This window comes from Pseudoalteromonas atlantica, from assembly GCF_043641955.1.
Classification (GTDB): Bacteria; Pseudomonadota; Gammaproteobacteria; order Enterobacterales; family Alteromonadaceae; genus Pseudoalteromonas; species Pseudoalteromonas atlantica_A.
The window spans coordinates 115,344-173,014 of record NZ_JBHZRV010000008.1 but is presented as its reverse complement, the minus strand read 5'-3'; the positions used below and the strand labels follow the sequence as shown (position 1 = coordinate 173,014).

At 42.0% G+C, this 57,671-nt stretch carries 43 protein-coding genes and 1 riboswitch (2 of these 44 cut by a window edge); of the genes, 23 read left to right on the top strand and 20 right to left on the bottom strand.

All coding sequences use genetic code 11. From position 1 onward, the window contains the following. A protein-coding gene (locus ACHUE3_RS15650; RefSeq protein WP_394193293.1) for a PhzF family phenazine biosynthesis protein crosses the window boundary here: on the top strand, window positions 1-4 show its end. It extends 272 nt beyond the left edge of the window; only the last 4 of its 276 coding nucleotides appear in the window; its start codon lies off the left edge, out of view; the stop codon is at window positions 2-4. Between the two features lie 16 nt (window positions 5-20). Here the strand turns inward: ACHUE3_RS15650 and ACHUE3_RS15645 are convergent, their stop codons facing one another. The 6 genes from ACHUE3_RS15645 to ACHUE3_RS15620 form a co-directional block, all read right to left on the bottom strand. Further along, the gene (locus ACHUE3_RS15645) at window positions 21-1,259 is read right to left on the bottom strand and encodes a sensor histidine kinase (protein ID WP_394193292.1); all 1,239 of its coding nucleotides are present in this window, start codon (window positions 1,257-1,259) and stop codon (window positions 21-23) included. Further along, window positions 1,252-2,571, bottom strand: coding sequence for a sigma-54-dependent transcriptional regulator (locus tag ACHUE3_RS15640; RefSeq protein ID WP_394193291.1), 1,320 nt, complete (start codon window positions 2,569-2,571; stop codon window positions 1,252-1,254). Before ACHUE3_RS15640 ends, ACHUE3_RS15645 begins: the two co-directional genes overlap by 8 nt. 42 nt (window positions 2,572-2,613) lie before the next feature. Beyond that, window positions 2,614-5,109, bottom strand: a complete 2,496-nt coding sequence (locus tag ACHUE3_RS15635; protein ID WP_394193290.1) for an ABC transporter permease — start codon at window positions 5,107-5,109, stop codon at window positions 2,614-2,616. After that, on the bottom strand, window positions 5,106-5,798 hold the full coding sequence (locus tag ACHUE3_RS15630; RefSeq protein ID WP_394193289.1) for an ABC transporter ATP-binding protein: 693 nt from the start codon (window positions 5,796-5,798) through the stop codon (window positions 5,106-5,108). The genes ACHUE3_RS15635 and ACHUE3_RS15630 overlap by 4 nt, the downstream gene beginning before the upstream one ends. A gap of 10 nt (window positions 5,799-5,808) precedes the next feature. Continuing rightward, window positions 5,809-7,065, bottom strand: coding sequence for an HlyD family secretion protein (locus ACHUE3_RS15625; RefSeq protein ID WP_394193288.1), 1,257 nt, complete (start codon window positions 7,063-7,065; stop codon window positions 5,809-5,811). 198 nt (window positions 7,066-7,263) lie between these two features. After that, window positions 7,264-9,780, bottom strand: coding sequence for a zinc-dependent metalloprotease (locus ACHUE3_RS15620; protein ID WP_394193287.1), 2,517 nt, complete (start codon window positions 9,778-9,780; stop codon window positions 7,264-7,266). 251 nt (window positions 9,781-10,031) lie between these two features. Here ACHUE3_RS15620 and ACHUE3_RS15615 point away from each other — a divergent pair, with 251 nt between their 5' ends. The 5 genes from ACHUE3_RS15615 (at window position 10,032) to ACHUE3_RS15595 (ending at window position 18,068) form a co-directional block, all read left to right on the top strand. Next, entirely contained in the window at window positions 10,032-11,210 is a 1,179-nt protein-coding gene (locus tag ACHUE3_RS15615) for an efflux RND transporter periplasmic adaptor subunit (protein WP_394193286.1), read from the top strand. A gap of 15 nt (window positions 11,211-11,225) precedes the next feature. Further along, entirely contained in the window at window positions 11,226-14,396 is a 3,171-nt protein-coding gene (locus ACHUE3_RS15610; protein WP_394193285.1) for an efflux RND transporter permease subunit, read from the top strand. 284 nt (window positions 14,397-14,680) lie between these two features. Continuing rightward, a riboswitch (cyclic di-GMP riboswitch) is annotated at window positions 14,681-14,764 on the top strand. Window positions 14,765-14,870: 106 nt separating this feature from the next. Beyond that, window positions 14,871-15,440 (top strand): chitin-binding protein, encoded by a 570-nt coding sequence (locus ACHUE3_RS15605; protein ID WP_394193284.1) that lies wholly within the window; start codon window positions 14,871-14,873, stop codon window positions 15,438-15,440. Window positions 15,441-15,557: 117 nt separating this feature from the next. After that, window positions 15,558-17,633 carry a S9 family peptidase gene (locus tag ACHUE3_RS15600; protein WP_394193283.1) on the top strand — a complete coding sequence of 692 codons (2,076 nt, stop codon included), beginning with the start codon at window positions 15,558-15,560 and terminating at the stop codon, window positions 17,631-17,633. 36 nt (window positions 17,634-17,669) lie between these two features. Beyond that, the gene (locus ACHUE3_RS15595) at window positions 17,670-18,068 is read left to right on the top strand and encodes a hypothetical protein (RefSeq protein ID WP_394193282.1); all 399 of its coding nucleotides are present in this window, start codon (window positions 17,670-17,672) and stop codon (window positions 18,066-18,068) included. Between the two features lie 31 nt (window positions 18,069-18,099). On the opposite strand, the gene ACHUE3_RS15590 is transcribed toward ACHUE3_RS15595, so the two are convergent. Beyond that, on the bottom strand, window positions 18,100-18,573 hold the full coding sequence (locus tag ACHUE3_RS15590; RefSeq protein WP_394193281.1) for a Dps family protein: 474 nt from the start codon (window positions 18,571-18,573) through the stop codon (window positions 18,100-18,102). A gap of 339 nt (window positions 18,574-18,912) precedes the next feature. Between ACHUE3_RS15590 and ACHUE3_RS15585 the strand changes: the two genes are divergently transcribed. Further along, entirely contained in the window at window positions 18,913-19,122 is a 210-nt protein-coding gene (locus ACHUE3_RS15585; RefSeq protein ID WP_394193280.1) for a hypothetical protein, read from the top strand. On the opposite strand, the gene ACHUE3_RS15580 is transcribed toward ACHUE3_RS15585, so the two are convergent. Both ACHUE3_RS15580 and ACHUE3_RS15575 read right to left on the bottom strand, forming a co-directional pair. Continuing rightward, window positions 19,119-19,715, bottom strand: coding sequence for a lipase family alpha/beta hydrolase (locus ACHUE3_RS15580; RefSeq protein WP_394193279.1), 597 nt, complete (start codon window positions 19,713-19,715; stop codon window positions 19,119-19,121). The genes ACHUE3_RS15585 and ACHUE3_RS15580 overlap by 4 nt on opposite strands. Before the next feature lie 28 nt (window positions 19,716-19,743). Next, entirely contained in the window at window positions 19,744-20,280 is a 537-nt protein-coding gene (locus ACHUE3_RS15575; protein ID WP_058561055.1) for a YaeQ family protein, read from the bottom strand. A 91-nt stretch (window positions 20,281-20,371) separates the two neighbouring features. Between ACHUE3_RS15575 and ylqF the strand changes: the two genes are divergently transcribed. Then, window positions 20,372-21,316 carry a ribosome biogenesis GTPase YlqF gene (gene ylqF, locus ACHUE3_RS15570; protein WP_394193278.1) on the top strand — a complete coding sequence of 315 codons (945 nt, stop codon included), beginning with the start codon at window positions 20,372-20,374 and terminating at the stop codon, window positions 21,314-21,316. Window positions 21,317-22,056: 740 nt separating this feature from the next. Beyond that, window positions 22,057-25,506 carry a PAS domain-containing hybrid sensor histidine kinase/response regulator gene (locus ACHUE3_RS15565; RefSeq protein WP_394193277.1) on the top strand — a complete coding sequence of 1,150 codons (3,450 nt, stop codon included), beginning with the start codon at window positions 22,057-22,059 and terminating at the stop codon, window positions 25,504-25,506. Window positions 25,507-25,694: 188 nt separating this feature from the next. On the opposite strand, the gene ACHUE3_RS15560 is transcribed toward ACHUE3_RS15565, so the two are convergent. From ACHUE3_RS15560 to ACHUE3_RS15525, 8 genes are all read right to left on the bottom strand, one after another. Then, window positions 25,695-26,792: a hypothetical protein gene (locus ACHUE3_RS15560; RefSeq protein ID WP_394193276.1), complete on the bottom strand. Its 1,098-nt coding sequence runs from the start codon at window positions 26,790-26,792 to the stop codon at window positions 25,695-25,697. Between the two features lie 277 nt (window positions 26,793-27,069). Then, entirely contained in the window at window positions 27,070-28,353 is a 1,284-nt protein-coding gene (locus tag ACHUE3_RS15555) for a sensor histidine kinase (protein WP_394193275.1), read from the bottom strand. Beyond that, entirely contained in the window at window positions 28,353-29,729 is a 1,377-nt protein-coding gene (locus ACHUE3_RS15550) for a sigma-54-dependent transcriptional regulator (protein WP_394193274.1), read from the bottom strand. Before ACHUE3_RS15550 ends, ACHUE3_RS15555 begins: the two co-directional genes overlap by 1 nt. A gap of 53 nt (window positions 29,730-29,782) precedes the next feature. Beyond that, on the bottom strand, window positions 29,783-32,227 hold the full coding sequence (locus ACHUE3_RS15545; protein ID WP_394193273.1) for an ABC transporter permease: 2,445 nt from the start codon (window positions 32,225-32,227) through the stop codon (window positions 29,783-29,785). 1 nt (window position 32,228) lies between these two features. Continuing rightward, window positions 32,229-32,981, bottom strand: coding sequence for an ABC transporter ATP-binding protein (locus tag ACHUE3_RS15540; protein WP_394193272.1), 753 nt, complete (start codon window positions 32,979-32,981; stop codon window positions 32,229-32,231). Next, window positions 32,978-34,255 (bottom strand): HlyD family secretion protein, encoded by a 1,278-nt coding sequence (locus ACHUE3_RS15535; protein WP_394193271.1) that lies wholly within the window; start codon window positions 34,253-34,255, stop codon window positions 32,978-32,980. The genes ACHUE3_RS15540 and ACHUE3_RS15535 overlap by 4 nt, the downstream gene beginning before the upstream one ends. Window positions 34,256-34,414: 159 nt before the next feature. Then, the gene (locus ACHUE3_RS15530) at window positions 34,415-35,077 is read right to left on the bottom strand and encodes a response regulator (RefSeq protein WP_394193270.1); all 663 of its coding nucleotides are present in this window, start codon (window positions 35,075-35,077) and stop codon (window positions 34,415-34,417) included. Between the two features lie 97 nt (window positions 35,078-35,174). Next, window positions 35,175-37,460 (bottom strand): TonB-dependent receptor, encoded by a 2,286-nt coding sequence (locus tag ACHUE3_RS15525; protein ID WP_394193269.1) that lies wholly within the window; start codon window positions 37,458-37,460, stop codon window positions 35,175-35,177. A gap of 261 nt (window positions 37,461-37,721) precedes the next feature. On the opposite strand from ACHUE3_RS15525, the gene ACHUE3_RS15520 reads away from it, so the two are divergent. From ACHUE3_RS15520 to ACHUE3_RS15470, 11 genes are all read left to right on the top strand, one after another. Beyond that, window positions 37,722-39,023 carry a GntP family permease gene (locus ACHUE3_RS15520; RefSeq protein ID WP_394193268.1) on the top strand — a complete coding sequence of 434 codons (1,302 nt, stop codon included), beginning with the start codon at window positions 37,722-37,724 and terminating at the stop codon, window positions 39,021-39,023. Window positions 39,024-39,032: 9 nt separating this feature from the next. Then, a complete protein-coding gene (locus tag ACHUE3_RS15515) occupies window positions 39,033-40,217 on the top strand; it encodes an E22 family MetX-like putative esterase (RefSeq protein WP_394193267.1) in 1,185 nt (394 codons plus the stop codon). 4 nt (window positions 40,218-40,221) lie between these two features. Beyond that, on the top strand, window positions 40,222-40,983 hold the full coding sequence (locus tag ACHUE3_RS15510) for a 3-hydroxybutyrate dehydrogenase (RefSeq protein WP_394193266.1): 762 nt from the start codon (window positions 40,222-40,224) through the stop codon (window positions 40,981-40,983). Window positions 40,984-40,991: 8 nt separating this feature from the next. Then, on the top strand, window positions 40,992-41,699 hold the full coding sequence (locus ACHUE3_RS15505) for a CoA transferase subunit A (protein ID WP_394193265.1): 708 nt from the start codon (window positions 40,992-40,994) through the stop codon (window positions 41,697-41,699). A gap of 10 nt (window positions 41,700-41,709) precedes the next feature. After that, window positions 41,710-42,369, top strand: a complete 660-nt coding sequence (locus ACHUE3_RS15500) for a CoA transferase subunit B (RefSeq protein WP_394193264.1) — start codon at window positions 41,710-41,712, stop codon at window positions 42,367-42,369. 338 nt (window positions 42,370-42,707) lie between these two features. Beyond that, complete coding sequence (locus ACHUE3_RS15495) at window positions 42,708-43,949, top strand: OprO/OprP family phosphate-selective porin (RefSeq protein ID WP_394193263.1); 1,242 nt, start codon at window positions 42,708-42,710, stop codon at window positions 43,947-43,949. A gap of 12 nt (window positions 43,950-43,961) precedes the next feature. Beyond that, window positions 43,962-44,933, top strand: a complete 972-nt coding sequence (locus ACHUE3_RS15490) for a Bug family tripartite tricarboxylate transporter substrate binding protein (RefSeq protein WP_394193262.1) — start codon at window positions 43,962-43,964, stop codon at window positions 44,931-44,933. 11 nt (window positions 44,934-44,944) lie between these two features. After that, window positions 44,945-45,415, top strand: a complete 471-nt coding sequence (locus tag ACHUE3_RS15485; protein ID WP_394193261.1) for a tripartite tricarboxylate transporter TctB family protein — start codon at window positions 44,945-44,947, stop codon at window positions 45,413-45,415. A gap of 3 nt (window positions 45,416-45,418) precedes the next feature. Then, the gene (locus ACHUE3_RS15480) at window positions 45,419-46,963 is read left to right on the top strand and encodes a tripartite tricarboxylate transporter permease (protein WP_394193260.1); all 1,545 of its coding nucleotides are present in this window, start codon (window positions 45,419-45,421) and stop codon (window positions 46,961-46,963) included. 13 nt (window positions 46,964-46,976) lie between these two features. Continuing rightward, window positions 46,977-48,599: an ATP-binding protein gene (locus ACHUE3_RS15475; RefSeq protein ID WP_394193259.1), complete on the top strand. Its 1,623-nt coding sequence runs from the start codon at window positions 46,977-46,979 to the stop codon at window positions 48,597-48,599. 21 nt (window positions 48,600-48,620) lie between these two features. Next, window positions 48,621-49,343 (top strand): response regulator, encoded by a 723-nt coding sequence (locus ACHUE3_RS15470; RefSeq protein WP_394193258.1) that lies wholly within the window; start codon window positions 48,621-48,623, stop codon window positions 49,341-49,343. Here the strand turns inward: ACHUE3_RS15470 and ACHUE3_RS15465 are convergent. The 3 genes from ACHUE3_RS15465 to ACHUE3_RS15455 form a co-directional block, all read right to left on the bottom strand. Beyond that, window positions 49,340-50,632, bottom strand: a complete 1,293-nt coding sequence (locus ACHUE3_RS15465) for a DUF3472 domain-containing protein (protein ID WP_394193257.1) — start codon at window positions 50,630-50,632, stop codon at window positions 49,340-49,342. The genes ACHUE3_RS15470 and ACHUE3_RS15465 overlap by 4 nt on opposite strands. Before the next feature lie 316 nt (window positions 50,633-50,948). Then, window positions 50,949-53,786, bottom strand: coding sequence for a TonB-dependent receptor (locus ACHUE3_RS15460; RefSeq protein WP_394193256.1), 2,838 nt, complete (start codon window positions 53,784-53,786; stop codon window positions 50,949-50,951). Window positions 53,787-53,886: 100 nt separating this feature from the next. Further along, window positions 53,887-55,260, bottom strand: coding sequence for a Gfo/Idh/MocA family protein (locus tag ACHUE3_RS15455; protein WP_394193255.1), 1,374 nt, complete (start codon window positions 55,258-55,260; stop codon window positions 53,887-53,889). Window positions 55,261-55,524: 264 nt separating this feature from the next. Between ACHUE3_RS15455 and agaR the strand changes: the two genes are divergently transcribed. The 3 genes in view from agaR to ACHUE3_RS15440 are tightly spaced (at most 49 nt apart) and all read left to right on the top strand, a layout consistent with a single transcriptional unit that may run on beyond the window. After that, window positions 55,525-56,295 (top strand): transcriptional repressor AgaR, encoded by a 771-nt coding sequence (gene agaR / locus ACHUE3_RS15450; protein ID WP_394193254.1) that lies wholly within the window; start codon window positions 55,525-55,527, stop codon window positions 56,293-56,295. A 49-nt stretch (window positions 56,296-56,344) separates the two neighbouring features. Beyond that, window positions 56,345-57,625, top strand: coding sequence for a D-tagatose-bisphosphate aldolase, class II, non-catalytic subunit (locus ACHUE3_RS15445; RefSeq protein WP_394193253.1), 1,281 nt, complete (start codon window positions 56,345-56,347; stop codon window positions 57,623-57,625). A gap of 20 nt (window positions 57,626-57,645) precedes the next feature. Further along, window positions 57,646-57,671, top strand: partial view of an SIS domain-containing protein gene (locus tag ACHUE3_RS15440; RefSeq protein ID WP_394193252.1) — the 5' end (the start) only. Its footprint extends 1,111 nt past the window's final position; 26 of the gene's 1,137 nt are visible here — the first part of the coding sequence; it begins with the start codon at window positions 57,646-57,648; its stop codon lies off the right edge, out of view.

Below are 57,671 nucleotides of genomic sequence, written 5' to 3'. Positions count from 1 at the left end.
GTAAGCTTTGGTCTGCTTTATTAAGCACCTAGCGGCAGTTTAATGGTGATTTGCGCGCCATGTTCGGTATTTGCTAACTGTAGCTGGCCGCTATGCTTTTGCACAATATCATTACATAGCGCTAGGCCAAGCCCGTGACCGGTTTTTTTCGTCGTATATAAAGGCTGGAGCGCGTTGTCTAGATTGGCAAAGCCAGGGCCGTTGTCGGTCAGTTGAAGTATTTGCATGTTAGCTTGTTGGAAGCACCGTAAAGTAATACATGGTGAGTTATTAACGGCTTCAAATGTATTTTTAAATATATTGATTAATAGCTGCTCAATAAGCAGCTTATCAGCAAAACATTGTGATTCACCGTCAAAGTTAAGTTGAATATTTTGTTCGGCTGCGTTGAGGGTGACTAAAGCTTTTAGATCAAAGTAGTGCGGTTTTGCTGCGGGTAGTCGGCTCAACTCTGAATAGGCTTTGATAAACTGTAGCAGTGATTCACTGCGTGATTTTACTCGCGTTAACACTTGCCTTGTTTGCTTTTCATTTAATATTTCTGCGCTTAGCAGTGTGTCTGTCATGGATGCCATGGGAGTAAGCGAGTTATTTAGTTCATGCGATAAAATGCGAATTAAATCAGCCTGAGATTGACGTTTAGCATCTTGCAGATGTTGACCAATATAGCTGGCTGTGATCAGCGTTTGTTTTGCATCACTAAGCGCGATACGTTGCACTTGCCAATCTTGATTTAATTGAGCATGACGGCATTGTTTATTTTTAACGGTGAAACCGCATTCAGTTATGCTCATACCGCGTAGTAACGGCGTTTTAAGCTGTTGATACATAGGTTGGTTGAAGAAAATAAGCTGCTCTTTTTCATTGAATAAGGCGATTGGGTGCGGCCAATGATGAAATAGTCCATCGATCAAATGGGTTGCTTGTGGTATCGGCTTGTTAAACAGCGCGTCAATTTGTGCGCCGAGCATGGCCCAAGGAGAGTGCGGGCCGCTAAAGTCCAAGCTGAGGTTGCTTTGCCCTTGCTGCTTTGCGTCAATATAGGCTTGCAGCTGAGCGATAGGTGAAAAGTAAGCGTTAAATAGCCGATAGATACACATTATAAGCAGGTAACTTAAGCAGATAGACAGTGTGACAGTCAGTAGTACGTCTTGGCTTAATTGATAAACCCAGCCAGTACTTGGCACAATAATAGCGCAAAATATAGCAGTGAACGTGCTAATGACCTTGGTTTTATGGCTCGCTTTAAAGTTACTCATCAAACCCTTCTAGTTGGTATTTTTCCATCCGTCGGTACAGCGCATTACGTGAAATACCTAAGCTTTTTGCAGCTGCAGTTATTTGTTGGTTATGCTGTTGTAGTACGTCAGTGATCCGTTGTTTTTCAAGCTCTTCTAGCGTGAGCTTTGGAATTGATTGACTTGAGCTTGCTTGACTGTCCAGCATTATATGGGCTAACTCGATGACGCTCTCTGTACAAATCAACATGGCGCGTTCAATCACATGGCTAAGTTCACGAATATTACCCGGCCAACTGTGGCTGCATAACAGCTCTTCAACGTTTTGAGATAGCGTGCAGGGCGGTTTGTTATATTTAGCAGCAAAATGATTAATAAAATGTGTGGCGAGTGGCAATATATCGTCTTTTCGTTCACGTAAAGCAGGTAGGTGAATAACAAAGGTGTTTAAGCGGTAATATAAATCTTGGCGAAATTGCCCATCAGTAATGGCTTTAGAGAGGTCTTGGTTGGTGGCGGCAATCAAGCGAACGTTAACTTGTTCACTGGCGTTTGCACCAAGCGGCGTAAATTCACCCGTCTCAAGTACTTGCAATAATTTAGGCTGTAAATGAACAGGCAATGTACCTATCTCATCCATAAATAAGGTGCCATTCTTGGCGCGGCTAAACGCACCCGTGCGGTCTTGCTTGGCATCGGTGAATGCGCCTTTATGATGACCGAATAATTCACTTTCAAATAAAGACTCTGCAATAGCCCCCATATTTAGGCTCACAAGGGCAGCTTCATTGCGTGTACTTAATTGGTGTATACGTTTCGCTAGTTGTGATTTACCCGTGCCGTTTTCCCCTAAAATTAATAAGTTCGCATCGGTTGGTGCAAGCTGTTTGATAAGTATATCGAGTGACTGCATCGCACTGGATTGTGCAATCCAATCATTTTGCGGTAAGACTTTTGTTAAGGGCTTTATATGATTGTCTATTTGACTGAGTAATTTTTCTTTACGCCATGGCTTTTCAATGAAGTCTTTTGCGCCATTTTGTAACCCGGTGACTGCAAGCTCAATATTGGCCCAAGCGGTCATTAGCATAACGGGAATATCCAAAGGGGTGATTTGTTCTAGTAGTGCAAGGCCTTCTTTACCAGAAGTGGTATCACGGGTGAAGTTCATGTCTAGCAACACCAGTGCAGGCGTTAACCGACCAAGCAACTGCATGCATTGGCTTGGTCCATCAGCTTCAACAACTCGATACCCTGCTTGCTCGAGCAAAATGCAAAGAGCAAAGCGAATGTCGTCGTCGTCATCAACAACTAAAATAGTGTGTTGGCTCATACGGGTTATGATGGCAGCATTAGCTGCCAGCTCCTTAAAAGTTTATTGCTCTCTAAGCGCGCGCATAGGGTCTGCATTAATAATACGCCATACTACCAAAATAATGGCAATAAAGACGATAGCAATCAATAAACTAGTAAATATTGTTAGTGCTTGCCAAGAAAATGCGGGTAACAAAGGAATGGCGCTTTGCAGTGCTAAATAAAGGCCACAAGCGAGGGTAATAGCAATAGCTAGTGCGCTCAGCAGTAAGCTATTAAAGCTTTTTAAAGTACGTTTCATAAGGTTGATTCGACTTGCTCCGGTTGCCATGCGTATAGCAAGTTCAAAGCGCTTCAATTCTGTAAAGCTCATCGCCATACCATTACTACCTACGGCTGCAAGTAGCAAAGTTAACAGAGACAATGCACTGATAAAATAAAACTGTACGCGCTGCGGCATTGTTTGTTCTGCCCAACGTTCATCAAGTGTGCGTGCATTTACTTCAATAACTTGTGGGTGAGCATATTGAATAGCTTGCATAATGGCATTTTTATCAAAGCGTTGCTCAGGCGGCAGTTGCATAGCAAGCGTGATCCCAAAACTAGGGGAATCATGCGAGTAGCTGTAAAGCATAGTCGGGTAACCCTGATCTTTAGCCATCATGGTGTAATTGTCTGCGATTACTCCAATAACTTGACGGTTAGAGACTTTTTTACCTATTACCGATTCAATAGTGCCATCTGTGGATAATTGCTTAGCAAAGGTTTCGTTGATTAATGCCACGGGTTCTAAATTTTGATATTGCGTTTGACTCATATTTTGCCCTGCCAGCAAGTTGAGCTTATAGGTCTGTAAATAATCAGGTGCAATATTAATCGTCATATAGGTAAAGCGCTCTTGTGTTTGCTCATCCTCAGTCATATTTATGACAGTATTAAAACTAAAGGGTTCGCCTTGGCTTTGTAGTGAGATGATACCAGGCTGCACTTGTAAAACGGCCTGTTCAAGTAGGTTTTTAATTTCGAGCGCCCCTTGATAGCGTTGTTTTGTTTTTTGCTCTGCGGCCTCAGGGTCTTGCGCTACTTGTTCCTCAATCTCTGCAGTATTTAACACAGGGTCATCGTTATTTTGTAGGATTACATTAGCTATTAATGTATTGCCTGGCTCAAAACCTAAGTTAATATTTAGCTCATCGTAGGCAGTATTTGCCAGCATCGCGGTGCCCGTTAAAATAACAGCAGCCGAGCTTAATTGGGCAATAAATAACACTTGGCTAAGACGGGTCACTTTGCCTGCGTTGACACCCTTATTACCGTTATTGAGGTTGCTAATTAGTTGTGCTTCATCGAACTGACGGGTTGATAGAAATGCAAAAAATAAATTGATAATCAGCACAATTGCAACCGCAACAGCAATAGTTATTGCATCAATTTGCACCAGTTCAAGCATCGCGATATTACCGCCACTGATGATAGGTAATAATCTGATCAGCCAAGCGGCACCTAACAAACCTAATACTGCGGCGAGTAAAAAAGTACTTAAGTTTTCTAAGAAACTCATTACTAATAACTTGTTGCGTGAGGCGCCCATACACAGTTGCGTAGCAAATTCTTGTTCGCGTTGTTGATAATGAGCAATAAATAGGTTCAGTAGGTTGAGGCTTGCCATCACAAGTAAGATGACCACCGTCGCTAATAAAAACAACAGCATGGTTTGCTGATCTGCCATTAGATTATCGCGATATAATGTTGCCGAGCTTTCTGGGTTCATGCTCTCAAACATTTGTTTCATAGGGCCAAGTTGATCACCTTGGTCAAGGTAATACTGCTGCCAAAAACTCTCCATATCATCGGCCGTAAATGCACGTTCGGTTTGGCGAAAGAGGGGCAGCAGGCTGCCGTTGATAGACATTTGTGTCGGCATTGCTGCTTTTTCGGCTAAATCATAATAACGCCACACTTGCTGAGCATATTTCTCATCGTTATCGGAATTAAATGATGAAAAGTCACTGACCACTCCGCGAATTTGCACCGATGTGGCGTCTATTTGTAATGTTTGACCTATTGCGTTTACGCTTTTTTGGAATGCGCTTTGCCATAAACTCTCAGAGATCCACACAGAATTTTGTGTATTGACGTTGTTTGGTTGCTCACCGAGTAGCAGGGTTCCTCCGACCATGGTCATAAAGTTATGACTGGCATCAAAACGTGAGACCGGGTAATTCGTCTCATGTACTTTTACTGAACCTTCGTCAGCTTGGTATGCAGCAAACTGGCCGTATCCTTTGTATTGCTCGGCTAATAGTGCAATGCGTTTAGTGGTAAACATAGAAACACGCATATCTTCTGAAACCGCCATGGTACGGTTAATAACATACAGGTTTTTTTCGTCTTTTATGTCAGGTAAAGGCTTAAATATAAGGTGGCTACTCATAGCGACAACGGCAAGTACCGCGGCCAATGTTAAGCTTAGTGTAAGTAAAATGGGCAGGGAAAGGCGTGGCAATGTAAATAGCCGTAAAATACCGTGGCGCAGTGCGCGAAGATAAAAACTCATGCGACAGCCTCCTGATGTTCAACCAATACTTTACCATCGAATAAACGAATCTGGCGCTGCGCCATTTGGCTGTAACGTTCATCATGCGTCACCATAACAACGGTGGCACCTTGCTTGTTTAAATCAAGCAATAGTTGCATGACAGCATCGCCGTTTTGGCTATCTAAGTTACCGGTTGGTTCATCTACTAGCAGTAAATCAGGGTTACCTACTAAAGCGCGCGCGATTGCAACGCGTTGCTGTTGTCCACCAGATAACTGGTTTGGTTTATGATCTAAGCGTGCACTCATGTTTACCGCAGCTAGCTGTTTCTCCACTGCAGTTTTTATTTCTTTGCTAGATGTGCCGCGGTGCTCCAATGGCAATGCCACGTTCTCAAATACAGTTAGGCTATCAATTAAATTAAATGACTGAAATACATAGCCAATATGCTTGTTACGTACGCTGGATCGTTGATCGATTTTAAGACTCTGTGTATCAATATTAGCTAATTGATAATGGCCATCAGTTGGCGTATCTAGCAGGCCTAAAATACTGAGTAGGGTAGATTTTCCGCAACCTGATGCGCCAGAAATAGCGATGAATTCACCTTTATTTATCGTTAGAGATACATCTTGCAAGGCATGCGTTTTAACTTGGCCTTTACTGTAAACTTTATTGATATTGTTAATTGTTACGAGTGCAGTCATGGGATTTTCCTTAAAGTTTTGAAGTATCTAAAGCCAAGTGGCTGTAATTATGCCATTGGCTTAAATCATTTGTGATAATTTTTTCACCAGCAATAGCCCCTGTGGTAATTAACAGTTCAGAGCCTGTTAATTCGCCAAAGGTGATTTGCTGTTGTTGTAGTTGTGGTTGGTTTGGGATTTGTTTATAGAGTTGTTGTGCGCCAAGTGGTTTTAAACCGGGTTGCTGGCTCACATATAATGCATTCTCTTTGCGTTCAACGAATACCAATGCATTAACCGGTTGTGCTGGGCGTAGGTTTAAAGGTAATGGCTCGCTCAAATGTACTTCAGCAACAATAAAGCCATTGTCGACTACAGATGCTAGCTGTTTAACTGTGCCTTTTAGAGTGCCATTAGGATGCTTTAATTCAACAGCAGCACCAAGCTGGATACGCTCAGCAATACGTTGTGGGATATTCAGTCTTGCCATTAATTGTGTTTTTGAACCAACGCGCGCCATTGCTTGCCCTTGGCTTACCCGCTCTCCAAGTTCAATATTTAAGCGTTGCAGAGTACCTGCAATCCCTGCGGTGATAGTTAATGCCGCAACTTTGTTGTTGACTAAATCGACTTGTTTTTTTTGCTGTGTTAATAAAATTTTCTGTTGCTCAAGTTCTAGCTTGTGCATTTCTTTTTGTTTTTCAAAGCGGTAATTAGCAAACTCTAATCGCTTTTTTAGCTGGTTATGTTTAAGAGTCGCGCGTTCTAAATCAATTTTGGCCGCAATGCCTTGATCTGATAGGCGCTGGTTTACGTCAACATCTAACTTAGCCCCTTGTATTTGACTATCAATATCAGCCAATTCGGCTTGGAAGGTGAGTTGCTCGTTTTGTTTTTGAAATTTAAAGGCCGCAAATTCAGAGTTCATGCGTTCAAGCTTTGCTTGTGCTTCAAATTGTTGCTGTTCTAGATCTGGGTTTGTGAGCTTGGCAATGATTGTGTCGGCTTCAACATCAGCGCCAGCGCGCAGGTAAATTTCACTGACTTGGCCTGTCGCGGGCGCACTGATCAAGCGCTCATAGCGTGAAGCGTATTGACCATACACTGGCGTCATAATATCAATATCGCCTTGCTGTACAGTAACTACATTGAGCGTGTTAGCGTTAAGCTGGGGTGTGGTAGGTTTAATAGTGAAATAGCCAACACATATGACAACCACAAGCGCTGCCATAATTAGCACAATTTTAAATCTGTTTGGTTTAGTTTTTTGGTCAATATTGATATTCATTATCTACTCATCATCTTGGTTGATACTGTAGTTAATGAAAGTTTAATGCCAAAGTTTAATTTGTTTAAATTTCAACGGTTTGTCTGTTTTTGTGGTGTTTTTTAGTAAATGTGTGTTCGATATCGAACACGGGGCTGTTCGGTTTTGAAAACAAAAAAGCCGCACTTGAAGTGCGGCTTAATATTACTGCATAGTGTTTTATGCTTCGAGCGCTTTGCTAATTAAACGGTCGATATACTGCTTATGTGCTTTAGTTGCTGTATCAGCACCCCATGGCGTGCTGCTATCTGCAATTTGTGTCAGCTGATAAAGTGCTGCGGTTTTTGCTAAGTTGTCGTGCTTACTTGCTTTACCCAGACCCGCAATTGCAATTAGCTGATTTACATATTGAATTTGTAAGTTGTGGCTAATTGAGTTTGCTTCTTTACTGTCAACAAAAATACTTGCTGTTAAATCGCCCATAAACTGATTTAAGCTATATTCATTACCGTACAGTGCGGTGTCTGAAATACGCTGCATAACAGCTGGATGTAATAGTTGTGCAAGTACAGACTTTTGCATTCCTAAAATCATTTTATGTGGTTTTGGATCTTCGTTTTTACCGTAATGATTAAAACCACGGCGTTGCTGCTGCATATAGTTATAAAGCGGTTTCATGCTACTTAGCACATCTGGAGCAAATACATTTTTCGCTAAAATTTGCATCGCTTGTTGTTGGCGTTCAAGGGGAACTGGTGTAAATGGTTTTACATTGTCATTACCACCAACTACAGCACGCTCAACGTAAACTCCACCAATTTGGCGCGAGATAACGTTTGCTTGCGTTCTGTACTGACCGAATAGACTGTTTGCAGAGATTAAGAGTTGCTGATGAGATTCACCTTCAACGCGCGCTGTGTCTTTTAATTCAGAGAACAGTTTGTTGATCAGCGCCATTCTGTCTGCGCCGTAAGCCGCTGGGTTTGATGACATATCACCAATCATTACGCGCGGGTCAATATGACGACCTGGTGCACGCATGTCATCAGCGTCATTACCAAAAGCAAGTTCATGCTCTGTTGAGCGGGCAAGAATCTGCTCTAAGCGTTTTTGCTCGGCTGCCTCATCTGTAAGTGCTGCGCTATAACCAAACTCAATAGCCCAATCATCATATGGACCCGGTTTAGTTTGGAAAATATCACCTTGTTGCATGCCAATTGGAGCTATATTTGCTGGTGCGTAATCCATGACAGAGCCTGTGACAATGCCTTGGGTTTTTGTTTTGTCATGTACTTCTTTTTCGTCCCACAAGATAGATGATTTCATATTGTGGTTTAAACCTAGAGTATGACCGACTTCGTGCAGTACTAACTGAGTTAAACCTTGGCGTAAGATTTCTTTATCTTCAATGCTCGCGCCCGTTGAAAGGCTATTGGCCAACATCATATTTTGTTGAATTTCGTGTCCTAAAGAACAGTTTAATTCGTCAGTGCTTACAGGGTTGTTGGTGTGGCTCATAGTACCTTGGGTAAACAGCGTGTCATAAATCCAGCGGTTTTTCATAAATACAAACTCAAGCATGATATCTGAGCCAAGTATTTCACCGGTTAATGGGTTGGCAAGTGCTGGGCCGTAACCGCCAAATGGAGGTTTAGGTGAAGATGTCCAACGTAAAACGTTGTAGTTAATATCGCCAGCATCCCAGTCTGCATCATCAGGTTGAATTTTTACTTCGATGGCGTTTTTAAACCCTGCTTTTTCAAATGAACTATTCCACGCTAGAGTCGCTTCTTTAATAGTGTCGCGCCATTCAATTGGCGTAGTGTTCTCAATCCACCAAGTAATTGGTTTAACTGGCTCCGATAGTGCCGCGCTAGGGTCTTTCTTTTGCAAGTCCCAACGTTTAATTACATCTTCATAAGGGGCCCAGTCTGGCGAAGTCATTTGGTCAAACTGATTGGTGAAATAACCAATACGTGCATCATCAATGCGCGGTTGATAGTTGTTTTCTGGTAAAGCAACAAATGAGTGTTGTACTTTTACCGACACATTACGCGGATCACTAACTGCGCTTGAACCGCGAACGCTAGGGTTGGCGTTTTCAAATACATAATCTACCACAATATCAAGGTTATTTGCGTATGGGCGCTGTTTAATAATACGCGATTTTTTATCGCTCAATTTACCCACTTTAAAACGCTTTTTAGCATTTTTGTCGTTCGGGTTTGGCCATGGTGATACTTTGTGCAGTGCTTCACTTAAAAATAGTTTCTCTACTTTAAATGCAATTTTGTCTGCTTCGTGTTTTTCAATTTTGATACTTGCAAGCACGGCTTCGCTGATATTGGCATCGGCTGCTTTAGCAATGGCGCTGTTTTCATCAAACTGGTAGCGTGGAGTTTTGCTGATGATATCAATACGGTCAAAGTACTTTCTAAACTCAATTAGCTTAGTTTCACGGTACGCGCCACGAAAATGCCCTGCATCGGTTACACCATCAACAGTATGCGCAAAATACACAAAAGGCGTATCAAGTTGAGACTCGTTGATAACCATTAAATGATCACCGGTTTTTTCGTCTTGATACAGGCTAAAAATACCTGCAAATTCAGTTTTGCCTTTAATTAATTCAGCAATCGTTTTGTCTTTTTTATCATCTTTTTTGTCTGCAGCTAATGCGTGGCCGCTGGTCGCTAAAGCTAAACTTAATGCTAGCGTAAGGGTGGTTAATTTCATTTTCTGCTCTTTTTCGGCTTGTTAAAATCATCTGAATTGTACCGAACTTAGTCATATAAAAAACATATCTAAGATGAAAGAGAGATTTTTAGAGTTATCTGCTTGAATTTTATAAACTGTTTTTTGTATCAAAATATAACAAGCGACTAATATAAGTGAGTGGGTTTTGTAACAGTTACTTACAAATGTCACGTTAATGTTTCATCTAGCTCTGTTATTATGGTCTCAGTAAAAAATTAAGGAGATTAATTATGCGAACAACGTTACTTAAAGGGATCCTTCCTTTTGTGATTCTGGGCTTTGGTGTCGCTGGATTCATGGCAATTAATGCCATTGCACAAGAGCCGGAGAGCAAAGAGATTGTAGACACGCGCCCTACGGTAGAGGTTGAGCCTGTATCTGCTAATAACCACCAAGTAGTTATTAATAGTTATGGTGAGGTTAAGCCGCTGGAAAGTACACGTTTATCTGCGCAAGTGTCAGGTGAAGTGGTGAGTTGGCATCCTAATTTTGTTGCCGGTGGTATTGTGGCACGCGGTGAAACCTTGTTTACCATTGAAAAAGACAATTATGAAGCCGCATTACTACAAGCTGAGGCTGAATTGGCACAAGCGCAAGCACAATTAATTGAAGAACAAGCACAGGCTAAAGTAGCAGAAGATGAAGCGAAGCGTTTTCCAAATAAAGAGCGAACAGCGCTTTTTTTACGTGAGCCGCAAGTGCTTAGTGCGCAAGCATCTGTTAAGTCTGCTCAAGCACGTTTAAAGCGCGCACAACGAGATTTAGATAACTGTGAAGTAACCGCGCCTTACGATGCATTAGTAGTGAGCCGAGAAATTGGTGTTGGTCAGTATATCAATATGGGTTCTCAAGTGGCTGAGCTAAATAACATTGAATCAGCAGAGGTTATTATTCCAATTGCTGGCTTTGACAGCGTGTTTTTACCTGAGCGTGTAAAAGGCGTTAAAGCGACCGTGATAAAGTCTGGTCTACATGGCTTTAGTCGCGAAGCGCAAATCGACCGCGATTTAGGGATTGTTGATACAGCAACACGTATGAGTAGCTTGGTTGTTCGCATTAATGACCCATATGGATTAGCTAACAAGCACCCAGCGATTAAATTTGGCACGTATGTACAAGTTAATTTTGCAGGCGCCATGCTTGAAAATATTTATCGTTTACCACAAGAATTAGTTAACAACCAAACAGTCTGGATCGTGAACGCTGAGCAGCAGCTTGAGGCACGCAAAGTAAAGGTTGTGCGTGAAGAGGGCGAATATTTTTACATCAGTGATGGCTTAGAAGCCGACGATAGGCTAGTTGTGACGTTACCTGAGTACCCGCAAAAAGGGATGGCGGTAAAAATTGCAGGTATGCCTGACGTTAAACAAAATGAGGCACTTCAAAGTGCTGACACAGAAAAGCTTTAATAGGGTGACTGCGTTATGAATAACACTGAACTACCCAGCTCTGAGCAGCCACAAGCTGCTCCAAAACACGAAAAGCAAACGGGTATCATAGCCTACTTTGCTAATAACTCAGTTGCAGCTAACCTGATGATGTTTTTTATTATCATCATGGGTGTTATTAGCTTCTTCACTATGCAACGTCAGATGTTTCCAAACGTTGAAATTAATTACATTTCTATTAATGCTAATTATCCAGGGGCATCGCCTCAGGAGATGGAAGAAAGCATTTTAATTAAGATTGAAGAGTCTCTAAAAGACATTACTGAAATAAAGAAAGGGGTGTATCGCTCATTTCGTAACGGCGGTAGTGCCCAGTTAGAAATTAATACCGACGCTGAATTAAGTGAAGTGCTTGATAAAGTGAAGCTACGTGTTGATGGTATTGCGACTTTTCCAGCAGGTATGGAACCGGTCACCATAAGTCAAATTGAGTTTCGCCAAGATGTTATTGGTATGACACTGGTTGCTGATCTGCCGCTAAGCGAGCTTAAACCGATTGCTAATCGCATTGAAGATGAACTATTGCAGCTATCGAATGTATCGCTGGTGGTGAATGATGTGCCATTGGATGAAATTGCAATCGAAATCGAACCTGACACTTTGCGCCAATACAACCTCACGCTCAATGATGTTGCTGCTGCAATTCGTCGTTACTCTGCAAACTTTTCAGCGGGCCAGTTAAAAACCGATGCTGGTGTTATTTCTGTTCGCGTTGAGAACCAGTTTTACTCTGGCGAAGAGTTTCGTCAAATCCCTGTAAAAATAGGTAATAATGGTGCGAAGGTGCTGCTGCAAGATATTGCGGTCATTAAGGACCAGTTTACGGAAGGTGAACGTTACTTTAAGTTTAACGGTGAGAATGCGGTTTATTTATCTGTAAAAGCAACAGAAGATCAAAACATGATCCCCGTTGCAGAATCAGTGAAAGCTTTTATTGAGCAAAAAAATAAAGACCTGCCATTAGGTGTACGTTTAGTCCCATTAATGGACATGACTTACTACCTCAATGCCCGTTTAGATATGATGTTATCAAACCTTTTACAAGGTGCGGTTTTGGTGGCAATCATGTTATCAATATTCTTGCGTTTTAAATTAGCATTATGGGTGATGATTGGTCTTCCAGTGTGCTTTTTAGGTGCGATGATGATGATGCCGTTGTTTGGTGTCACCATTAATATTATTTCATTATTTGCGTTTATTATGGTGCTAGGGATTGTGGTGGACGACGCCATTGTCATCGGTGAAAGTGCCTACACCGAAATTGAGAAAAAAGGCGGCGGTGTCGTCAACGTAGTCAATGGTGCTAAACGCGTTGCAACACCTGCGACATTTGGCGTACTAACAACCATTGCAGTATTTGCACCCTTCACACTATCAAGCGGCCCTGAAAGTGCCTTCTTTTATGGAATCGCTGTTATCGTAATCTTGTGCTTAATCTTTAGCTTGATTGAATCTAAACTTATATTACCGGCACATATTGCGCATACCCACTTTTCGCCTATTAATCCAAATGGATGGCGTGCTCGTTTTAATAATCGTTTTTTTGGCTTTGTTAACGGGCCATATAAGCGTTTTGTAAAACGCTGTGTGGAATGGCGCTGGGCAGTATTGTTCTCGTTCATTGCGTTGCTTATTGTGACTTTTGGACTGATTTCATCAAACCAGGTTCGTACGGTGCCAACACCAAAAGTACCACATGATTTCCCACAAATTAATTTGGAAATGAATGATAACGCATCTGATATTCAGACCATTAACGCGATCCGTGAAATTGAAGCTATGGTGCTTGATGTTGATAAACAAACAGAGCGCGAATTTGGTCAAAAAATAGTGCGTGATTTATTGGTCTTTAATCAAGGCCGTACAGAGGCACAATTATTAGCTCCGCTTGTTGAGGAAGACTTACGCCCATACAATGCATTTGAGCTGTCACGTCGCTGGCGTGAGGCAATGCCTAATATTGCAGGTGTTAAGTCGCTGACTATTCAAGATGATGTGAATGGCGGGGGCGGCAATGGTGAGTTTGGTTACTTACTCTTTGGTTCTGATATTGATACGTTAAATGACGCGGGTCGCCGCTTTATTCAGCTACTGCAACAGCAAGAAGGGTTGTTTGATATTAGTTCGACGATTGACCCTGCAAGCAAAGAAGTACAAATGAGCTTAAAGCCAGTTGCGTATGATTTGGGCTTAGATTTAGCGTCTATAGCAAACCAAGTGGGTGCCAGCTTTTATGGTGGTGAAGCGCAGCGTGTTATTCGTGGTGGCGAAGAAGTACGTGTAATGGTGCGTTATCCTAAATTAACGCGTGAAGCATTTTCGTCACTTAAACATGCAGTAGTAACGACGCCTCAAGGTAAAGAGGTATTACTCGGTGATGTGGTTGAGTTAACTGAAAAACCGGGTATTAGCTATATTCGCCGTGAAGGTGGCTACCGTACCGTTTATGTCTATGGCAGCATCGATGAAGAAGTCATTGAGCCGGGTGAAGTAGTTAAGCAGGTTAAAGACAACTTGCTACCTCAACTTAAGGAAGAGTACCCAAGCGTCAAGTCTGAGCTTGGTGGTGCTATTGAGGAGCAGCAAGCGCAAGCCAACGAACAAATCATGTTTTTCATTGGTGGTATGTTCTTGGTATATATTTTACTTGCTGTACCGTTAAAGAGTTACTCACAGCCGTTAATTGTTATGTCGGTTATTCCGTTTAGTCTAACGGGGGCTATTTGGGGCCATTACTGGTTTGGTTTAGATATCAGTTTAATGTCAGGCTTTGGTTTAATCGCTGCAGCTGGGGTTGTGATCAATGACTCTCTGGTAATGACTGACTTTGTTAACCAAGCACGCCGTGGTGGAATAAGCGTGAAAGAAGCGGTTATTGAAGCAGGCTGTGCCCGCTTTAGGCCTATACTGCTAACTTCAATTACGACATTTGCCGGTGTTTTACCTATAATGTTTGAAACCAGCTTACAAGCGAAGTTTGTTATTCCAATGGCGGTTGCACTTGGTTTTGCCGTAATGTTCGCAACGCTGATCACTTTATTATTAGTACCGTGCTTGTACATTATATTAAGTGATATTCGCGGGTTCTTTCGCGGTATATTTAATAAAATTAAAGGTCTATTTCAGCGTAAAAAACAACTCGCTTAAGTACTCTTTAACAGCAAATAAATAGCCAGTGCATTTTGTACTGGCTTTTTTGTTTCTATCAGTTTTAAGTGTTGGTTTTTATATACCCAAACCACCTCAAGATGCAGAGTTTAGCGTTTCATAGGGGCTCAATATCAAGGTGTTACTTTGCAACAATGGGAGCCCCTTTTAAGAAATAACAACGATGAGAGTTAATCCTAACTAAAACCCACACCTTAAGATGGCTTGGGTGTAGTTGATTACATTCTTTTGTTTGATATTTATATAGTGTGGCACTATAATCCAACTGGTTTTGGCAAACTAGTCGAAAGGTTAGGACGCAAAGTTTCCGGTCTAAGGTTTTAAACTAAGATAGCGGGGCTGCTACACATGGTTTATCGTCTCATTGTGTACCTGCGTTCTTAAAAAGTGTTTCTTTTGCCCTTTAAATGTTAGATAGTACCTATTAAGTGTTATTAAGGTGTCGCTTTGTTTATGCATTCGTCATTGACCTGTGGAGAGTGGTCGACAATAGGTTGCTTAAATCATCATACCCGATTATTTGTGGGTGATATGGTGACGGTAACTTTTTATGACGCGCAAGGAGAGCTAGTCGATTTATCATTTGATTATAAGATTACCAGCAGTGAGCAAGGTGAGCCGCAGAGCTGGCCGCGATATATAGCTGAACATATCAACATGTATATTCCACTTGTGGAAGCGGGCAAAATGACAGAGCATGGTTTGGTTGTTGCTTATCGTTCTAATCAAATTTATGCCCTTAAAGGATCGGGAATTATAAATGCAGAGCTGACCTTTCACTGTATAGCTCAATGCGACAACATAAAGAAAGATGAACCTGCGTATGACTATGTTTATCCAAACAAATGCTGCGATTACAATGCAGGCGTTAAAGTTTTACAGCCCAAAACAGGGTTGATCTACAGATGCAAACCTTGGCCGTTCGACCAGTTTTGTAAGGTAAAAGAAGAAAGTAATCCACTTTATGAACCTGGCGTAGGTCAAAGTTGGGGTTTAGCATGGCAACAAGTGTCGTGCAATTAAACAGTTCCCTCTGATGCTATTTAGCATTTTTATGCCCACTCATTTGAGTGGGCTTTTTTATGCGTATTTAAAAAATATGGTAAACTGAGCTTAACAAAAACTTTTACTGGCTCAGCTGTGTCTCAACAAAATATATCATTATCTGCCCTTTCTAAAGCGCCACGTGCGCGCAAACAACCACACGCTTTAACAACACATAATAAAACCCGTGTTGATGATTATTATTGGATGCGTGACGATAATAGAGAAAATAGTGAAATATTAGCGCATTTAAAAGCAGAGAATGATTATTGCGACAACCAACTTGCACCTACAAAGCCGCTTCAAACACAGTTGTTTGAAGAATTAAAAGGGCGAATAGTAAAAGACGATAATAGTTTTCCTGTTAAAGATGGCCAATTTTGGTATCACGCAGAAGTGCGTGGCGATGATGAATATGCCCGCCATTACCGCAGTCGCGATATTACTATGCAAGATAAGCAACTCTTACTTGATGTTAATAGTCTTGCGCAAGGTATTGAGTTTTATGAGCTTGGAGAGGTAGCAGTGAGCCCTAATGAGCAGCTACTTGCTTACTCAGAAGATACTGAAGGGCGCCGTATTTATGCGATTAAATTGAAATCCATAGATGAAGATTCGTTATTGGATGATGTGTTAGAGAACACAGAAGGTCAGGTTGTTTGGGCAAACGATAATAAAACCCTGTTTTACGTTAAAAAAGATCTTAAAACATTACTAGGTTTTCAGGTGTTTCGCCATGTATTAGGCACACCACAAGCTGACGATGTATTAGTTTATGAAGAACATGACAGTAGCTTTTTTATGGGGCTTGGCAAAAGTCGCGATGAAAGTTTAATTATTATTGATTTAGCATCCACAGAAACAAATGATACTTGGGTACTGGATGCGAATCAGCCTCTTGGTGAATTTAGACAGCTTATGCCGCGTGAAGAAGGTCATGAATTTGATATTGATAAACTCGGTGACACCTTTTATATCGTAAGTAATTGGCAGGCTAAAAACTTTCGTTTGATGACAGCTAGCACCGCTACTGTATCGGATAAAGCATTATGGCAAGAACACACGGCTCATCGTGACAACGTGTTATTAGAAGGTGTTGAAATATTTGATGAGTTTTTAGTTCTCACAGAACGAGAGCTGGGGCAAACACGCTTTATTGTTGTAAATAACTTACAACAACGTATGGCGTTAGCGTTTGACGATCCTTGTTATTACGCCGCAATCGCAACTAATCCTGAGAGTAACTCTAAAACAGCACGTATTTATTACTCAAGCTTAACTACACCGGGTTCACTGTATGAAGTTAATCTAGCAAGTGGTGAAAAAACACTATTAAAACAGCAGCGTGTGCTGGGCGATTTTGAAGCTGAAAACTACGCATCAGAGCGGGTAATGGTCGCAGCGCGAGACGGTGACAGCGTGCCTGTTTCGTTAGTGTACCGTAAAGACACCTTTAAGAAAGACGGCACGAATCCATTATTTCAGTATGGCTATGGCGCCTACGGTATAACAATTGATCCTAGCTTTTCGAGCGCCTCTTTAAGCTTATTAGATCGTGGGTTTGTATACGCAATAGCACATGTCCGCGGCAGTGAAATGTTAGGCCGTCATTGGTATGAACAAGGCAAAAAGCAGTATAAACAAAATAGTTTTAATGACTTTATTGATGTAACAACAGCATTGGTTGAGCAAGGCTATGGCGCAAAAGATAAAGTATTTGCCTCGGGTGGTAGTGCTGGTGGGTTATTGATGGGAGCAGTTATTAATCAAGCACCAGAATTATACTTGGGGGTGGGTTGTCATGTGCCATTTTTAGATGTACTAACGACCATGCTCGATGAATCAATTCCACTTACTACAAATGAGTACGATGAGTGGGGCAACCCGAATGACCCAGAGTATTACGATGTTATTGCTGACTATTCCCCTTATGATAATATCAAAGCACAAGAATATCCGCACATACTTGTGACAACAGGTTTACACGACTCTCAAGTGCAATATTGGGAGCCTATGAAATGGGTCGCAAAGATGCGTGAATATAAAATTGACGATCGCGTTTTAATCTTTAAAACAGATATGGATGCAGGCCATGGTGGAGCATCGGGAAGATTTAAAAGCTTAGAAGAAAAAGCATTAGAGATGGCATTCTTCTTAAGCTTGGCAGATTGATCTGACGTTAGGTTTTAGTGTCAGTGGAGGTAATAAATGTTTAAAGTGCATGGAAACTGGCAGTACTCGATAGAACCACCCGTTATTTATATAAAATTGATCGGCTGTTTTAATCGTGAAGGAGTCATGGCATTTGCAACAGAAGTTCAAGCTGAACTAGCTGCATTTGCACCTAATACTATTGAATTTGCCGCTATAAATTTAGCTGATTTTGAACTAGCCACTGCAGATAGCCTCGCAGTGGCTAAAGAATATTTTCATGCTGTGAAAAGTCGTGGATACAAGCGTGTAGATTATATACAACCAAGCTTAATAGCTAAAAATCTGCTTGAACATATTTGGCGTGGTAGTGATATGAGCGTGCACTTTTACCCAACATTACAAAGCTATATTGAGCAATACCCAGAATTTAATTGCGCAAACAAGTGGCTTTAAATAACTAAGCCCTCAATAGAGGGCTTGGTTTTTAATCTAAATAGGCTTTTAGCATCCAAACAAGCTTTTCTTGCTCTGTGATATAGTCGCCCATTAATGAAGCTGTGCCTTCATCGCCAGCATCGCCCGCTTTTGCAAGAATATCGCGCTGCATTTTTATCAGAGTGCTGTAACCGGCTAACAAGTTTTCGACTGCGGTAACGCCATCACTGATCCCTTTCGCTTCTTTGATTTCACTAATCTTTAAATAATCAGAAAATGCATGCAGTGGTGCTCCATCAAGCGTTAAAATACGCTCTGCAATTTCATCTACTTTTAAAAGAAGTAGGTTATAAATTTCTTCAAACTTAAGGTGTAATTCAAAGAAGTTACGTCCTTTAATATTCCAGTGAAATCCACGAGCGTTCATATACTGGATCTGATAACTACTTAGCAAGGTGTTAAGTGCTTTTACGATATCTTCACTTTTTGCACTGTTAAGGCCAATTGCATTTACCTGTGACATGATCTCTCCTTAAATGGATTATTAACGTATTCGCTGTTGTTAAGACTGAGTATTAGTCATTTTTAGTAATCTGTAGAATGGTTAAAATCAATCATGATGATAGCTTAAATCTATCAAAATAAAATTTTAAGCACTCGAACTAAATATGGGAGCGATTTAGATAAAAACGACCCCAAATATCTAAAACATAAAAAATTGATTAAATATAATCCAGTAATATGATCTAAAACAAACTTACTAAGGGCTAGCGAGGAAGCAGAGCCCGAACTTGATTTAGGTCAAAAACTGAGTTTTTTGTGGGCGCATAATCAACCTAGTTAAACAATTAGGAGATGACTCATGCAGGCTAAAACACAAAAAGAAAGTAAAATGGAATTGGTGGTAATTGGTATCGCACTGGTTGCATTTGTAGTGGGGTTAGTAGGACACCTAGCAGGCGCAAGCTTCGCAAATTTTGACACCTTTGGTTATATTGCAGCACCAACGCCCTTAATATTGGCAATCATTGCATTTATTGCTTATAAAGTGGCTGCAAGTGCAGAGCACTAAACAAGTAAGCCAACAATATAGTTCATTACCTGGCGTGAGTAGATCATAGCGGTGTGACTTAAGTGAAACACTTTATGCTCTGCCATGCCATTTAGTTTGGTTTCGTCTAACAAAACGGTGCCATCAGACTGACTGCCTTTTGCTATTAATGGCATCAAGCCCAAGGGTAAATCACCCGCTATGCTGTAAAGCTTGGCTTTAAAAGGCCAATCCCCATTTTTAGACAACAGAAACTCTACGCTGTTTTTCAAAAATACTTCAAAACCCTTTTGCTGCATTTGATGCGCAATATGGCTGCCTTTATGCGGCGTGCCTAATGTAATTACTTTCGTAACATTTTCACTCTGTGAAGAATCTGCTTCAAGGTAGGCCCTTGCAACTAAACCACCCATAGAATGGCATACCAGCGCAGTTTCTTTATCACTAATAAAAGCATCTATTTGATTAAAAATAGTCTCACGATCTGGAGTAAGCGTATTATAGGATAAGTTCAGTATACTCAATCCTTCTTTCTCAAGGCGAGAACACAGTGGGCGCATAACAAAGCCAGACATATATAAGCCATGTAACACTACTACTTGTTGAATTGCCATACGCCCTCTTAATTTATGTAATCTATCACTACATTAATTGTACTGGTTTTACTTCAATGTTAACTGAATCAGAGCTCACCCACACATCACCATCTTGAATCGTGATGGTTAGCGATATATTACGATCGACTAGTGCTGCAAGTGCTTGAGTTGCGGCAAAGTCTAAACTATAAATGCTTAAATTTTTAAAATCATACAACTTAGGTTGATGTTTTTGCCACCAAATAGCTTGGTTATTTTCACCGTAAGTATACAGCACTACCTTTTTCGATTTATTACAGGCTTTTTTAAGGCGTTTTTCATCGGGTAAACCAAGCTCAATCCACAGCTCAATTTCTTCGCTGTAGTTTTTATGCCACACTTCAGGCTCATCGTCAGCCGATAGCCCCTTGGTAAACTCAAGCCCATCACATGCATTAAGAGCATAAGCAAGTAAACGAACCATCAATCGTTGGTCATTTTCAGACGGGTGCTGTGCCAGAGTTAAATTAAAGTCTTGGTAAAGGTGGCGATCCATATCGCTTAGCGATAATTGCGCCTTAATAATCGTCGATTTAAGGGCCATAATAGTTTATTTGAAAAAATTTTCGCCAGTATAGCGCAATTAACCGCTGAGCCAGTTAAAATAGCGCTAATTTATACGTAGGAGTTTAAAAATGGCTATCCAGTGGTTCCCTGGGCATATGAACAAAGCCCGTAATGAAATTAAAGAAATCATGCCACAGATGGATGTGATCATTGAAGTGCTAGATGCGCGCATTCCTTACAGTAGTGAAAACCCGATGGTGACGATCCTTCGCGAAGGCAAGCCGGTCATCAAAATTTTGAATAAAGCGGACTTAGCCGACCCTAAAATGACCCAAGCGTGGAAAGAGTACTTTGAACAAGAAAGTGCAGTTAAAGCGATTGCATTCGGTAATGATAAAGCAGGGCAAGTGCATACTATTAATGAGTTGTGTAGAAAGCTGGTACCGCACAAGGTTGGCGCTGATAAGCAAATTAAAGCCATGATCATGGGTATCCCGAATGTGGGCAAGTCTACGCTTATTAATACCTTAGCAGGTCGTATAGTAGCAAAAACGGGTAATGAGCCTGCAGTGACGAAAGCGCAGCAACGTATTAAGCTTGATGATGGCATTATGCTTTACGATACACCAGGTATGCTATGGCCGAAGGTAGAAAATGAGAACTCAGGTTTTCGTCTTGGTGCTACCGGAGCTATTCGTGATACGGCGCTTGATTATGAAGAAGTGGCCAGTTACACCGCTGAGTACTTATTACATGCCTACCCAGAACTATTAAAAGCACGCTATAAAATTGATGAGTTACCACAAAGTGATTGGGAATTTGTTGAAATGGCGGGCAAAAAGCGTGGTTGTATTCGCGGTGGCAACCAAATCGATACCTATAAAATGTCTGAAATCCTTATCAATGAATTACGTGATGGCATAATCGGTCGAATTACCATGGAAACACCAGCCATGCGTGAAGATGAGGAAGTGATGGTTGCTGAACTTCGTGCTGCTGCTGAAGCTAAAAAAGCCGCTAAAGAAGAAGAGAAAAAACAGCGCCGAGCAAGAGCGCGTAAAAATCGTCGTTAGTTTTTATGACTTAGCTTATTTCAGTACATAAATTATACGTATAAAAAAAGCCCGTAAGGGCTTTTTTAGTGTCATATCAACCGTCACCGATATGAGCAATGTAGCAAGTAAAATGTAGGGCGATTACCCATTATTATCATCAAGGGGCGTTGCTGCTAATAACAGGTAATCATAGCTTTAACGTGGGCTACACGTTGTTTCAGGGTCGAGAAACAAATTCAGTTTATTCCTTACAAGTCGTAGTGCTTTACCGTCTTGTTGATATTGATTATCAGTTAGATTAATTTGTGTGTCAACAGCTAGTTGAAAATAATTCTCATTTATTTGTATGAATTTCAGACATAAAAAAAGCCCGTAAGGGCTTTTTTAGTTTCATATCTACCGTCACCGATATGAGCAATGTAGCAAGTAAAATAGTAGGGCGGTTAAATGTTATCAACATCAAGGGGCGTTGTTGCTAATAACAGATAACCATAGCTTTAACGTGGGCTTCACGTTGTTTCAGGGTCGAGAAACAAATTCAGTTTATTCAGTACAAGCCGTAGTGCTTTATCGTCTTGTTGATATTGATTATCAATTAGATTTAATCCACTGTCAATACTCATTTGAAAATAATTCTCATTTACTTTTTGTGCTTCTTAAAGGTACATGTAAAACAGCTGTTTAGCACTAAAGTTAGTGCTGATTTTTTTATCTAAAACACCTATGCTGGTTAAATAATAATTAAAATAGCCGGTTTTATGTTTTCTATTTGGTCAATAAGTCTGCTTGCCGTTGTGTATTTAGGCATTTTGTTTGCGGTTGCTGGGTGGGCCGATAAGCGTAAAGTTTTACCGTTCAAAGGCTTAACATATGGGCTATCGTTAGGTGTTTATTGTACCTCTTGGGCATTTTTTGGTACTACAGCACAAGCGGCAAACAATGGCTGGTGGCTGGCGCCCACCTATGCAGGTACTATTTTATTGTTTATTTTTGGTTGGCAAATTTATTGTCGTATTGCGCATATCTGTCGTCAGCAAAAATTGACCTCAATGGCTGATTTTATTGCTACCCGTTATGGTCAATCGTCAAGCTTATCAGGTTTGATCTCGCTGATTTCAGTTATTGCAATTGTGCCTTATATTTCATTACAGCTTAGTGCGACCGCGCAAAGTATTAACTTACTCACTGCTCGAGCTGTATCACAAAGTCATCAAGTTTGGGCTGATAGTACCTTTTATATCACCTTGTTATTAGCGCTATTTGCTATTTTGTTTGGTGCAAGAAGATTAAGACCCAGTGAGCATAACCCAGGCCTTATTGCCAGTATTGCATTTGAATCAGTGGTTAAGTTGTTGGCGTTTATTATTGTAGGCTTGTATGTGTGTTTTGCACTATTTGATAGTCCTGTGGCATTGTTTAATAAAGCCACTGAACTCAATATAGATAAGCATGTTGCTGCAACGCAAAGCCCAACCTATGTCTATATTGCACATACTGTATTGGGTGTATTGGCGACGCTGTGTTTACCACGGCAATTTCATATGAGTTTTATCGAAAATAATAACAATAAGGAGCTTGCCACCGCTCGTTGGTTATTCCCTATTTATTTATTACTGATAAACCTATTTATACTGCCGATTGCTTATGCTGGGCTTATTTACTTTCAAGGAAGTGATGTAGGTTACGATACATTTGTACTGGCATTACCTATGTCGGCAGATAATCCCTTTATTGCACTATTGGCGTTTTTAGGAGGCTTTTCTGCGGCAACCAGTATGGTGATTGTATCGGCCATTGTGCTCTCAGTGATGATCACCAATGATTTTATTAATCAGTTTATATTGCGCCGTTCACAGCTTACTTCTGGTAGCCGCGGGTTAGATAAAAACAACTTACTCCATGCCCGAAAAATTGTCATCGTGTTGATATTACTGCTTAGTTATTTTACTCATCGGGTGTTAGGCGAGACCAATACATTGGCGAATATAGGCTTAATGTCGTTTACGCTTGTGGCACAGTTTGCTCCTGCAATGATCATCGGATTATGGTGGCGACAAGCCTCATGTAAAGGTGCGCAACTAGGCATTTTAAGTGGCTTTGTTATTTGGGGTTACACATTATTGTTACCTAATTTAGCGAGCGGTTTAGGCGGTGATCACAACTGGTTAGTTAATGGCCCCTGGCAGGTTGCTTGGTTGGCGCCAACAGATCTATTTTCCCTTGGGCTGGAGAGTATTAGCCAAGCGTTAATTTTATCATTGGGTGCCAACTGCTTAGTTTATTTTTTAGTCCCCCTGTTTAGTCAAGCCACGTTAGCTGAGCGCTTGCAAAGTAATAAGTTTATTAACCAAGTTACTGATTCACGGTTGAATACAGCCTTGCAACCACTTAGCTACCACGATTTAGGCGCGTTACTGCAGCGCTTTGCTGAGAAAGATGCCAGTCAAACTTTAGTGAGTGACTATTTCCCTGCGGATAAAAGTAAGTGGAAGCACCCAGCCAATGTTGAGCTTGAGTTATTGATAGAGCGAGAGATGTCGGCAGTAATTGGTGGTGCATCTGCGCGATTAATTTTAGATGTAGCCAAAAATGAGCAGCGTCAACCGCTTGAGCAAGTAGCTGAATTTGTTGATGAGGCAACACAGGTTTTAAAGTTTAATCGTGATTTATTACAATCCACCATTGAAAACATCCAACAAGGTATTAGTGTGGTCGACAGTGAGCTGCGTTTGGTAGCATGGAATCAAGGTTATAAACAGATGTTTGCCTACCCAGATGACGCGCTTTATATTGGTCGGCCAGTGGCTGATATTATTCGCTTTAATGCTGAACGAGGCTTATTTAGTAGTGAAAATATTAATAATGAAGTTGAGAAACGGCTGGCATATTTAAAGCAAGGTAGTGCTTATAAATATCAGCGCTCCCACAATGATGGCCGTGTGTTTGAAATGCAAGGTAACCCTTTGCCGGGCGGGGGCTTTGCAACCACGTATACAGATATTACTGAATTTGTTAAACAGCAAAAAGCACTCACCGAAGCCAATGTCAGTCTTGAAGAAAAAGTAGCGGCGCGCACCACCGCATTAACGCAAGCAAATCATGAACTATCACAAGCCAAGCAAATCGCAGAGCAAGCGACTGTGAGTAAAACACGCTTTTTTGCTGCTGCAAGTCACGACTTACTGCAACCGTTTAATGCCGCTAGTTTATTTTGCTCACTGATGAATGAAAAAGCGCAAAATACTGAGCTTAAAGAATTAGCACTTAATATTAAAAACTCACTGGGAAGTGCTGAAGAGCTGTTATCCAGTATCTTAGAATTAACCAAGCTAGACTCGGGCTCGTTTAAAGTGCAAATCAGTGAATTTTTAGCTAGTAGCTTAATTGAACCACTACGCAATGACTATGCCGCCCTTGCTAAAGATAAAGGGTTGAGCTTTATTATTGAAACCTGTGATGTCCGTTTAACAACAGATAAAGCCTTGCTACGTCGAGTTCTTCGTAATTTACTGAGTAATGCAATTCGTTATACTGACCAAGGTGAAGTGCGGTTGAAAATGCAACTTCATGACGAGCATGTTTCGTTCATTGTTGAAGATACGGGTATTGGCATTGCAACGGCTGATCAGCAAACTATTTATCAAGAGTTTAAACAATTAGGCGCTAAGCATAACGCTGAAGGATTAGGTTTGGGTTTAGCCATTACTAAGCGTATTTGTGATTTACTTAATATCCCCCTAGTTATGGGCTCAGAGCTGGGCAAAGGCACGCAATTCACCTTAACTTTGCCTTGCAAAATAAACCATACCCATGATGCCGTTAGTAATAGCGAGCAAAGCCAAGAAACACAGTTAGGCCGATTACGAATTTGGTTAGTTGATAACGACAGTAATGTGCTCGAAGCACTTAAACAGTTACTTGAAAACTGGGGCTGCGAAATAGCCACTGCTACAAACTTAGCACAGCTTGAGCAATTAAAAGCGGCTCACGATTTACCGCAACTACTGATAGTTGATTATCAGCTAGATGATGGTGTGACTGGCCTTGACGTTATTGAGCAGGCAGGCCTTGATGCACTACCTGCGATAGTCAACACCGCTAATCATGATGAGGGTATTCGTGAGCGGGTGCTAGATGCAGGCTACCCGCTGCTCTATAAACCACTCAAAGCGCCCGCCTTAAAACGGATGATAAAACGGCTAACATAGCGTTAGCCGTATATACCCTATTTACTTAATTTACAGCGCTAAATTTAGAATCGCTGAAACGTCTAGGTGGCTTAAGTATATATGAGCTTTTCGAGGAGTTTACTCATAAGTATCAATAAGTAGTTTGCAAAAAAACGGTAGACGAAAAGCTACCGATATTAATTGTTAATTTACTAAACTTATAAGCTTTAACAAGAGCGAGGCACTATAAAAACTTGTTTGGAGCATTTTGTACTCCCACCTGACGCAGTTGAACATGTATAAGCATTGAGCCTTTCAGTGCAAACACTGCCCCCGCCTCCAATAGGACCACCGCCTCCAGTTGGTCCGCCGGTGCTAGGGTGGGGTGTACCGTTGTTTTTTATAAAATCTAAAAAACAATTAGAAACCGCTATTTTAGATAAATCAATCACAACATCTGGATCATCTGTGAATAAGCGTGATATTTCAATGCCATCAATTGCAGAAGAGCCTCTTTGTAACTCAAACCTAAGGTTAAGTTTTCGTTTGCCATCAACACGCATATCGCCGTTGTAATGTACTTTGAATACTAATAAATTATAATCAGGGTCTCCAAAACTGACGCTGGTGAATACATCATGGTTGATGTGGTGTAAGGATATATTTAAACCAAAATTGCCCTTTCCAAGTTGAATGCCACCACCAGAAAAGTCAGTATCTTCAAAGTAATCAAACCAGGTACTACTACCCAGTTCATTTTTTATATCTTTAGCTAATTTGTTATGAGTCTTACGTTGCCCTTTTGGCGTAAAGTAACTTGTGGGGTGTTCTGTGCATTGCGCACTAGATAAAGATGTTGAAAATGCCTTGGTAAAATGGCTGAAACTCGTATTATTTGACTGAAGAGTTAATGGGTTAAAATTGACTCTTGAAACAGCATCTTTAATATCTGTGTGAATTTGATAAAAGTCATTCACTGCTTGGCGTTCAATATTAGTGAAGCTAATTTGTTTTATCTCAACGTAACTCCCGCCATTGTCTGTTGCAATACTTTGAACGCTGAACTTAAATGCCTGCTTTGTCCTTGGATTTATAAAGGCGATCTTTTTTATTGCACTATTCGAACACTTTTGATCCCACGGCATAGGGAAGGTACCAGGCTCATTTGTGAAGATGCATGTAATGCCAGGTGCTTTATACTTAGCAACGCTATAAGCTGTATTCATATCATAATGAGTACCAGAATAAGTTTTTAGCAGTTTGGCTGATACAGAACTCGCACTTAATAAAAATGCAGCATAGAAGAGATATTTAATAAATTTCATATTCATCCTTGAATTTACTATTTATAGACAAAAATCAATCACAAACATAGCCAAAACAGGTACATTCGTCAATGTTAAATAGCGTATTAAGGTTAAGGCGTTCAGTTACTTTAAAGCAAAAAAAAGATCGCTGAACAGCTTAAGTATCAATAAAAAGAGGCAACAGTCAGTACCTCGTATTAGTGTTTATGTTTGTTCATTCGCGTGTGTCATTGATTTAATTTGGCTGCTATTTCCCTACCATGTTGGTGTGCTTACAGTTGTAAAACTATTTCGGTTATTTCGCTAAGGTAATTAATGCACGTGTGCCTTGGCTGAAAAGACTGGCTAATAGTTGTAATTCGCCCCCTTGGTTGCGTATTAATTCCCGGCTGATCACCAAACCAATGCCCGCGCCTTGTGCTTTGGTTGAGTAAAAGGGCACAAATAGGTTATCGGGGTTGGCAATACCAGTGCCGCTGTCAGTCAGTTCAATCACAACGCCATCATTTTGCTGTTGCCAGTTAAGAGTAGGGGGAGTGTTGCCGCCCGCTTCAAAGGCATTTTTTATCAGGTTGATCAGTGCTTGCTCAAGCTGGCCTAAATCGGCGGTAAAATTCACAGGCTGAGATGAGTGAATTACGAGATCTGGGAATATTGCCTGTAACCGTAAGTTCACTTGCTCGCTATTGATTTGCTGTTTATTCGGCGTGGGGAGTTTTGCAAACGCACTGTAGCTACTTACAAAATCAAGCAAATGTTGCGCACGTTTTTCAATCACTTGCAGCATATCCTGAGCAAGGTCTGGCCCCGATGTTATTTGCCCTTGCTGTTTCATGGTTTGCAGTGACTGACTCATGGAATAAATCGGCGTTAAGGAATTGCGCACTTCATGGTTGAGCACGCGAATTAAGCGCTGCCAAATGTCTTGTTCGTTTGCGCGCAACTGTTGTTCGATAGAAAATAGCGTAAGCAGCTCGTAGTTTCGCCCTGTGCGCCAAAATGTTTGTGCTGACACGATAAAGCGGCGCTTAAAACAAGATTCTTTTTCTATTTGCCAACTACCGTCGTTATAAATTAACCCTAAATCGGCGCTATTTAAACCCTCAACATTGGGCGCTGTTAAGGTGTTTAAAAATGCTTTATTGGTAAAGTAAACTTGCCCGTGAGGGTCCAAAATAACAATAGGCAAATCAAGCATGCTGGCAAACTCAAACACGAACTCTTCAGTTTGCATATAGTGGCGTTTACTTTGTGCTATTTTGTCACTGAGTTTGGTAAAGTCATTTTTAAGGTTGGCGACTCGCCCGCTTTGATACTGCGCTAAATGCCAACTATTGCTCTCGTTATTAGCCAGTGCATCAAGCTGTGTACCAAAGCGTTCGATAACATCAAGGGTCAATTTGTAGCTTTTGACTACTGCAAACAGGCTTACTGCGACGACGGGTAGCATTATAGTAAAACTTGCAAACCAATCGAGCCTCCACGTTATTACAAGCAAAATACACAGCGTTAATACAATAAACAAAATTAAAGCAGCATAACGCATTAAGCGCTGTTCGAGCGAGTGAGTGCGGGCCATTAAAAGTCTGCTTCTTTTAAATCAAGCTGGTGTTTATCGATTCGTCTGTAAATCGCTGATTTACTCAAGCCTAAAAACTCACCCGCGGCTACAACATTGCCATTAAATTGCGCCAGCGCTTTTTGAATCATCTGTTTTTCAAGTTCTTCCAGTGGCAGCAGTGGTAATGATTCATTTGTTGCGCTGTTGCTAGCTTCACTACTGGGTTGTTCAAGAATTAAATCACTGGCGTTAATATTATCGTTATCGCTCATGATCACGGCACGTTCAATACAATGGCTAAGCTCTCTGACATTGCCCGGCCACGTGTAGTTCGTGAGCGCCTTGGTCGCAGTGGCTGAAAGTGACATACCTCCACGCTGGTATTTTTTACTGTGCGTTGCAAGTAAGTGATGGGCTAATTCTATAATGTCTTCGGGACGCTCGCGTAGTGGCGGAATATGCAGTTCAATGGTATTGAGCCTGAACAATAAATCGCGGCGAAATTCACCCACTTCAATAGCTTTAGCGAGCTCTGCGTTAGTGGCAGCAATAATACGTACGTCCGCTGTTTGGGTTTGGCTTGAGCCTAATACTTCAAACTCTTGGCTTTCTAGTACGCGCAGCATTTTACTTTGTAGCTCAAGAGGGAGTGTGGCTATTTCATCTAAAAACAAGGTGCCGCCATTGGCTATTTCAAAACGACCGAGCCGATCTTCTTTGGCGTCGGTAAAGGCGCCTTTTTTGTGACCAAATAATTCGCTTTCAAATAAAGAGGGCGCAATAGCGCCAATATTTACGCTCACATAGCGTTGCTCGCAGCGCTTAGAGTGTTGGTGAATATAGTTTGCGAGTAGACTTTTACCGGTGCCATTTTCTCCGGTGATTAAAATACTGGCATCGGTTTTCGCGGCGCGTTTTGCGCGTGCCAGTAATTGTTGCATCACCGCTGAATTTGCAATGTAATCAGTGTTTTTTGGTAAGTTAAGTGCTTTTAAGCAGGCATTATCATGATTGCTTTTTTTCAGCGCTAGTTGCTGTTGTACAACGGCAGTTAAACGCAAGTTATTCCAAGGCTTTTCAACAAAATCAACGGCGCCTAATTGCATGGCTTTTACCGCGACATCCACACTCGCCCACGCGGTCATTACGATAACAGGAATGGTTGAACTAAGTGATTGCAGTTGCTTTAAAAATCGCAGCCCTTCATCCCCTGAGGTCGTATCGAGTTTAAAATTCATATCGAGCAAAATAAGGCTAATTGCATTACTGTTTATAATTTCGAGGGCTTGCTCAGGGCCTTGTGCTTCAATACATTGTAAGCCAAGTTGGTTTAGCGCCACGATGGCGGCCATGCGAACATCAGCTTGGTCGTCGATTACTAAAATTGGGTCCATTTTATATGTATGATCCTGTCGTGGTGGCCCTCTTTGGGCCACCCTTATCATTATTATTCGTTGCGAAGTGCGGCCATGGGTTTGGCTTTAATTAGTAGCAATAGTGGCCTAAAGCAGGCGAACATTGCAATAATCAAAGTGATAAACCACGTCATTAATTGCAAACGTACGTCTAAAATTAACCAAGATACAAGCTGTTCTTGCAAGATAAAGTAACCTGCTACTACGATAATAAGTGCTAGCGTAAAACCGATTAACACAGGAGTGATCGCCTCTTTACCCATGAGTTTAAATAAACGTGCCTTTTTAGCCCCCAGTGCCATACGAATACCAAACTCATAGCGGCGCAGACCTAGGTTGTAGCTAAGCACCCCAAATATCCCAATGGCCGCTAATAGCAAAGTGAATAGTGCCAAGGTACTGCACAGCGCAACAGTTAAACGGCTCATGTAGAGTAGGCCATCATACTCTTGCTGTAAGTCTTTAAATTGCCATAACGTTAAATGGCTATTAGCTTCTCTGAGTAGGTTTAATATTTTTTCACTATTGAGTGTGGCACCAGCGTCCATTTTAATCGTAAACATGTAGCTCCATGGTGTCGCTGGCCACCACATGTGCCGACCAAACGATTCATCATAGTACTTAGGGTGATTAAAATCTTCGGTTACCCCGACAATCTCAAACATTTTATCTTCTAAGCCTTGGTAACTTTTACCGATAATATTTGTGTAATCTTGATCGGGTAATAACCAATTCGCAACACTGATAGACACCAATAGCTCATTTGTTTCCCCGCGCATAGCTTGTTCACTGAAAGTGCGGCCAGCGAGTATCTTGGTGTTTACTAAATCAAAATACTCCGGCCCGACCCATTGGCTTGGGAAGAAGATAGAGCTTTTTCCTTCAACATCGGTCAGCGTATTGGCATTTTGTCTTGGCGTTACTGGGCTGTGGCCGATAGCCACATCTTTTATTCCCTCGCTATTTTTTAGAACTTGTTGATATTGCTTAAGTTGCTCATAGCGCTCAGGGAGTGTTGCATTATTATTGGCCTGAAAAAGTTGGGCAAAGTATAGGTTTTCTGTATCGCTACCGAGTGGGCGATTAATGGTTTCAAGAGACTTACTGACAATCATCACTGAAAAACTCACTAATAAAGCAGCAACAAACATTTGGCTACCGATCAGTATGCGCACGGTGCGACCTGAGACCTGTGATACACCGCCTTTGCCGCTACTTTGCATTTGGCCACTGAGGGTTTTGTAGTTAATTAAGCGGGCTGTAATGATTGAAAATACATAAGCCAAGGCAATACAGATAGCAATGGCAATGAGCACCAAGCTGGTGTCGATGGCTAAGCTATTTACCAGCGGTAAACGGCCTTCGGCTAATACTTTAAACAGCCTAATACCCCAAACAGATAAAAACAGCGCAATACTGACCGAAATACTCATCAAAATAAGAGATTGCAGCAATATACTGTTAAATAACGTTTTACGCTTTGCGCCCAGTACAGCTTGCAATACTAATGTTTTGTGTTGCGCCAAGGCACGAGAGAAAAATAAAGTGCTTACGTTAAGTACAGCAATAACAAATAAGCCTAAAGCACCGGCAAGCATCATTAAACTCAGTTGATCATTATTACCCAGTTCAACCTCGCGATACGGTGTAACAACAGGGTTTACATCAGTAATACCGCCATTATCAAGCCACTCAGATTTAATGGTATCAATTTGGGCTTTTAAATCGGTTTTGACTTGCTCGTTTGTGACCCCGGGCTTTAATACTGCTATTAGCTTGAGATTTCTAAAGGTGTTAGTCCACGGGCTTTGCCATTCATCATTGTGAAAAAAGCGACGGTCAGTGCTCATTGGTAGCCACACGTCAACCATGCCCGTTTTAATCATGTATGACGGACTAAATTCTTCCGATACGACAGCCTTTATGATGTAGCTTATACTGCCGAGTGTTTGTAGTGATGTGCCAATCACATCAGGGTCACTGTTTAAGTGTTCACGCCAAAAGCGTTCTGAAATAACTACGCTGTCATCAACCTGCTCTAGAGTGTCACCGCTACTGAAAGGCTGCCCGAGGATAAATTCTGTATTGAGTAGCTCAAAGTATTCGCCACTGACATATAAAATATCTTCTTTGGGCTCCCCTGCAATATTTTTAAAAATCATTTCACCGGCATTAATAAGAAATGCATTCTCAAAGGATTTATTGTTTTTAAACCAGTGCACCATGGATTGGTAACTTTGAAAGCCAACCGCATCATAATCATCATAAGTGAGGCTTTGCTCAACCACCACCATGCGGCTCTCATCAAAGACATCAAGTGGTTTTAAAAAGTAACTATTGACCAAGCTTAGTACGACAAATAATGCCGCTAAAGTAAGTGCGAGTGTTGAGACAACAGCAGTGACAAACCCTGGTGCATTCATCAGTGATGCCCATGCTAAGCGCAGTTGGCTTCGTGTTTTAGTTAAACGGCTCATATTAAACGACCTCGGCGTTGTCTGTTGCTAAGTTGGCTGTTGGTGCCGCTTGGTTTTCGCGCGCTTGCGAGTAAGAGACTATTTCGCCATCGAGTAGTTTTAGCTGAGTTTTTGCCCGCCCGGCATAACGTAAATCATGGGTTACCATACAAATGGTGGTGCCTTTTTGATTCAGTGAATCGAGTAGGTCCATCACTGCATCACCATTCTTAGAGTCAAGGTTACCGGTTGGTTCATCGACCAATAAAATGCTGGGTTTACCGGCAAGGGCGCGAGCAATGGCAATACGCTGTTGTTGACCACCAGAGAGCTGGTTGGGCTTATGTTGTGAGCGGTGGCCCATTTCAACTTCATCAAGCGCATGTTTTACTGCACTTTGAATATCAGCTTGGCTCATCGCAGGTTCGCGATAAGTCAGCGGCAGGGCGACGTTATCAAATACTGATAGCTCATCGATTAAGTTAAATGACTGAAAGATAAAACCAATATGTAGATTACGCAGCTCGGCTTGTTGGTCCATATCAAGGGTTTTGGTATCGACGTTTTTAATGGCATATTGGCCGTCTGTTGGGCTATCTAGTAAACCTAATAAAGACAGCAAGGTCGACTTTCCGCAGCCTGATGGGCCGCTAATACAAATATAATCACCTTCATGAATAGTCAGGTCGATATTTTTTAAGGCATAGGTTTCAACATTTTGGCTGCGATAAACCTTGGCGATGTTCTTTAATGAGATAAGCGTATTATTGTTCATAAACTTTCCTGTTCGATTTTTATAGTTGCCAAATGCTGCCATTTAGAAAGGTCTGAAATGATCAGCTGCTCGCCCACTGTCGCGCCGTCTAAAAGTTGAATTTTATTATCACTGAGTGTACCAAATTCAATATTTATTGGGGTGGCTAAATGAGTGGTTGGGTTAAGTTTAAAAAGCATCGCTTTTGAATGCGCTTGTGCTTTTTGCGGTAATTTAATGGTCAGTGCATTAGCAATAATGTCGCTTATAACATGGCCTTCAATGCTTAAATCGGGGCGAGCATTAGCGGGTAATTCACCAATAAGGTCGAGTTCAATCATGACGCGGCCATCACTAACGATGGGGTCAATTCGGGTCACTTTAGCTGCCACTGCACCTTGCTTTGAGTTACTAAAGGTATTGACGCGGGCATCCATATTGAGTGCGATTTTTTCAGCGTCACTTTGTTTAATACTGAGTTCTGCTTTGAGTGCGTTATCAGAGCCCACCACTGCTAAACGGGTTCCGGGTGTGAGGTTTTGACCCAGCTCTACATTGAGCTCTTGCAACATGCCATCTATGCCCGCAGTAATTTGTAGGTCATCAAAAGCTTGCTGTTGTACTTGGTAATTCAACTCAAATTGGCGTAATAGCTCTTGTTGTACCTTGCTGCGCTGTAGGTGCATTTGCGTCAGCTGTGTTAGGCGCTTTTTCTCAATCTCTACACGCTGCTTTAGCTGTTTTACGGTGAGTAAGCTGCGTTTATAATCAAGGCTTGAAACAATGCCTTGTTCGATTAATTGGCTCTCTGCTTCGCTTTTAAGCTGGGCGCTTTCAAGCTCACTTTGCAAAATAGTTAGGTTAGCTTCGCGCTCTAGTAGCTGACTTTTTTGATTGATTTGTTGTTCACTGGCGCTTGCCTTTTGCCTTGCAAGCTCCAGTCTTGCGACTGATAAACGCTGTGCTTGCAGCGGGTTAACAAGGCTTAAAATAACGGTGTCTTTGCTGACTTGGGTGCCTGGGTAAACGTGAATTGCTTCAACCATTGCGACATCAGTATTCGTTAAGTAGCGCTGATATTTTGATTTTAATCGACCAAAGCCTTTCACTTTTACAACAAAATCAGCTTGAGTAACGCTGGCAATTTGCAGTTGTTTGGCAGGTAATGATGTTGGGGCAAGCCACAACTTAATAAGCCAAATACCCAGTGTGATGCTAATGAGTAAAGCGCCAATAATGAGCTTTTTACGCTGATTTGGTTTTTTACTCGACTTTAAGGTGCTATCTAAATCCATGGGTTGTGTTTCATTATATTCTAATTAACAAACACAGTAGCGAGGAACGTGCCAAACTTTAACGTATTGAATTAAGGTGATTTTTGTATTTAAGTCGAAGCGGGTTTTCCCGTAAATGGGATTGCGAAAATGAAACTGGGATTGCTGTTTACTGGTTTTTTAGCCCTCTACTGTTTTACCTATTTGAGATAGCTGGTTAAATAAAATGCCTGCTTGGGTGCGGTTATATACGTTGAGTTTGCGCAAAATAGCGGATACATGTTGTTTGATAGTGGTTTCTTGAATCGACATTTCAAACGCGATTTGTTTATTCAGTAGGCCATCAGCAATCATGGCTAAAACACGGTATTGTTGCGGGGTGAGCTTTTCAAGGTTACGGGCAAAACTGCTTTGTTCGTCATTAACCACCACATCGGTTAAATCAATCTCTGGTGGTAACCAGGTATCACCATTAAGAACATGTTCGATTGCTTCACTGATTACATCTAATGATGATGATTTTGGAATATACCCGGCGGCACCTAAGCTCATGGCTTGTTTGATTATTGCGGGGGTTTCGTTAGCTGATACCATAATAACAACAATATCAGGGTGGCGATTTCGTAGTTGCGAAAGAGCTTGTAAGCCATTGGCACCGGGGATAGTTAAATCTAAAAAAATCAGTTCTGTTTCAGGATGGTTGGTGAGTAAGGAGAATAAGCCATCAATATCGCTGGTTTCTTTTATATGTTCTTCAGGCACACAGGTTGCAGCTGCTTGGCGCAATGCACTTCTAAATAATGGGTGATCATCGGCAATTATTGTATTCACAGCGAAAGACATTCCTAATACTCCAATGCAATAAGTTATAAGTGATTTTTTAGGTTGAAACAAGGTTTACCTGCTAGGGAAATATTAGGTAAACCTTTAAAACATCAACTTAGAAACGGTAGCCAACAGTGAGTGACACTGTACGAGGGTCGCCGTAGTAACCAATCAAGGTATTGTCTCCACCAAGGCCCGGTGTATATTTGCTCACATCAGCAGGGGCTGTAGGGTCGGGGGTGACAAATTGATAGCCGCCAATCATGTATTGCTCATCAGTGAGATTTTTACCATAAATGCCCGCAGTCCACTGGCCATCTGTGCTGTACCAAGTAATACCAACATTTAATAACCCGTAAGCGTCTTGTGTTAAGAGGCTATCTTCTTCGAATAACGCATAATCACCGCGATGGTAGTAATTACCGTTCATAACAAAGTCACCCATGTCAGTATACATACGGTAGGTTGCGCCTAAATTAAAGGTGAGATCGGGGGTATTCGAGACACTAAAACGGTCTGATTTATCGAATGTTTCACCGGTATCAGGGTTAGTATCAATCACGTTTTCAAAACTACTGTCGATATAACCGATTGATGCGTCGAACGTTAGGGCATCGCTTGCAACATAACTGAGCTCTAATTCAACCCCATCAGACTTAGATTCGCCAATATTACCTAAGCGTTGATTTAAATCAGCGGCGCTGTCGCCTGGTAGAATAGAGATATACTGGCGGTCTTTGTGATCAAGCGTAAACACAGTGACATTGGCGCGTAGATTATTATTCCATTCGCTCTTCATCCCAAGCTCTATTGAATCAACCACTTCTGGTCTTGCTGCAGGTTCTGCTGTGGTTGCGCGCGGGTTAAATGTACCTGACTTAAAGCCTTGTGCATAACTTGCAAAGAACATAATGTCTCTGCTGTATTGGTATTCGATACCCGCTCTAGGCGTAAAGCGAGACCAATCTTCACTGTCATCGAGTACTGTTGGGACTAAGTCGCCTTCTGGGCGAACATACCCTGGGATCCAACCTGATTCAGGGTAAACGGTATCAAAGATAAGGCCGTTATTAACCGTTGCTTCTTTGCTGTCTTGGGTATAGCGAGCGCCTAAAGTCATTGACCATTTATCGTCAAAGTCATAACTACCTTGGATGTAGGCTGCTTTGCTGGTGGAGTTGCTGCACCCGCTTACTTCACGAGTAAGACCCGGTGCGGCTAAGCTTTTTCCAAGCTCTTCTAAGATAGCTTCAAACTGACCACACGACTTACCATCATAGTAATACAACCCAGATACCATTTTGTAGTTATCACCTTGATGATTGAGTTGTAACTCATGAGTAGTTTGCTCGTCATCATAAATAGCGGGTACATCAAAAATACGGATAGAGGTATTATCAAAATCAATATTGGTTGGCGAGTAGCTTTCGCGGCTAGCACCAATGTACTTCAAGCTGGTGCTGTTACTCATATCCCAGCGTGCTGTTAGGCTATAGCCTTCAAGCTCTACTTTGTTCCATGTTGGCATGCTGGTGTAAGAGTCGTATACGCTATCTGGCACAGGTGCATCAGTGAGTAAGCTAGGTAATAAGCGGTAGCCGCCTTTGGCGTTAGATTTATCTTCAGTTTTATCCCACGCGAGTCTAAAGAATAAGTCGTCTGTGGGTGTGTACTCTAACGTTACGCGTGCGGCGGTAACGTCTTTGTTGTAGTTTTCACGGTCTTGATTATCAAGGTCAGAGGTTAAAAATGAACCAAAGCCATCGCGATTTAAAGTGGCAAAGCCAAAGCCAACATAGAGCTTTTCATCAACTAGTGGCAGTTGTCCGGTAATTTTTAAATCTTTTTGATTGTAGCTACCTACGGTGCCTTGCACATTGAGTGTCGCATCGCCGCTCATTTCCTTGGTCACATATTTAATTGCGCCACCAATGGTGTTTTTACCATATAGCGTGCCTTGTGGGCCGCGTAATACTTCAATTTGTTGTACATCGAGCAAATCCAGTACCGCACCTTGCGGGCGCGCTAAATAAACGTCATCAATGTAAATCCCAACGCCGGGTTCATAGCCCCACAGTGGGTCTTGTTGGCCTACACCGCGAATAAATGCAGTGATAGTTGAATTGGTACCGCGGCTTGCTTGTAGCGTGGTGTTAGGTGAAAACTGTTGCACTTCAGTCATCACGCTAATGCCGTTTTCGGCCAATTCTTGTGCGCCAATAGAGGTCACTGCTACAGGGACTTCTTGCAGGTTTTCTACGGTTTTTCGCGCGGTTACTTCAATGCGTTCTAATTCGCCCTTGGCTTGAGTGGTTTGCTCGGCGGCAATACTACTGGCACTTAATAATGCCAGTGAAACAGCGAGAGTAACCGGTGTGATTTTTTGATTGAGCTTAATCATGGTGTGTTCCTGTTTTTGTTGTCTTTGTTGATTGCTTAATTGCTCATGTCACCTGTATTTAATGTAGAAGATAGTTGCGAAAAAGGAATTAGTACCATAGTGCTATACGTTCTCAATACCTTGACATATCTAGCTTTTAAGCCAAATTTAAACGATGTAGTACCTTAGTGTTATGTCATTTTTACTGTTTTAACGTAAGACTAAATTCAATTACTGCGATGTCACCTCATCTGTGTAATAACAATAATTATAGGAATGTCTATGCTGAGCATGATAGGGCTGTTAGGCGGTTTAATACTGCTGATTATATTAACGTTGCGTGGCGTAAACTTGTTTATTGCCGCGCCAATCTGCGCGCTGCTAGTCGCATTAAGTAGTGGGATGGCGATATTTCCAGTTACGGCAGAGAGTAATTTTATTACTGCTTATATGGATGGGTTTGCTGGGTTTTTAAGCGCATGGTTTTTTATGTTCTTACTCGGGTCGTTATTCGGTAAGTTTATGGAAGACACCGGCGCGGCAGATAGCGTAGCAAGCTACATAGTGGGCAAGCTAGGCATGAAACATGCGGTACTCGCAGTGGTTATTGCCTGTGCTGTACTTACTTATGGCGGCGTTAGCGTGTTTATTGTGGCGTTTTCGGTTTATCCGATGGCGCTTAGTTTATTTAAAGACGCTGATTTACCCCGGCGCTTTATTCCTGCCACCTTGGCATTTGGCTCGGTGACATTCACCATGACCTCGGCGGGCTCACCTGAGATACAAAACTGGATACCTGTTAAGCACCTTGGTACATCACCTTATGCTGCATGGGAAGTAAGTTTAGTCGTGGCTATTTTTATGGCGATAGTAGGTTACGTTTGGCTTAACAAAATGATTAAAAAGGCGGTTTCAAACGGCGAGCGATTTGCTGCCCGTGATGATGACCCAGTGATCTTAGAGCGTGAACGACCGCACCCTATTACCGGGGTTATCCCGCTCATAGTGGTGTTGCTTTTATCATTTATGTTGCACGATATTTTACAGCAAACAGCCTTAATAGTGGCGCTACTGGGTGGCGTGTTAAGTATTGTGGCTATCAATTTTAAATACTTCCATAACATGGCTAATGCCATCAATGTTGGAACCACGGGTGCGTTGGTTGCCATTGGTAATACGGCCGCCGTGGTTGGTTTTGGTGCAGTGGCTAAAGTGTCGCCGGCATTTATTGCAGCGGTTGATTTAATGACCCAAATGCCCGGTAATGAATTAGTCGGCGCTGCGGTGGCGGTGAGCGTTATTGCTGGCTTAACTGGCTCAGCCTCGGGTGGTCAAGCTATTGCACTACCGCTGGTTGCTCCAGGCTATTTGGATATGGGGGTCAACCCTGAGCAATTACACCGTGTGGTGGCTATTAGCTCTGGCGCACTCGATAGCTTGCCCCACAATGGCTATGTAGTGACAACAATACGCGCAATTTGTAAAGAAACACATCAACGGGCTTACTGGCCGCTGGCTGCATTAACTGTGGTTATCCCGCTTATTGGTGTCGCATTAGCATTGGGTCTATTTATAACTTTTTAAGGAAGGGCAATGAAAACAATATTAATAATTATCGGATTGCTTCTGTTTTATACGAGTGCTGCGTTTAGTGCAGACAAAGCTGCACCCATGCTGGTGGAGAAACAACATTTTACCACCAAAGATTTCACTACTGTGTCGGGTAAAACTATCGCCAAAGTCGATATTGGTTGGGAAAGCTATGGCACGTTGAATAAAGCCAAAGATAATGTGATTTTAATTACTCATTACTTTTCTGGTACTTCTCATGCGGCGGGTAAATATAACGCTGATGACGCCCTGCCAGGGTATTGGGATGCGATTATTGGCCCAGGTAAAGCCATTGATACGAATAAATACTTTGTGATCAGTTCTGACACCTTAGTAAATGCCAATTGGCATGATCCTAATGTAATTACTACGGGGCCTGCCTCAATTAATCCTGCTACTAATAAACCCTACGGGCTCGACTTTCCTGTGGTGACAATTACTGACTTTGTAAATGTGCAAAAGCGGTTGCTCGATAGCTTAGGCATCAAAAAGCTACACGCAGTGATGGGAGCGTCAATGGGATCATTTCAAGCGCTTGAGTGGGCGGTGCGTTACCCCGATCAGGTTGAGCGACTTATTCATGTGATTGGTGCTGCAACTATGGATGCGTGGACGGTGGCGGCCCTCGAAAAATGGGCATTGCCAATTCGGTTAGATAAAAATTGGCAGCAGGGTAATTATTATGGCAAAGAGCGCCCGCTAGATGGTTTGGCGGCAACCATGCTGAACATTACCCAAGATGCTATGCATCCGATTATTTATAACGCCAGTTTCCCTAAATTTACCGTACTTGATCAAGGGGCATTAAATGATATTCGCACCTTGCCACAGCTTAGCCAAACATTAGCAACACGCGCTATGGCACGCGCAAAAACCCAAGATGCCAATCATGTGTTGTATTTAGTGCGTGCATCACAGCTTTTTACCGCGGGTATGCAAGGCGATTTAACGAGTGCACTGAAAAACGTGAAAGCAAAAACCTTATTGCTGCCTGCAACAAACGACTTATTACTGCGTCCTGAAAATATGCGAACGGTTTATAAAGCTATGAAAGCAGCAGGTAAAGAGGTTGAAATTTCAGAGATTGAAGGCGGCTGGGGGCATTTAGACGGCATTTTTTCTATCTCACCAAAGGCTCAGCTTATCAGTGACTTTTTAAAGGAGTAATCGCATGAGCAAAACAGTATTAATTACTGGGGCTGCAAGTGGCATCGGCTTTTATATTGCTGAGCAACTGGCCAAAGCGGGTAACCATATTATCGTCACTGATTTACATCAGCACAGCGCCGAACAAGCAGCTGCTAACATTGTTGATCAAGGTGGGAATGCGCAAGGCTTTGCACTGAATGTGGCTGATAGTGATGCAATAGAGGTATTTTTTAATGAATTTAAACAGCCGATTGATGTATTGATCAATAACGCGGGTATTCAGCATGTAGCTAAGCTTGAGGATTTTCCTGCTGATAAATGGCAGTTTTTACAGCAAGTGATGTTAGTTGGGCCAGCGATGATGACCAAAGCGGTGTTACCGCGTATGCGGGAGCAAGAGTTTGGCCGTATTATTAATATTGGCTCTATTCATGCGATGGTGGCGTCTAAATATAAGTCAGCTTATATTGCTGCCAAGCATGGCTTAATTGGCTTTGCCAAAACCATGGCGCTAGAAACAGGGGATGCCAACATTACCATTAATACGGTATGTCCTGCGTATGTAAAAACGCCGTTAGTTGAGCAGCAAATTGCATCACAAGCTAAAGAGCACGGTATTTCAGAGCAGCAAGTCATCGATACTATTATGCTTGCACCCATGCCTAAAAAAGCCTTTATTGGCTTGGATGAAATACATCATACAGTGGCATTTTTAATGGCAGATGCGGCACGTAATATTACTGCACAAGCAATCGCTATTGATGGCGGCTGGACAGCGCAATAGGAGGAAGTATGGCAGGTTTTGATAAAGTAGTAGCCAATTACGATGAGGCTATGGCAGGCCTTAAAGACGGTATGACGGTGATTGCTGGAGGGTTTGGTTTATGCGGTATTCCTGAAGGGCTTATTGCGCAAATTAAACGCCAAGGTACGCGAGATTTAACCGTCGTATCAAATAACTGTGGGGTTGATGGTTTTGGCCTTGGAGTGCTGCTTGAAGATAAACAAATTAGCAAAATGGTGGCCTCTTATGTGGGTGAAAACGCGTTATTCGAGCAGCAGTTACTCAGTGGCGAGCTTGAAGTAGCGCTAACCCCACAAGGCACATTAGCCGAAAAAATGCGTGCTGGTGGCGCGGGTATACCTGCATTTTACACCGCAACCGGAGTGGGTACTCCTGTGGCTGAGGGCAAAGAAACCCGAAACATCAATGGCCGTGATTATTTACTAGAGCCGAGTATTACCGGAGATTTTGCCATTGTAAAAGCGTGGAAGGCTGACCGCTACGGTAATTGCATTTACCGCCATACGGCGATGAACTTTAACCCCATGGCCGCTACAGCTGGGAAGATAACCGTACTGGAAGTTGAAGAAATTGTAGAGCCAGGCGAGCTTGAGCCCAGTCAAATTCATACCCCAGGTATCTATATCGATAGAGTAATAAAAGGCGAGTTTGAAAAGCGCATCGAAAAAATCACTACGCAAGCAGCAAAGCTTTAAGGAGTAAATAATGGCGTTAACACGAGAGCAAATAGCAAAGCGCGTAGCGATGGAGTTACAAGATGGCTACTACGTTAATTTAGGAATTGGAATACCTACGTTAGTGGCGAATTATGTGCCGGAGGGCATCGAGGTAATGTTGCAATCGGAAAACGGTTTGCTAGGTATGGGGCCGTATCCAAGTGAATCGCAAGTCGATGCTGATATGATCAACGCCGGAAAAGAAACCGTTACAGCGGCGAAAGGCGCTGCCATTTTTAACTCCGCAGAGAGTTTTGCCATGATCCGCGGAGGTCATGTTGATTTAACGGTGCTCGGTGCGTTTGAAGTGGATCAAAACGGCAATATCGCCAGTTGGATGATCCCTAATAAGTTAGTTAAAGGCATGGGCGGGGCAATGGACTTAGTGGCAGGGGCAAAAAACATTATTTGCACCATGACCCATGCAAACAAACACGGTGAGTCAAAGCTTTTAACTGAATGTAGTCTGCCGTTAACAGGCGTGGGCTGTATTAATAAAGTGATTACCGATTTAGCCTTGATAGAAATTAAAGACGGCGCTTTTCACTTATTAGAGCGCGCACCCGGTGTATCGGTAGAAGAAATTAAAGCTAAAACCGCAGGTAAGCTTGTTATTAGCGAGAGTGTAAAAATCATGAGTGTAGATTAATAATATATAGCATGAAGACACTTACCTAAACTACCCTCCATGAAAAAATACTGTTGCATGTTTTATATGTATAAAACATGCTCATCTATTGCTTTTAACGCCACTTGTATAACCAAATAATAAATCAATCACTTACCACTAAACATTGCGCATTAATTTATTGTGCTCATAAAGTTCATGCACTTTATGGTTTTAATCATTTTTAGATCGATCAATGCAGCTTAACTTCTAAACATTTCGTTAATTTCACGTTAACACTATGCTCCGATTTAGATCGTAGTAGGTAGCTCCCTGATCTTTGACAACAAACGATTATAAAAATGAGTGTGGAGAACACAATGAAAGCAAGTAACACACAATTAGCCCTTGCTGTTGTAGCGGCATTAACAAGCTCTACAGCACTGGCAGATAACGATACTGAAGAATTACAGCAACAACTAAATGAATTGCAAAAGGAAGTTGACTCATTAAAAGGTAATAAAGCCTTTGACCTCGAGTTTGGTGGTCGCGTTCAGCTCGATTACAACTATTTTAACGGTGCATATAACGCCAATAACGATGGTGATGCAGGCAGTGACTTTTTCCCTCGTCGTATTCGTACTTACGTAGAAAGTGAACATGGCAACTGGGATCACAAGTTACTTCTTGAGTTTGGCGAAGGGACTGCAGAAATTGTATTGGCTCGTGTTCGTTATGCATTTGAGAATGGTTTAAAAATTAAAGCCGGTAAAATTCGCGAAGATATGTCACTTAATGCTTTAACCAGCTCTAAACATATAAATACGATTGAACGTAGTACTTTAGCAAATACTTTCTCACCGTTTTTCCGCTGGGGTGCATCTGCATACCAGTACTTTAAAGATAGCGGACTGCGTTATGCAGTTGGTGTTTATAAAAATGATGCGTTTGGAGCATCAGGTAAAGATGAAGATGACCAATTAACACTGGCATTTACAGGCCGTGCAACATGGTCAAGTGCTGCTCCTGGAGATGTTATTCATTTAGGTGCATGGCACTCATATCGTGATATGGGTGGTAATGATTTAGGCGCTCGCTTTGCTCGTGGTGAAATCCGTGAAACCAATGTTCGCTTGCTCGATTATGCTGTAGGTGGCAATACGGTTGCTCTTGATAGCATGTCGCAAAGCGGTCTTGAGTTTGCATATCAAGCTGACTCTTTCACCCTTGAAGCTGAATATGCAAGCCGTTATTTAGATGCGTTGGATGGCGCTAATCCTCTAGATGGCGAACGCTTTGATGGATTTCATGTTTCTGCAAGCTATTTCCTAGGTGGCGAGCAACGCCAATATAAGGCGGGTTCTGCATTATTTGTACAGCCAAAAGGCGTTAAAGATACTTGGGAGCTGGTAGGGCGTGTTTCACAGATGGATGCGACAAGCAGCACACAAGGTACTGAAGTTACTACTTACACTGTGGGTACTTCATATTACCTCAGCAGCAATATTAAGTTTATGGGTAACCTTGTTTACAGCGATGTAGAAGGCCCAGGCACAACTACTCTAGTGGGCGACGAAGACTCTGGTATGGGCTTTAGTGCACGTATGCAGTATTTATTTTAGGAGTAGAAAATAATGAAATTATTTAAGTCATTTAAAAGCACAGTGCTTGCGTCTGCACTGATACTGACCAGTCCTTTAGCGCTAGCCGATTTACACTTTTTAGTACCTGGTGGTCCAGGTGGTGGTTGGGATACAACTGCCCGTGGTGTCGGTGAAGCAATGGTAAAAGCGGGCATTGAAGATAATGCATCTTTTCAAAACATGTCAGGTGGTGGCGGTGGTCGTGCAATCGCCTATTTGATTGAATCAGGCACTAAAAAAGGCGATATCCTAATGGTTAACTCAACACCTATTGTGTTGCGTGCGCTATCAGGAAAAATCCCTTACAGCTACAGAGACTTAACTCCTGTGGCGAGTATGATTGCTGATTATGGGGCTTTTGTTGTTCGTAACGATTCACCATTTAAAACATGGAAAGATGTAGTTAAAGCATTAAAGGAAGATCCAGGTTCAGTAAAAGTTGCGGGTGGTTCAGCACGCGGCAGTATGGACCATTTAGTTGCAGCGCAAGCAGCTAAAGCGGCAGGCGTTGACGGTCGTCGCTTACGTTACATTCCTTACGACGCAGGTGGTAAAGCCAAAGCAGGTTTGCTATCAGGCGAAGTTAACTTACTTTCAACGGGTTTAAGTGAAGCGTTGGAAGTGGCTAATGGTGGTCAAGCGCGTATTTTAGCGGTCACCTCTGGTGAAGCGTTACCAGATTACCCTGAAATTCCAACGCTTAAATCATTAGGTTACGACATGGAATTTGTTAACTGGCGCGGATTTTTTGCTACGCCTGACTTACCAGCTGAAAAGCTTGCAGAATACACCGAGAAATTACGCAAACTGCAACAAACCCCTGAATGGGAAGAGGTGCGAGCGCGTAATGGTTGGTTAAACCTATTTCAAGAAAAAGATAAATTTATAAAGTCACTTGAGCAGCAAGAAGCGCAGCTTAAAGTTGTTATGGAAGAACTCGGCTTTATTCGTACGTTACGTTAATCGAGGCTCTGATGTTGAATCGCGAATTACTAGGGCCAGGTTTATTCCTGGCGCTATTTACCCTATACGCTGTGGTTGCATGGCAAATTCCGCTACTGCCGTTTGAGGAGTATGAAACAGTGACCTCAGCTACTTTACCTAAGGTCTATGCCGGTTTTGGCATTGTGGTCTGTTTATTATCAATTGGCGCTACTTTATTGAAGCAAGCAGAAGCTGTTGATGAAGCGCATCAATCACTTGAAAAAGCGGATGTACTTCGCACTTTAGGGTTAATTGTATTAATGACCTTATACAGTGCCATGCTTGAACCTGCGGGCTTTTTGCTATCAACCAGTTTGTTTTTAATCGCTGGCTTCTTTGTGATGGGTGAGAGGCGCAAAAAGGTATTGTTATTTGCGTCTATTCCTGTGGCTGTAGTGTTTTGGTTTTTAATGACTCAAGTGCTCGGTATTTATTTGGTTCCTGGCAACCTGTGGAGTTAAGTTATGTTTGATGGAATTATGCTGGGCTTGTCGACCGTGCTCGACTGGAACAACTTGTTGTACGTTATTGTTGGTTGTTTTGTTGGTACGTTTATCGGCATGCTACCTGGCCTTGGCCCAATTACGGCAATCGCGTTAATGATCCCAATTACCTACAGCATTGGTGCTGATTCAGGCATGATTTTAATGGCTGGGGTGTACTATGGGGCTATTTTTGGCGGTTCAACATCGTCTATTTTAATTAATGCACCTGGGGTGGCAGGCACGGTTGCCTCTTCCTTTGATGGTTATCCGCTGGCAAAGAAAGGCCATGCTGGTAAAGCATTGGCAATTGCGGCTTACTCCTCCTTTATAGGCGGCACAATCGGCGCTATTTTACTGATGGTGGCAGCGCCGCTGTTGGCAAAAGTGTCACTAAGTTTTCAGTCTCCTGACTATGTTGTATTAATGTTTTTAGGTTTGACTGCGATAGCGGCATTTTCTAATAAAGGGCAATTTTTAAAAGCCATGATGATGACCGTATTTGGCTTAATGCTGGCAACGGTGGGTATTGACCCTTCATCTGGCACGGAGCGCTTTACCTTTGGTCAAGCTGACCTACTTGATGGTATTAGTTTTTTACTTGTGGCAATGGCAACATTTGCATTAGCGGAAGCGTTAATCAATGTGGTTCGTCCTGAGAAAAAAGAAACGAAAAGTATTAATGACTCAGACACCCCGCAAATAGGCTCAACCAAACTGAGTAAAGCAGAAATTAAAGAAATGGCACCTTCGGTAGGGCGCTCGTCGATCCTTGGTTTTATTGTTGGTGTACTACCTGGGGCTGGGGCGACAATCGCCAGCTTTATGGCGTATGCAACTGAACGTAATTTAGCGCCTAAAGCGCTAAAAGATAAGTTTGGTAAAGGCTCATTACGTGGCTTAGCCGCACCCGAATCGGCAAATAACGCAGCCTGTACAGGTTCGTTTGTGCCATTATTAACATTAGGTATTCCAGGTTCTGGCACTACCGCTATCATGTTAGGTGCATTGATTGCTTACGGTATTCAACCTGGCCCAATGTTGATGGAAGAAAATCCGAGCGTGTTTTGGTCAGTTATTGTTAGTATGTACTTTGGTAATATTATACTGCTAGTTTTAAATTTACCGCTCATTCCATACTTTGCAAAAGTATTAGCGATGCCAAAATCAGTACTAACAATCATGATTTTATTCTTTAGTTTGATTGGGGTCTATTTGGTCTCTTTTAATACCTTTGATTTATTCATGATGGTTGGTTTTGCATTAGTGGCGCTAGTGTTACGTATATTAGCTTTCCCAATGGCGCCATTACTACTAGGCTTTATTTTAGGTGACATGATTGAGCGTAACTTCCGTCGTTCGATGATGCTTTCTGATGGCTCACTCAGTTTTTTATGGGAGCGTCCATTAACGCTCAGTATTTTCTTGATTTCACTGTTAGTGTTGTTGTTCCCATTAAAAGACTATATTGTTGAACGCCGCAGAACTAAAGCCGCCAAGCTCAATGAACAACAAGAGCAAGCATAATGTGAAGTAAATTATGAAGCACACAAAAAAATCACACTCATTACATAGTTTGGTGAAAAAGCCCAAGCGTTTAGAAACTAGATTAATTATTTGGGTAACGGGACTTTGTGTGCTTCAAGCATTACTGTTTGGTGGCTTGGTTTATCAAATTACAGCGCAAAGCTTACATAATCATGTTGGAGATAAAGCGTTGGCAGTCGCCACAAGTATCGCTTCAAGTGAAGATGTTGTTCAGGCTTTACAAGATCCCAGTAACTTAGTGGCAATTAATCAAGAAATAGAAAACTTGCGTCAGCTTACTGGCGCAGATTTTATCGTTATCGGTGATGCAAATGCACATCGTATTGTCCACCCAGATTTAAATAAGCTAGGAAAGCGAATGGTGGGTGGTGATAGCCAAGCAGCCCTTCGTGGCGAGCGTTACATTTCTGTAGCTAAGGGAAGTTTGGGTGAGTCTATTCGCGGTAAAGTACCTGTATATGATCAACAAAAGAAGATCATTGGCTTAGTCTCGGTTGGCTTTTTAGTGCAGTCAGTAGAGCCTTTAATCCGCGATCGCATTGTTGAAATAGTGGTTTGGGGTTTATTATTAGTTGTATTTAGCATCTTAGCTGCGGTGTTTATTGGTCAACGTGTTCGTAATGCAATTTTTGGCTTACAACCTGATGAAATAGCTCGGCTATTTTCAGAGCAAGACGCTATTTTAAATACCATGCGCAGCGGCGTTATAGCCCTAGACCCCGATGGGCATGTACGCAAGCTCACTCATCGTGCCTGTGAAATTTTAGATAAGCCCACAGCCTGTATTGCTCAAGATTTAACGCTCAGTGATTTATTGCCGGAACATGCAGGATTTTTATTGCGCAATCAAAGCCGAAAAATGATTGGCTTTGAATTGTTTGCAGCAGATAAACGCCTTGTTTTATCGCGTTTTTCACTACAAGTGCAGGGCCAGGCAGATGGTATTTTATTGACTTTACGCCCTGCTGATGAACTTGAATATATGAGTCAACAGTTAGCAAAAGTACAAGCATTTGCAGAGCTTTTGCGTGTACAAACCCATGACTACTCAAACAAGTTAAACCTGATTGGTGCTTTAATTCAAATGGGGGATAACGATAAAGCGATTGAGTTAATTGGCCAAGAAAGCCAAGGCTCGCAAGCACAAATTCATCACTTGTTGGGGCGCATTCAAGATCCAGTTTTAGCTGGGTTGTTGGTGGGTAAATACCATAAAGCCCGAGAGCTTAATGTAGTGCTTGAGCTCAATCCAGATAGCTTGCTTGATGCAATTACCCGAAAAGATATGATTGAACGGGTAGTGTCAATTTTAGGTAATCTAATTGATAATGCCATCGATGCAGCAATTCGTGCATCAGAGCGGCGCAAACCTCATGTACGAGTAACTGTTGATGAGACTAGTAAAACATTGTTGTTTGATGTTGAAGACAGTGGTTTTGGCCTGGGAAATGATCATGAAGTGATTTTTACTCCACAATACAGTTCAAAGTCAGGAGCTGAACATGGCATCGGTTTGTACTTAGTTAAAACTAACTTAGATTCATGTGGCGGTAGCTTGGAAATTGGTGAGTCAGATCTAAAAGGCGCTCGACTAAGTGTTTATATTCCCAAATAAAACAATAAGAGTGGTAGTAAAATGACATATTCTGTGGTCATTATCGAAGATGAAATTGAAGTTGCGCAATTGCTTGCGCAATACTTGTTGTTGCCTAATGGTGGAGCTGGAAGTCAAGTCGCGCGGCAAGGTCTTCGTCAAGGACAGTATCAGGTTGTTGGCATTGCGGCGAACCTTGCGACCGCAGATGCTTTGTTAAAAGCGATAGAGCCAGATTTAATATTATTAGATATTCATTTACCTGACGGTAATGGGTTAGACTTATTAACCGAGCTACGCGCACGTGCAATTAAAAGCGATGTGATGTTATTGACTGCTGCAAAAGAAGTCGAAACACTAGAGAAGGCAATTCAACTAGGCGCATGTGACTTCTTAGTAAAGCCGTTGATGTTAAACCGCTTGGATCAAGCTTTGGCTCGTTTTGAAGCGCGCCAGCAGTGTTTGTCAGATGCCAATGAAGTAACGCAATCTATGGTCGACACTTTATTTGGTTCGAGTGAGCAAAGCAAAACGCCAACTCGACTACCCAAAGGGGTCGATCAATTAACATTGAGAAAGATTCTGGATGCGTTTAATGCGCACAAAAAAACACCATTCACAGCCCAGCAAATGGGCGAGCTTGTTGGGGTAAGCCGTTCTACCGCAAGGCGCTACTTAGAATATTTGCTAGAAGCTGAGCAAGTGAGTGCCGACCAAAGTTACGGTAGCATTGGCCGGCCTGAACGTTGTTATAAGATGGGTTAGTGTTTAGGTAGTGTATTTAGATTAACACTCGGTTCAGCAGTTTTTATGCGCTCAAACTGACTATGTAATTTAGTAGGACCTGTAAAAAATCCTGTGTTGCGTAAGTAAAATTTCCCTTTGTGAGTGCCACCTTGATAATCCATTCTAGATTGCTTGGCGGCAGTTGCATCGTAGGTAAAACGTGCTTTAGTCAGTGCATGCCATTTTCCATCTGTATCTCTGAGCCACTGATTACCGTAAAACGCTTTGCGCTCGAATTGTCCTGCATCTGGAATGAAATTCTCTAAGAAGCTGTGTGGTCTTGCTACATATGTATTGGTATTAGGGCGCCTGAAAGAAGCAATGAAGAGCCACTTTTCAGTGGTAGGATCATAAAAATATGCGCTGTAGTCGGTTTTATTATTAAGGTTTTCAGTCGGGTTTACTTTTAATAAAAAGCGATAGGTTTGCTCTGCTTGCCATGGGAAAACGAGGTAACTTTGGCCGCCTGAGCCTTCGTTACCAAATTTTCCTGTGTATACATTGTTCCCTTTCGCTAATAACTGAATTCTCATTTCAACAGGGATAGCGGTTGGATCATCCGTTTGAAATGGACTCCACACTGAAAACAAAACTCTGCGCTCGGTTTCAGAGTTTACCTGTATACCAAAATAACCCTCGGCAAAGCCGTTAGCCATAAAATATGAGCCCTGATGATCATAGCCTTTTGGTACTGTGAGCTCAGAGTAAAACCATTGATAGTCTTTTGAAGCATCATCTATAGGGTAATTTAAATGTACTGACGGACCACGACGGCCCCAATAAATATCGTCTTTAACATATAAAGGTGCGGCGATGTTTTTATCTAGCGTGATAATTACCCCTTCAATATCTGCAAAGGTACTTGCACTTCGAGTGAGTCCACTTAATATCAGCTGCTGATAGCCTGCATCTGTTGGGTTAAATTGCCCCAGATCAATATCTTGGAATTGTTGGTTTGTGAGCTTTATGATCTGGCTTTGCTGATTAAAAGTGACTTTCAATTGACTGTTTCCGCCAGCAACTTTTGCACGTATTTTTAAATTGAAAGGAGTTTTTGTTGGCAGGTAAAAGTAGTGACTTACTGGAACTGCGGGATCTTGCCAATCAGTAATGCCTTGCTCGTTAATAAGCGTGTTGTTTTTTTCAATACTATGGTTGGTTGCACTATTGCCATAGCTGGGAATGAAGTAGTCCGTGTTTTGATTTGCTGCAACTAAGGGAGAAAGTAAGCCACCCAATAATAAGCTAACAAGTAATAAAAATCTCATAGTATGTTCCATAAAAAAAGCGCCGATAAACGGCGCTAATGTAAGGGATATACCCAAGCCACCTCAAGATGCGAGTTTCAGTTGGAATTAAAAACGATTTAGGCAAGGCATTGATCGCAAGTAATAGTGGTTCTATTGTTAAAATCAATAACGCAGTATAAATCGTTTTTAAACCAACCCACTGGGCGTTTCACAGGACCTTACTCTCATCGTTGTTACTTCTTAAAAGGGATTGCCATTCTTGCAAAGTAACGCCTTGATATTAAGCCCCTGTGAAACGCTGAATTCTGCATCTTGAGGTGGTTTGGGTATAAAATTAAAATGACGCAGAAAAGCCTAAGCTAATCGAGCGACCATAGCGCGCCAAGCGACGAACTTGTTCTTCAGTTTTAACATACGACCATTGTCGCTCGTTTGTTAAGTTAGTAACGCTTAAATCAACGCGCATTTTTTCAGTAATGTTGTAGCTTGCACTAAAGTCATACTGACCATAATCGGCTGCCCATTCAGGGCCGCCCCATGCATCTGGGTATGCTAGATAATCATCACGCCAGTTATAAGCAATACGTGTTTGGTAATCACCTTTCTCATAATAAATCACTGCATTATAAGAATGTTCAGACATGCCAACAAAAGGAAGATCGTTTAGCTCTTCATCATCGTAGCTACTGTCTGTATAAGTATAGTTTACTTGTACGCCTAAGCCATCAAAAGGGGCTGGAAGTATTTCATCAAACGATTGTTGATAAGCTGTTTCAAAGCCTAAAATGGTTGCGCCTTTTTCTGATGTCGGTGATATTTTAGTGAAGACAGGACCTTCTACTTCAACTCCATCCTTAAAGTAATTACCTACCTGCGTAGTGCCTACACGGCCGCGAGCTATTACTGATTCTATGTCTTTATAATACGCTGCAAATGTTAGGGCGCCATAATCAGAGAAGTACCATTCAATTGTACTATCAAGCTGGTTTGCTCTGAGTGGTTCAATACCAGGGTTAGAGGCATGGTACTCAGCATTGTTAAAATCTAAGTAACTATAAGGTGATAAGTAACCAAGGTTTGGCCGTGTGATCACTTTTGCGGCACTAAAGCGATACAATAAATCGTCGCGTAAATTAAGCTTGAAGTTTAAGCTTGGTAGTACGTCTGTGTAGCTTTCATCTGTTTTTGAGCGAGCATAGTAATCGTCAATATCACCATCAACACGATAGCTTAATGCACCGTCTTTTTCGGTTACATTGTAGCGTACGTTTTCAACATCAAAGGTATAACCATCCGATGTGACATCGGTTTTAATAACGCGTACACCCATATTAAGTGCAAAAGGTAATTGGCCGATATCGCCTTGTAAGTTTGTTTCAACAAAGGCTGCTAGAGTTTGCTCTGTTAATGCAAATGAGTCTTGCGGGCTATTTTTTGCAATAATTTTATCTTGAGCGGCTTGTGGGTTGATTGATTCATAAAAAGCATAAAGCTTATCGTAATCAAAGCTGGCCCATGGATCTGGGTGTTTGCCTGGTTCGCCATCTAAGAAGTTATCAAAATTAGCTGGGACTAGCACATCAGCAGGTAAGCGGAACAAATTTAAGCCGCCAAGCTCTTCAACACTTGAGTCGTCAAAGCTATCGTATTCAGAGTTTTTAAAGTAAGCGCCGCCGTTACTAAACATGGAGGCATTTTTAGATTTAAATACACTGCGCTCTTTCGTTTGTTTGCCGTAATGCAGGCCAAATTGCACATCTTTGACCAGTTCAAAAGAAGGGATATAAGTTGCAGCTAGACGAACTTCTTCGATTTTGTCTTTCACATCGGTGCCGGAATTGTAGCTGTAATGCGCACCAAAAGGCTGCTCTGAACTCAGCGATGGCGTCATCGTCACATCTGGTAACATATTACTGCCGGTTTGGTCGATCGTGATTCCATCAACAAAACCACGGGCCACAATAAAACGGTTATTGCCGTTACTCACATTTTGAGCTTGAGATTGCGAGATATCTAAATCAACCGTTAAGTTGTCTGTGGCATACCAAACTGTATTAAAGCCCCATTGCCATGTATCGGTATTGCGCGGTACGGAAACATTTAAAAGCTCGGCCATGGCGCCGTCTACTAGCTCTACGTAATTTGCATTGCCATCGTCATTAAACTTTACTTCACCGATTGCTGGAATGCCGGGAGTCCAAGACTCATCGTATGTTACAAACGAGATTTGGTATTGTTCGCCATTGGTTTCGTACTGTGAATACATACTATCAAAGTTCACATCAAACTGATCTGAAGGGCGCCATTGTAGTGCTAAACTTGCGCCAAGACGTTCACGGGTATCTTGCCAGTTTGAGTAGCGAACGTAGCCTGGAATGATCGATGGATATGATTGTTCATTGTCCTCTAGTTCACCATTGCCATTGCTGTCGATAGGGATACGTACGTCAACGTTTTCATCGGGGTCATAGAAGCCTTGGCCTTCGTATGAATCAGCACGCTGTGTACGTTCAGAATAAACTGCGGTAAATAATGCACCAAAGGTGTCATCAAAAAATGTATCACTAATTAAAAAAGACACTTGCGGATTTACATCACCCGTTCTCTCTTCATAAATGCCTTTGGCACTGCCAGATAAAGTAAACCCATCTAAATCGAGTGGTTTACGGGTTTTAATATTGATGACAGAGCCTATGCCGCCTTCTTGTGTTTTACTTTGTGGAGATTTATATACTTCGAGGGATTGGACAATTTCAGGGGCGATCAAGTCAAAATTAAAGTTACGGCTGGAGTGCTCTGATGCCATGCGCCGACCATTAACAGTGGTTACGTTATAGTCACCACCTAAACCCCGAACCGTAACGTTTTGCCCCTCGCCACCGTTACGGGTAATTGCAATACCTGTCATTCGTTGCAGTGCTTCTGCAATATTTTGATCGGGGAACTTACCGATGTCTTCTGCGACGATGGCATCCATAACCCCAACAGCTTGCTGTTTTAAATACAGGGATTCCTTAATACTCGAGCGAACACCTCTGACTTCGATTACTTCTACTTGCTCAGCCTCGGCTTCTTTTTCCGTTTTTTTATCTTCTTCAGCAGCCAAGGTTGCGCCACTGAAAATGGCACTCATGGACAAAAACAGGGTGGACAGTTTTAGTTGTGCTTTCATAATAGTTACCTGTATTTTACTTGTTGATGGTTGTTTTTTTATTGCTTTACTTAGGGTTAGGCGTACTGGCAGTCGTTACCTACCAATACGCTTTATTTAATTACGAAATAATGCCAAGTGGCTTGGCTTGCTGCCAAAGGCCACGAGTGAAATCTGGGAAGTCTTTGCTGTTACTGCGATCGGCAACCGAGTCAACAGAGAGTGGAAACACTGCTGACCACGCCGCAGCGTCATATACATCCTGATCAAGTGGCTCGCCATTGCGAAGGCAAAAAATAATGCGCCAAAACATGAGGAAATCCATACCACCATGACCGCCGTTGCGCTCAGCTTCTGCGCCCATTTTTTGCCAAAGCGGGTGATCATATTTGTTATACCAATCTGCCATATCGTAATCCCACTCGTGGTAGCTTTTGCTGCCACCTTGCTCAAGTGCAATACGATTAGGGAAACCAGCAAATACGCCATTGGTACCTTGAATTAGGTTATGACGAGAGTAAGGGCGCGGTGTGGTTGTATCGTGTTGCACCATGATGCTGCGGCCTTTAACCGTTTTAATAATGCTGGTATTCATATCGCCAGCGACGTAATTCAGCTTGTTGCGACCATGATCTGCTGGAAATTCTTTTTTTGCGTATGCCGCACGGCCTAATGATGGTGAGCTCATTGATGTTATGTAATCAAAACGGTCACCACGGTTAATATTCATATACTGTGAAACAGGCCCTAAACCATGGGTTGGGTATAAATTACCGTCAACCGCTGCGTGCCAAGGGGTGCGCCATGAGCCTGTTTTATGGTCAATCTCTTTCATTTGCCAGCGTAATTCGTGGATATACGCAGCTTCACCATGGAGCAACTCACCAAAAATACCTTGGCGTACCATATTCAATACCATGAGTTCATCACGGCCGTAGCAGACATTTTCCAGCATCATGCAGTTTTTTTGCGTTCGTTCGGATGTATTAACTAGTTGCCATGCCTCTTCTACAGTGACTGCTGCGGGCACCTCAACAAAAGCATGTTTACCGCTTTCCATGGTTGCTACTGCCATGGGGGTATGCCATTTCCAAGGGGTTGAGATAATAACAATATCAATATCTTGGCGCTCTAGCATGCGAAGGTAATCATGATCGTCTTTGCCGTAGGTGTCTGGTTTTTTAAAGCCTTTATCGACCACTATTTTGACTGCTCTATCTACAACAGCCTCATGGGTATCACAAATTGCTTTGATTTCAACACCGTCTAAATGACAAAAATGCTTAACAGCACCAACACCACGTTCACCTACACCAATAAAGCCCACTCTTACCACATCCATTTTTGGTACTGTTAATCCAAGAGTGGAGCGTCCTTGTGTTGCGGTTTTTAGCATTGAGTTGGCATTGGTTGTGGAAGTGCAACCTAACGCGGCGCTTGTTGCTGCAATTGCGGCCATTGATTGAAGAAATCGTCTGCGGTTGAGATCGCCCATAATAGTGCCCTTATGTGTTTATTATTTGTAAATTTGTTTTCACAGGCTTTTATTTGTACACCCAAGGGAATATCAAAGCAAGATAAAAATCTTTCGTTTGCTTTCATTTGTGTTGTGGTTTTATTTTTATTTTTACCTTTATTATTTAAATTCAGTTGTTTATGTTTAATTGTTGCTAATAAATAAAAAATGTAAAAAATTTGAATTGAAAGTAAGTGAAAGCTGCGTACAATGAATGAAAGTAAATAATGAAAGAGAGCGGGCATGCTTAACACTATCGAAAGACGTCATGAAATTGTGCAATTAGTTTGTAAACAAGAGCGCGTACAGGTTCCTGAGCTTGCTCAGTTGTTCGGTGTATCGACAGTTACTATTAGAAACGATTTAAATGAACTGAATGAAAAGGGTTTGTTAGTGCGTTCTCGAGGTGGTGCTGTGATGAGTAATCGTCTTACGCAAGAGTTGTCATTAAAAGAGAAGCACGATGCGAACCGCAGCATTAAAGAGCGTTTAGGTAAATTTGCTGCCAGCTTAATTAAAGACGGTGAATCGATCATTTTAGACTCAGGGACTACAACGGAAGAGGTCGCTAAAAACTTAACCAACCATCACAGTGTAGTAGTGATGACTAATGGGTTAAATGTCGCGCACTCGCTGCTAAATGCACCATCTGTTGAAGTATTGATGACTGGTGGAACGTTGCGGAAAAAATCATTGTCGTTCTATGGTCGCCAAGCAGAGCAGCATTTACAGCAATACCACTTTGATAAATTAATTTTAGGCGTCGATGGTTTTGAGAAAGATATCGGTATTACTACGCATTTTGAATTAGAAGCTTTATTAAATCGAGTGATGTGTGAAGTATCGAGAGAAATAATCGTTGTTACCGATTCAAGTAAATTTAATCGCAAAGGAGTGCATAAAATAATTTCTGCCAGTGAAGTAAATACAGTAGTGACAGACAGTGGGATTCCTGGCGATATAAAAACCGCTCTTGAAAGTGCTGGTGTTCAGTTGCACATAATCGACCTTTAATTTCCATAGTACGAATATCAATTAAAAATAACCAATACAGAGGCTTGCAATGACGATATTACAGCAATTAATCGCAGCGAATAAACGGGGTGAAAAGCAAGGCATTTATGCCGTCTGTTCGGCGCATCCATTGGTGCTTGAGGCTGCCATATTGCAAGCCAAACAAGACAATAGTTACTTGCTAATAGAAGCGACTGCTAATCAGGTTAATCAATTTGGCGGTTATACTGGCATGTTGCCTGCTGATTTTATGGCGTTTGTTGAGAGACTTGCGAAAGAGCAGGACTTTGCGATTGATAAACTGATCCTCGGTGGTGACCACCTAGGCCCGGTATGTTGGTGCGACGAAAGTGCTGAAGCAGCAATGCACAAGGCGGAGCAATTGATTGCTTGTTATGTAGCGGCAGGGTTTAAAAAAATTCACTTAGATACCAGTATGCGCTGCGCTGATGATGACGAGATTTTAGCGGATGAGACGGTAGCAATACGAGCGGCTCAGTTGTGTGCAGTGGCTGAGAAAACAGCAGTCGATACATTTGGCCACAGCGATTTGGTGTATGTTATAGGCACTGAGGTGCCACCACCTGGTGGGGCTGATGAACATATAGATACGTTAGCCGTTACAGATACAAAGCATGTTGCAAGCACTTTAGCATTACATCATGAAGCTTTTTTACAGCTTAATTTATCATCGGCATGGCAACGTGTTGTTGGCCTAGTTGTTCAACCGGGTGTTGAATTTGATAATACGCAAGTATTCGATTATGTCAGCAGTGCTGCACAACAACTTAAACATTATATTAAATCTGTAGATGGTATTGCTTTTGAAGCACATTCAACTGATTACCAAACACCGATCGCATACCAGCAGTTAGTGAATGACCACTTTGCGATTTTAAAAGTAGGCCCAGAGCTTACATTTGCGTTACGTGAAGCATTATTTGCATTAAGCCATATTGAAGATGCACTAATAGATACTGAGCAGTGTTCGCATTTACGTACAGTCGTTGATGCAGATATGCAGCAGTACCCAAAAAACTGGCAGCGCTTTTATCAAGTTGAACAATCATTGCAGCAGCTATATCGTCGCTTTAGTTTTAGTGATCGCATTCGTTATTACTGGGGCAAACAAGGCAATCAAAGTGCGGTTGAAAGGTTGTTTTACAATTTACAACAGCAGCCGATCCCATTGCCATTACTAAGCCAATACATGCCATTACAGTATCTTGCTGTACGAAACAAAACACTTGAGAACAACCCTAAAGCCTTGGTTATTCATCACATAATGCAAGTAACCAGTCGCTACGCAGACGCGTGCTTTAAACAATAATAGACGTAAGTGAGGTAGCAATGTCGAGTTATTTAGCAATTGATAA

Excerpts from the sequence above, each read along its gene's own strand:
- ACHUE3_RS15645 (WP_394193292.1), bottom strand. The coding sequence starts at position 1,259 with ATGAGTAACTTTAAAGCGAGCCATAAAACCAAGGTCATTAGCACGTTC.
- ACHUE3_RS15640 (WP_394193291.1), bottom strand. The coding sequence starts at position 2,571 with ATGAGCCAACACACTATTTTAGTTGTTGATGACGACGACGACATTCGC.
- ACHUE3_RS15635 (WP_394193290.1), bottom strand. The coding sequence starts at position 5,109 with ATGAGTTTTTATCTTCGCGCACTGCGCCACGGTATTTTACGGCTATTT.
- ACHUE3_RS15630 (WP_394193289.1), bottom strand. The coding sequence starts at position 5,798 with ATGACTGCACTCGTAACAATTAACAATATCAATAAAGTTTACAGTAAA.
- ACHUE3_RS15625 (WP_394193288.1), bottom strand. The coding sequence starts at position 7,065 with ATGAATATCAATATTGACCAAAAAACTAAACCAAACAGATTTAAAATT.
- ACHUE3_RS15620 (WP_394193287.1), bottom strand. The coding sequence starts at position 9,780 with ATGAAATTAACCACCCTTACGCTAGCATTAAGTTTAGCTTTAGCGACC.
- ACHUE3_RS15615 (WP_394193286.1), top strand. The coding sequence starts at position 10,032 with ATGCGAACAACGTTACTTAAAGGGATCCTTCCTTTTGTGATTCTGGGC.
- ACHUE3_RS15610 (WP_394193285.1), top strand. The coding sequence starts at position 11,226 with ATGAATAACACTGAACTACCCAGCTCTGAGCAGCCACAAGCTGCTCCA.
- ACHUE3_RS15605 (WP_394193284.1), top strand. The coding sequence starts at position 14,871 with ATGCATTCGTCATTGACCTGTGGAGAGTGGTCGACAATAGGTTGCTTA.
- ACHUE3_RS15595 (WP_394193282.1), top strand. The coding sequence starts at position 17,670 with ATGTTTAAAGTGCATGGAAACTGGCAGTACTCGATAGAACCACCCGTT.
- ACHUE3_RS15590 (WP_394193281.1), bottom strand. The coding sequence starts at position 18,573 with ATGTCACAGGTAAATGCAATTGGCCTTAACAGTGCAAAAAGTGAAGAT.
- ACHUE3_RS15585 (WP_394193280.1), top strand. The coding sequence starts at position 18,913 with ATGCAGGCTAAAACACAAAAAGAAAGTAAAATGGAATTGGTGGTAATT.
- ACHUE3_RS15580 (WP_394193279.1), bottom strand. The coding sequence starts at position 19,715 with ATGGCAATTCAACAAGTAGTAGTGTTACATGGCTTATATATGTCTGGC.
- ACHUE3_RS15575 (WP_058561055.1), bottom strand. The coding sequence starts at position 20,280 with ATGGCCCTTAAATCGACGATTATTAAGGCGCAATTATCGCTAAGCGAT.
- ylqF (WP_394193278.1), top strand. The coding sequence starts at position 20,372 with ATGGCTATCCAGTGGTTCCCTGGGCATATGAACAAAGCCCGTAATGAA.
- ACHUE3_RS15565 (WP_394193277.1), top strand. The coding sequence starts at position 22,057 with ATGTTTTCTATTTGGTCAATAAGTCTGCTTGCCGTTGTGTATTTAGGC.
- ACHUE3_RS15560 (WP_394193276.1), bottom strand. The coding sequence starts at position 26,792 with ATGAAATTTATTAAATATCTCTTCTATGCTGCATTTTTATTAAGTGCG.
- ACHUE3_RS15555 (WP_394193275.1), bottom strand. The coding sequence starts at position 28,353 with ATGGCCCGCACTCACTCGCTCGAACAGCGCTTAATGCGTTATGCTGCT.
- ACHUE3_RS15550 (WP_394193274.1), bottom strand. The coding sequence starts at position 29,729 with ATGGACCCAATTTTAGTAATCGACGACCAAGCTGATGTTCGCATGGCC.
- ACHUE3_RS15545 (WP_394193273.1), bottom strand. The coding sequence starts at position 32,227 with ATGAGCCGTTTAACTAAAACACGAAGCCAACTGCGCTTAGCATGGGCA.
- ACHUE3_RS15540 (WP_394193272.1), bottom strand. The coding sequence starts at position 32,981 with ATGAACAATAATACGCTTATCTCATTAAAGAACATCGCCAAGGTTTAT.
- ACHUE3_RS15535 (WP_394193271.1), bottom strand. The coding sequence starts at position 34,255 with ATGGATTTAGATAGCACCTTAAAGTCGAGTAAAAAACCAAATCAGCGT.
- ACHUE3_RS15530 (WP_394193270.1), bottom strand. The coding sequence starts at position 35,077 with ATGTCTTTCGCTGTGAATACAATAATTGCCGATGATCACCCATTATTT.
- ACHUE3_RS15525 (WP_394193269.1), bottom strand. The coding sequence starts at position 37,460 with ATGATTAAGCTCAATCAAAAAATCACACCGGTTACTCTCGCTGTTTCA.
- ACHUE3_RS15520 (WP_394193268.1), top strand. The coding sequence starts at position 37,722 with ATGCTGAGCATGATAGGGCTGTTAGGCGGTTTAATACTGCTGATTATA.
- ACHUE3_RS15515 (WP_394193267.1), top strand. The coding sequence starts at position 39,033 with ATGAAAACAATATTAATAATTATCGGATTGCTTCTGTTTTATACGAGT.
- ACHUE3_RS15510 (WP_394193266.1), top strand. The coding sequence starts at position 40,222 with ATGAGCAAAACAGTATTAATTACTGGGGCTGCAAGTGGCATCGGCTTT.
- ACHUE3_RS15505 (WP_394193265.1), top strand. The coding sequence starts at position 40,992 with ATGGCAGGTTTTGATAAAGTAGTAGCCAATTACGATGAGGCTATGGCA.
- ACHUE3_RS15500 (WP_394193264.1), top strand. The coding sequence starts at position 41,710 with ATGGCGTTAACACGAGAGCAAATAGCAAAGCGCGTAGCGATGGAGTTA.
- ACHUE3_RS15495 (WP_394193263.1), top strand. The coding sequence starts at position 42,708 with ATGAAAGCAAGTAACACACAATTAGCCCTTGCTGTTGTAGCGGCATTA.
- ACHUE3_RS15490 (WP_394193262.1), top strand. The coding sequence starts at position 43,962 with ATGAAATTATTTAAGTCATTTAAAAGCACAGTGCTTGCGTCTGCACTG.
- ACHUE3_RS15485 (WP_394193261.1), top strand. The coding sequence starts at position 44,945 with ATGTTGAATCGCGAATTACTAGGGCCAGGTTTATTCCTGGCGCTATTT.
- ACHUE3_RS15480 (WP_394193260.1), top strand. The coding sequence starts at position 45,419 with ATGTTTGATGGAATTATGCTGGGCTTGTCGACCGTGCTCGACTGGAAC.
- ACHUE3_RS15475 (WP_394193259.1), top strand. The coding sequence starts at position 46,977 with ATGAAGCACACAAAAAAATCACACTCATTACATAGTTTGGTGAAAAAG.
- ACHUE3_RS15470 (WP_394193258.1), top strand. The coding sequence starts at position 48,621 with ATGACATATTCTGTGGTCATTATCGAAGATGAAATTGAAGTTGCGCAA.
- ACHUE3_RS15465 (WP_394193257.1), bottom strand. The coding sequence starts at position 50,632 with ATGAGATTTTTATTACTTGTTAGCTTATTATTGGGTGGCTTACTTTCT.
- ACHUE3_RS15460 (WP_394193256.1), bottom strand. The coding sequence starts at position 53,786 with ATGAAAGCACAACTAAAACTGTCCACCCTGTTTTTGTCCATGAGTGCC.
- ACHUE3_RS15455 (WP_394193255.1), bottom strand. The coding sequence starts at position 55,260 with ATGGGCGATCTCAACCGCAGACGATTTCTTCAATCAATGGCCGCAATT.
- agaR (WP_394193254.1), top strand. The coding sequence starts at position 55,525 with ATGCTTAACACTATCGAAAGACGTCATGAAATTGTGCAATTAGTTTGT.
- ACHUE3_RS15445 (WP_394193253.1), top strand. The coding sequence starts at position 56,345 with ATGACGATATTACAGCAATTAATCGCAGCGAATAAACGGGGTGAAAAG.